Source organism: Cobetia sp. 29-18-1 (assembly GCF_029846405.1).
Taxonomy (GTDB): Bacteria; Pseudomonadota; Gammaproteobacteria; order Pseudomonadales; family Halomonadaceae; genus Cobetia; species Cobetia amphilecti.
In genome coordinates this window covers 1-57671 of the sequence record NZ_JARWKS010000011.1, presented here as the reverse complement: position 1 = coordinate 57671, position 57671 = coordinate 1, and the positions used below count along the sequence as shown (strand labels likewise).

General features: G+C 64.1%; 42 protein-coding genes and 1 pseudogene (1 of these 43 running past the window's edge). 36 read left to right on the top strand and 7 right to left on the bottom strand.

Features of this window, described 5'->3' with window-relative positions:
• The 9 genes from htpG to sixA all read left to right on the top strand — a co-directional run.
• On the top strand, positions 1-1845 hold the 3' portion of the coding sequence (htpG, locus tag QD208_RS10335; protein WP_279836744.1) for a molecular chaperone HtpG. It extends 39 nt beyond the left edge of the window; the window shows 1845 of its 1884 coding nt (coding positions 40-1884); the start codon falls outside the window, past its left edge; the stop codon is at positions 1843-1845.
• A 405-nt stretch (positions 1846-2250) separates the two neighbouring features.
• The gene (locus QD208_RS10330; RefSeq protein WP_279836743.1) at positions 2251-3180 is read left to right on the top strand and encodes a glucosaminidase domain-containing protein; all 930 of its coding nucleotides are present in this window, start codon (positions 2251-2253) and stop codon (positions 3178-3180) included.
• A 57-nt stretch (positions 3181-3237) separates the two neighbouring features.
• Entirely contained in the window at positions 3238-5304 is a 2067-nt protein-coding gene (locus tag QD208_RS10325; RefSeq protein WP_279836742.1) for an ATP-dependent helicase, read from the top strand.
• The gene (locus tag QD208_RS10320; RefSeq protein ID WP_279836741.1) at positions 5297-6970 is read left to right on the top strand and encodes a protein adenylyltransferase SelO family protein; all 1674 of its coding nucleotides are present in this window, start codon (positions 5297-5299) and stop codon (positions 6968-6970) included. Before QD208_RS10325 ends, QD208_RS10320 begins: the two co-directional genes overlap by 8 nt.
• A gap of 621 nt (positions 6971-7591) precedes the next feature.
• Positions 7592-8809 carry an NAD(P) transhydrogenase subunit alpha gene (locus tag QD208_RS10315; RefSeq protein WP_279836740.1) on the top strand — a complete coding sequence of 406 codons (1218 nt, stop codon included), beginning with the start codon at positions 7592-7594 and terminating at the stop codon, positions 8807-8809.
• A complete protein-coding gene (locus tag QD208_RS10310; RefSeq protein ID WP_043335532.1) occupies positions 8806-9138 on the top strand; it encodes an NAD(P) transhydrogenase subunit alpha in 333 nt (110 codons plus the stop codon). Before QD208_RS10315 ends, QD208_RS10310 begins: the two co-directional genes overlap by 4 nt.
• A complete protein-coding gene (locus tag QD208_RS10305) occupies positions 9138-10526 on the top strand; it encodes an NAD(P)(+) transhydrogenase (Re/Si-specific) subunit beta (RefSeq protein WP_043335534.1) in 1389 nt (462 codons plus the stop codon). The genes QD208_RS10310 and QD208_RS10305 overlap by 1 nt, the downstream gene beginning before the upstream one ends.
• Positions 10527-10855: 329 nt before the next feature.
• Positions 10856-11983 carry an NAD(P)H-dependent glycerol-3-phosphate dehydrogenase gene (locus tag QD208_RS10300; RefSeq protein ID WP_215824044.1) on the top strand — a complete coding sequence of 376 codons (1128 nt, stop codon included), beginning with the start codon at positions 10856-10858 and terminating at the stop codon, positions 11981-11983.
• Positions 11984-12139: 156 nt separating this feature from the next.
• Entirely contained in the window at positions 12140-12649 is a 510-nt protein-coding gene (gene sixA / locus QD208_RS10295) for a phosphohistidine phosphatase SixA (protein ID WP_279836738.1), read from the top strand.
• Positions 12650-12809: 160 nt separating this feature from the next.
• Here the strand turns inward: sixA and QD208_RS10290 are convergent, their stop codons facing one another.
• Together QD208_RS10290 and QD208_RS10285 are read right to left on the bottom strand one after the other, a co-directional pair.
• Complete coding sequence (locus tag QD208_RS10290; RefSeq protein WP_043335541.1) at positions 12810-13760, bottom strand: AEC family transporter; 951 nt, start codon at positions 13758-13760, stop codon at positions 12810-12812.
• 153 nt (positions 13761-13913) lie between these two features.
• Complete coding sequence (locus QD208_RS10285; RefSeq protein WP_263643036.1) at positions 13914-14045, bottom strand: hypothetical protein; 132 nt, start codon at positions 14043-14045, stop codon at positions 13914-13916.
• 537 nt (positions 14046-14582) lie between these two features.
• On the opposite strand from QD208_RS10285, the gene QD208_RS10280 reads away from it, so the two are divergent.
• From QD208_RS10280 to QD208_RS10255, 6 genes are all read left to right on the top strand, one after another.
• Positions 14583-15854, top strand: a complete 1272-nt coding sequence (locus tag QD208_RS10280) for an ABC transporter ATP-binding protein (RefSeq protein WP_279836737.1) — start codon at positions 14583-14585, stop codon at positions 15852-15854.
• Entirely contained in the window at positions 15851-18643 is a 2793-nt protein-coding gene (locus QD208_RS10275) for a GldG family protein (protein ID WP_279836736.1), read from the top strand. The genes QD208_RS10280 and QD208_RS10275 overlap by 4 nt, the downstream gene beginning before the upstream one ends.
• Positions 18643-19989: a hypothetical protein gene (locus QD208_RS10270; protein WP_279836735.1), complete on the top strand. Its 1347-nt coding sequence runs from the start codon at positions 18643-18645 to the stop codon at positions 19987-19989. Before QD208_RS10275 ends, QD208_RS10270 begins: the two co-directional genes overlap by 1 nt.
• Positions 19990-20115: 126 nt before the next feature.
• Complete coding sequence (locus tag QD208_RS10265; protein WP_279836734.1) at positions 20116-21090, top strand: alpha/beta hydrolase; 975 nt, start codon at positions 20116-20118, stop codon at positions 21088-21090.
• Positions 21087-22055, top strand: coding sequence for an alpha/beta fold hydrolase (locus tag QD208_RS10260; protein ID WP_279836733.1), 969 nt, complete (start codon positions 21087-21089; stop codon positions 22053-22055). Before QD208_RS10265 ends, QD208_RS10260 begins: the two co-directional genes overlap by 4 nt.
• A gap of 58 nt (positions 22056-22113) precedes the next feature.
• Positions 22114-23280 carry a patatin-like phospholipase family protein gene (locus QD208_RS10255; RefSeq protein ID WP_279836732.1) on the top strand — a complete coding sequence of 389 codons (1167 nt, stop codon included), beginning with the start codon at positions 22114-22116 and terminating at the stop codon, positions 23278-23280.
• A gap of 156 nt (positions 23281-23436) precedes the next feature.
• Here the strand turns inward: QD208_RS10255 and QD208_RS10250 are convergent, their stop codons facing one another.
• Positions 23437-24279, bottom strand: a complete 843-nt coding sequence (locus QD208_RS10250; protein ID WP_279836731.1) for a transporter substrate-binding domain-containing protein — start codon at positions 24277-24279, stop codon at positions 23437-23439.
• A 188-nt stretch (positions 24280-24467) separates the two neighbouring features.
• On the bottom strand, positions 24468-25073 hold the full coding sequence (locus QD208_RS10245) for a Smr/MutS family protein (RefSeq protein WP_131431499.1): 606 nt from the start codon (positions 25071-25073) through the stop codon (positions 24468-24470).
• A gap of 254 nt (positions 25074-25327) precedes the next feature.
• Here QD208_RS10245 and prmB point away from each other — a divergent pair, with 254 nt between their 5' ends.
• The 5 genes and pseudogenes from prmB to phaC form a co-directional block, all read left to right on the top strand.
• A complete protein-coding gene (prmB, locus tag QD208_RS10240; RefSeq protein WP_043335549.1) occupies positions 25328-26290 on the top strand; it encodes a 50S ribosomal protein L3 N(5)-glutamine methyltransferase in 963 nt (320 codons plus the stop codon).
• Positions 26291-26457: 167 nt separating this feature from the next.
• Entirely contained in the window at positions 26458-27549 is a 1092-nt protein-coding gene (gene aroC / locus QD208_RS10235) for a chorismate synthase (protein WP_279836730.1), read from the top strand.
• Between the two features lie 237 nt (positions 27550-27786).
• A complete protein-coding gene (locus QD208_RS10230; RefSeq protein ID WP_279836729.1) occupies positions 27787-28329 on the top strand; it encodes a DUF6489 family protein in 543 nt (180 codons plus the stop codon).
• A 220-nt stretch (positions 28330-28549) separates the two neighbouring features.
• Entirely contained in the window at positions 28550-29002 is a 453-nt protein-coding gene (locus QD208_RS10225; protein ID WP_213113862.1) for a phasin family protein, read from the top strand.
• Positions 29003-29578: 576 nt separating this feature from the next.
• Positions 29579-31342, top strand: a pseudogene (gene phaC / locus QD208_RS10220) (class I poly(R)-hydroxyalkanoic acid synthase); the annotation flags it as partial.
• Positions 31343-32468: 1126 nt separating this feature from the next.
• Here the strand turns inward: phaC and QD208_RS10215 are convergent.
• Positions 32469-33359, bottom strand: a complete 891-nt coding sequence (locus QD208_RS10215) for a LysR family transcriptional regulator (RefSeq protein WP_054554935.1) — start codon at positions 33357-33359, stop codon at positions 32469-32471.
• A 359-nt stretch (positions 33360-33718) separates the two neighbouring features.
• On the opposite strand from QD208_RS10215, the gene leuC reads away from it, so the two are divergent.
• From leuC to QD208_RS10140, 15 genes are all read left to right on the top strand, one after another.
• The gene (gene leuC, locus QD208_RS10210; protein ID WP_043335560.1) at positions 33719-35170 is read left to right on the top strand and encodes a 3-isopropylmalate dehydratase large subunit; all 1452 of its coding nucleotides are present in this window, start codon (positions 33719-33721) and stop codon (positions 35168-35170) included.
• Positions 35171-35181: 11 nt separating this feature from the next.
• Positions 35182-35835, top strand: coding sequence for a 3-isopropylmalate dehydratase small subunit (gene leuD / locus QD208_RS10205; protein WP_279836728.1), 654 nt, complete (start codon positions 35182-35184; stop codon positions 35833-35835).
• Between the two features lie 145 nt (positions 35836-35980).
• On the top strand, positions 35981-37063 hold the full coding sequence (gene leuB, locus QD208_RS10200) for a 3-isopropylmalate dehydrogenase (protein ID WP_279836727.1): 1083 nt from the start codon (positions 35981-35983) through the stop codon (positions 37061-37063).
• A gap of 218 nt (positions 37064-37281) precedes the next feature.
• Positions 37282-38403 (top strand): aspartate-semialdehyde dehydrogenase, encoded by a 1122-nt coding sequence (asd, locus tag QD208_RS10195; RefSeq protein WP_279836726.1) that lies wholly within the window; start codon positions 37282-37284, stop codon positions 38401-38403.
• Between the two features lie 456 nt (positions 38404-38859).
• Positions 38860-41733, top strand: a complete 2874-nt coding sequence (locus QD208_RS10190) for a FimV/HubP family polar landmark protein (protein WP_279836725.1) — start codon at positions 38860-38862, stop codon at positions 41731-41733.
• Entirely contained in the window at positions 41733-42869 is a 1137-nt protein-coding gene (truA, locus tag QD208_RS10185; RefSeq protein ID WP_347881996.1) for a tRNA pseudouridine(38-40) synthase TruA, read from the top strand. Before QD208_RS10190 ends, truA begins: the two co-directional genes overlap by 1 nt.
• Positions 42870-42891: 22 nt before the next feature.
• Complete coding sequence (locus QD208_RS10180; protein WP_279836775.1) at positions 42892-43524, top strand: phosphoribosylanthranilate isomerase; 633 nt, start codon at positions 42892-42894, stop codon at positions 43522-43524.
• A gap of 304 nt (positions 43525-43828) precedes the next feature.
• Positions 43829-44848: an acetyl-CoA carboxylase, carboxyltransferase subunit beta gene (gene accD / locus QD208_RS10175; protein WP_043336910.1), complete on the top strand. Its 1020-nt coding sequence runs from the start codon at positions 43829-43831 to the stop codon at positions 44846-44848.
• Positions 44841-46355 carry a bifunctional folylpolyglutamate synthase/dihydrofolate synthase gene (locus tag QD208_RS10170; RefSeq protein ID WP_279836724.1) on the top strand — a complete coding sequence of 505 codons (1515 nt, stop codon included), beginning with the start codon at positions 44841-44843 and terminating at the stop codon, positions 46353-46355. The genes accD and QD208_RS10170 overlap by 8 nt, the downstream gene beginning before the upstream one ends.
• 49 nt (positions 46356-46404) lie before the next feature.
• Positions 46405-47115: an SPOR domain-containing protein gene (locus tag QD208_RS10165; RefSeq protein ID WP_279836723.1), complete on the top strand. Its 711-nt coding sequence runs from the start codon at positions 46405-46407 to the stop codon at positions 47113-47115.
• Positions 47112-47840 (top strand): CvpA family protein, encoded by a 729-nt coding sequence (locus QD208_RS10160; protein ID WP_279836722.1) that lies wholly within the window; start codon positions 47112-47114, stop codon positions 47838-47840. Before QD208_RS10165 ends, QD208_RS10160 begins: the two co-directional genes overlap by 4 nt.
• 242 nt (positions 47841-48082) lie before the next feature.
• The gene (gene purF, locus QD208_RS10155) at positions 48083-49597 is read left to right on the top strand and encodes an amidophosphoribosyltransferase (RefSeq protein WP_043336916.1); all 1515 of its coding nucleotides are present in this window, start codon (positions 48083-48085) and stop codon (positions 49595-49597) included.
• A 235-nt stretch (positions 49598-49832) separates the two neighbouring features.
• Positions 49833-51047 (top strand): O-succinylhomoserine sulfhydrylase, encoded by a 1215-nt coding sequence (locus QD208_RS10150; protein ID WP_166019381.1) that lies wholly within the window; start codon positions 49833-49835, stop codon positions 51045-51047.
• Positions 51048-51224: 177 nt separating this feature from the next.
• Positions 51225-51767 carry a cytochrome b gene (locus QD208_RS10145; protein ID WP_153635333.1) on the top strand — a complete coding sequence of 181 codons (543 nt, stop codon included), beginning with the start codon at positions 51225-51227 and terminating at the stop codon, positions 51765-51767.
• A 65-nt stretch (positions 51768-51832) separates the two neighbouring features.
• Positions 51833-52432 carry a YceI family protein gene (locus QD208_RS10140; RefSeq protein ID WP_043336921.1) on the top strand — a complete coding sequence of 200 codons (600 nt, stop codon included), beginning with the start codon at positions 51833-51835 and terminating at the stop codon, positions 52430-52432.
• A 182-nt stretch (positions 52433-52614) separates the two neighbouring features.
• On the opposite strand, the gene QD208_RS10135 is transcribed toward QD208_RS10140, so the two are convergent.
• Together QD208_RS10135 and QD208_RS10130 are read right to left on the bottom strand one after the other, a co-directional pair.
• Positions 52615-53232 (bottom strand): LysE family translocator, encoded by a 618-nt coding sequence (locus tag QD208_RS10135; RefSeq protein WP_279836721.1) that lies wholly within the window; start codon positions 53230-53232, stop codon positions 52615-52617.
• A 653-nt stretch (positions 53233-53885) separates the two neighbouring features.
• The gene (locus tag QD208_RS10130) at positions 53886-54752 is read right to left on the bottom strand and encodes a 2OG-Fe dioxygenase family protein (protein ID WP_084589647.1); all 867 of its coding nucleotides are present in this window, start codon (positions 54750-54752) and stop codon (positions 53886-53888) included.
• Between the two features lie 695 nt (positions 54753-55447).
• Between QD208_RS10130 and QD208_RS10125 the strand changes: the two genes are divergently transcribed.
• Positions 55448-57238, top strand: coding sequence for an EAL domain-containing protein (locus QD208_RS10125; protein ID WP_279836720.1), 1791 nt, complete (start codon positions 55448-55450; stop codon positions 57236-57238).
• Positions 57239-57671: the final 433 nt, after the last annotated feature.

Genomic DNA, 57671 nt, shown 5'->3' with positions numbered 1-57671 from the left:
ACAGAAGTGAAGCAGCTGCTTCACCTCATGATCCACTCGCTGTATTCCAACCGCGAGATCTTCCTGCGCGAGCTGGTCTCCAACGCGGCGGATGCCTGCGACAAGCTGCGCTACCAGGCGCTGGACAACGATGCCCTCTACGGCAACGACAGCGAACTGCGCATCGAGATCGAGCACGATGCCGAGGCGAAGACCATCACCCTGCGTGACAACGGCATCGGCATGAGCCGTGACGATGTGGTCGCCAATCTGGGCACCATCGCACGCTCCGGCACCGCCGAGTTCATGAAGAACCTGTCGGGTGACCAGCAGAAGGATTCACGTCTGATCGGTCAGTTCGGGGTCGGCTTCTATTCCGGCTTCATCGTCGCCGACGAGATCACCGTGCGCACCCGTCGCGCCGACCTGGGCGCTGACCAGGGCGTCGAGTGGACCTCGCGTGGCGAGGGCGAGTTCAGCGTCGCCGACATCGAACGCGCCGAGCGCGGCACCGAGATCGTGCTGCATCTCAAGGACGATGCCATCGAGTTCGCCGACGATCATCGTCTGCGCAACCTGGTCACCAAGTACTCCGACCATATCGAACTGCCGGTGCGCATGAAGCGCGTCGAGAAGGACGAGGAAGGCAACGAGCAGGTCCACTGGGAAACCGCCAACTCCGCCACCGCGCTGTGGGTGCGCTCCAAGTCCGAGGTCAGCGACGAGGAGTACAAGAACTTCTACAAGCACGTCTCGCATGACTTCTCCGACCCGCTCAGCTGGAGCCACAACAAGGTCGAGGGCAAGCTCGAGTACACCAGCCTGCTGTTCGTGCCGGGTCGTGCGCCGTTCGACCTCTACCAGCGCGACGCCGCGCGTGGCCTGAAGCTCTACGTGCAGCGCGTCTTCATCATGGACGACGCCGAGCAGTTCCTGCCGCTGTACCTGCGCTTCATCAAGGGCGTGCTGGACACCAACGACCTGTCGCTGAACGTCTCGCGTGAACTGCTGCAGCAGGACCCGCAGGTCGACAAGCTCAAGTCCGCGCTGACCAAGCGTGGCCTGGACATGCTCAAGAAGCTGGCCAAGGACCCCGAGCAGTACCAGACCTTCTGGAACCAGTTCGGCTCCGTGCTCAAGGAAGGCCCGGCGGAAGACTTCGCCAACCGCGAGAAGATCGCCGAGCTGCTGCGCTTCTCCACCACCGAGACCGACAGCGCGACCCAGGACCAGTCACTGGCCCAGTACGTCGAGCGCATGAAGGAAGGCCAGAGCAAGATCTACTACCTGGTCGCCGACAGCTTCAATGCCGCCAAGTCCAGCCCGCACCTCGAGATCTTCCGCAAGAAGGGAATCGAAGTCCTGCTGCTGACCGACCGCATCGACGAGTGGCTGATGAGCCACCTCACCGAGTTCGACGGCAAGTCCTTCGCGGATGTCGCCAAGGGCGATCTCGATCTCGGCGATGTCGAGAACGAAGAAGAGAAGAAGGCCCAGGAAGAGACCGCCAAGGCCAAGGAAGATCTGGTCAATCGCGTCAAGGAAGCGCTGGCCGAGAACGTTCAGGAAGTGCGCATCACGCACCGTCTGACCGATTCCCCGGCCTGCGTGGTGCTGCCGGAGCACGAGATGGGCTACCAGATGCGCAAGATGATGGAAGCCGCTGGCCAGCCGCTGCCGGAAGTGAAGCCGATTCTCGAGCTGAACCCGGAGCACGCCCTGGTCACGCGTCTGGAAGGTGGTGAAGGCGATTACTTCACCGACCTGGCACACGTGCTGCTCGATCAGGCCATCATCGCCGAAGGCGGTGCGCTGGAAGATCCGGCCGCTTACGTGCGCCGCCTGAACAGCATGCTCAGCGCCTGAGACGGCGGAACGATCGAGTCACTGGCTTGATCAAGCATGTCCGCAATGACGCCCCCGCAGCCTATGCTGCGGGGGCGTTTTACGTTGGGTGTGTCGTCAGCGATAGCGTCCAATGCGAGGTGCAAGGTGTGCAGGGCAGGAGGCGGCAAGGGAGGGATGAAGGGGAAAGGGTAAAAGGGGAGGAAGCGCAGGGAGCGCAGAGCGCGCGCCGCGTCGGTGGCGCGAAAGGCGGGCATCGTCTGGCGATCTGTCGGTGACGGACGACAGGGCTTGCCGTGTCTTTCCTCGCTTGGCCGACCGCGCCATCTTCTCGCCCACGCGTTTTTAGGGTTTCATGCAGCCTCATGAGATACGCTGATGGTATCTCGCGTCTTGCTACTGCATCCCTCTCGATGAGCGCAGCACATGACTTACCTACCTTTCTCTGCGGACTGGCTGACTGGCGGAGTGCGTGGCCTGCCACGCCTGTCTTCGAGGGCCTGGGCCTGGCCGCGGCGCTCGTGGCGCCTGAGCCCTCTTCGTCTGGACTCTGTCCATCCGGGCTCTGTTCGTCTGGTCAGCGCTACCTTGCTGCTAGTGATGGGGCTGGGCTCGATGGCGCAGGCGGCGCGGCTGGATGATGAGCTGCTGGCCCGTGACAGGACCCATCAGATGCCGGACCTGCGGCCCTATCCCGCGGGCAACCAGCGCAAGGTCGCATTCTTCGAGCTGATGATTCCGCTGGTGGTGGCCGAGAACCAGCGCATCGCCGAGCAGCGCGACTGGTTGCTGGCGATGCGCAAGCGCGCCGGTGACGGAGGGCGTGACTACAGCGAGCGCGAGCAGGAGCGCCTCAATGGCCTGTGTGACCAGGCCAATCTGCCCTGCGATGTGACTCGCGAGGACATCGGCGTCAGCTGGACGCGCCTGCTGCTGCGCATCGATACCCTGCCGCTGGACATGGTGCTGGTGCAGGCCATCGAGGAGTCGGGCTGGGGGACGTCGGGCCATGCCCGTGAGGGCAACAATCTATTCGGCATGCGCTGCTTCTCGCGTGGCTGCGGTATCGGGCCGCCGGGGCGTGAATATCGGCGCTTCGAGAGCCTGGAGGCCGGCATCGCCGCCTATTTCGACAACCTCAATTCCCAGCGCAGCTATTCCGAGCTACGTGAGCTGCGCGGGCGTCTGCGCAACGCGGGCCAGCCGGTGCGCGCCGAAGACCTCATCCCGACGTTGAGTGCCTACTCGACGCGGGGCAACGCCTACTTCACTACGCTCTATGATCTGTTGCGCTGGAATCGTGGCCTGATGCGTACCGTGCGTGAGCGCCTCGCGGCCAATGGCGCGCTGTCCTAGTCATGATCGCGCAGCGAAGGTCTTGCCCCCCGCGCTGACAGGGGGGATCATGCCGCCATGCATCTGAGCAATGATCAACGGCGAATTCTCGCCCATCCCTTTCCCTCGCGCCTGCGCGATCGCACGCCGGCCAACAGCGCCGAGCACAGCGATTGCGTGGTGGTGCGTGCCTGTGCCGGCAGCGGCAAGACCGTGCTGATGGTCGAGCTGGCGCGTACCTATGCCGACGAGACCCTCATCTACACCTCGCTCAACCCGGCGGTGGCCGGGCGGACCGCCAGTCAGCTGCCCGCCAATGTTCAGTCGCTGTCGCTGCATCAGCTGGCGCGTCAGGCCTTGATGGAGGAGTACGGCGACAAGCTCAAGCGGCAGCCCGACATCACGCGCCGTCTGGCGCCGCAGAGTCTCAGCTGGCTGGGCAGTCTTTCCAGTCAGTCGCGCAGCCTGATCGCCCAGGGCCTGAACACCTTCTTCGCCGAGAGCGATGCGGTGCCGATGCCTGAGCACCTGCCTGAAGGCGTGGCACAACGGCTGAGCGCCAATGAGCTGCGCCAGCTGGTCGAGAGCATGCGGCTGGTGTGGGAGTGCCTGCTGGACCCCGCCGATCACCAGCAGAGCCTGTCGTTCAACGCCTTGCTCAAGCTGTGGTCGCAGCATGGCCAGTCGCTGGAGGCCGACCTGGTGATGCTGGATGAGGCGCAGGACGCCACGCCAGCGTTGCTGGCCATGTTGCGTCGCCAGCGCTGCGACCTGCTGCTGATCGGCGACCCGCATCAGAGCCTGTCGCGTCAGGTGGAAGGCATGAGCTCGCTGGATTCGCCGCTGCTGGCCGATGCCACCGTCTACTCGCTGCCCGGCGCCTGGCGCTTCGGGCCGGCATTGGCGGCGCTGGGCACGCGGCTGGCGGCCTGTTCGCCCACCGCCCGCGAGCAGGCCATGAGCGGCCTCGGCCCGGCGACCCGTCTGGCGCTGCCTGCGGTGCGTGAGGCATTGCTGCACTCCGGCAAGCGCCATGCGGTGATCAGTGCCGGCCCGGTGGCGGCGCTGGGTGAGGCGCTGTCACTGCATCAGCGCGGCATCGCGGTGGCCTGGCTGGACGGCATCGAAGGCTATCCGCTGGCGGGGCTGCTGGATCACTGGCGGCTCTGGCGCGCACATCAGATGGCCGAGCAGGGCGACAGCGCGAGTCAGCGTGAGTGGTGGCGACTGCTGCCTCCCTCCCTGACACGGCTTGGTCAGACCCCGGCGCAGGTGCTGGGAGCTCTGACGCGTCTCGATGATCATCAGGCGCGCAGCCTGCATGAGCTGGCCTCCTGGTATGCCCAGGCGCCGCTGGATCAATGGATCGGTGAGCTGCGCAAGCACGATGGCGACCTGCAGGCCGCCATCGTCAGTGCTCACTCGCGGGGGCAGTCGGTCGAGCTGCCCACTGTCATGCTGGGGACGGTGTTCCGCGCCAAGGGTCTCGAATTTGATTGCGTGGTGCTGGCCGATGATCTGGCATTGCCAAGCGCGCGCCAGCAATTGCCCAATCAGGTGCTGGTCACCAATCTCAGCTACACCGCCGCTACGCGGGCACGCCAGCTGCTGGTGCTCAATGAACGCCTGAGCCACTGGTGGCAGGCGCAGGGCGAGAGTGAGCGCTTCCCTCTGCTCGAGGCACTGCCGCAGGCCTGGCTGAGCGAGTCCACGCATGGCGTGCAGGCGCCGCACCCGTGGTGGGGCAAGGCACGCCTGTCGGAGTTGGCGCTGACACCGCGCAAGCGCCTGCTGCTGCGCCGGCATGAGACCTCGCTTGAGGGCACGTCTGCCACGGTGTCACCCGCAGCTGGCACGCGCGATCAGGCGCCAGCCTCGGGCGGCCCTGCCAGTCATGCTCAGCACCTGGGCCATGATCAGCACCTGGGCCATGCCCGGGGCTCCGACGATGCCCTGCAGGCGCTCAAGCGTCAGGCACGCACCGACACGACGGCGCGCAAGCTGTATGAAATGGCCAGCAAGCTGCCGCCCGGACGACCCTCCGGCGGCCTGCGCAGCCTGTTGACCCCGAGCGACGCCGCGTCCACTTCTTCCCCCAGCGAGTCGCCGACCCCCGGCGGCCCGACGGAGCCTCTTGATGAGTGAGTTTGCCCCTACGCCCGCCGCGCACGTGCACGACCTGGCGGCGCTGCGCTTCAACAATCGCTATGCCCGCCTGCCGGAGCACTTCTTCACGCGTGTCGCCCCGCAGCAGCGACACGGCACGCGCCTTGCCGATGTGAGTCCTGACTGCGCCCGCCTGCTGGGGCTGGAGGCGCCCTTGACCTCCGACGCTTCCAGCGAGGAGGCGCTCGAGCAGCTGCGCCTCCTGATGGCCGGTGAGCAGTTGCTGCCGGGCATGGACGCATTGGCCCAGAAATACACTGGCCATCAGTTCGGTCATTACAATCCGCAGCTTGGCGACGGGCGAGGCATTCTGCTCGGCGAGCTTGAGACCGACCACGGCAAGACCTTCGATCTGCATCTCAAGGGCGCCGGGCGTACGCCTTACTCGCGCTTCGGCGATGGTCAGGCGGTGGTGCGCTCCAGCGTGCGTGAGTATCTGGCCAGCGAGTACATGGCGGCGCTGGGCATTCCCACCAGTCGCGCACTGGCGCTGGCGGTGAATGCCGAGCGGGTCCAGCGCGAGACCGTCGAGCCCGGCGCTACCGTGTTGCGCGTCTGCGAGAGCCACCTGCGCTTCGGGCACTTCGAGTGGCTGGCCCACTCCGGCCGGCATGAAGACCTCAAGACGCTGATCGATCACGCCCTGCGGGAGCATTTTTCAGAATGTCTGTCTGAGCGTCTGCCAGCGGCAGGCCAGCCGCTTGCAGACCAGCCCCTCACAGACCAGGTGCGTGTGACCGCTGCGCTGGCCATGTTCGAGACAGTGATCACTCGCACCGCAAAACTGATCGCGGCCTGGCAGGCCTACGGCTTCGTGCATGCGGTGATGAACACCGACAACATGTCGCTGCTGGGGCTGACCTTCGATTACGGGCCCTACGCCTTCCTCGATGGCTATGAAGAGAACCTGGTGCCGAATCATACCGATCAGGCCGGGCGCTATGGTTTCGCCCAGCAGCCGGGCATCGGGCTATGGAATCTGGAGCGACTGGGGATCGCGCTGTCGCCGCTGATCGATGTCGACGCGCTCTCCGCTGCGCTGGGCGCCTACGAGGGCGAGTTGCAGCGCGAATATGCCCGCCTGATGCGTGCGCGCCTCGGGTTGCCGGATGCGCGCGATGAGGACATGACGCTGGTGCAGCAGTGGCGCGAGCTGCTGGCGGCCGGCAAGGTCGACCACACCCATGCCTACCGTCTGCTCAGTCATTGGGATGTCACGCAGCCCGCGCCGGAAACACTGGTCGTGCGCCTGGCGGGGGAGCGTGGCCCGCATGGCAACTCGACCCAGGCGCGCGATGAAGCCTCGGCGTGGCTTGAGCGCTATCAGGCGCGCGTCATGGCCATCGGGCTCTCCGCCGAGGATGAGCGCCAGCGTCGTCTGGCCATGCTCGGCTGCAATCCGCTCTATGTGCCGCGCACGCATCTGCTGCTGGAGGTGATCGCACGGGTCGAGCAGGGTGATGACACTACCCTCAAGGCCTTGCGTCAGCGTTTGACGGCGCCTTTCTTCCGCCCCGAGGAGGGCAGTCTGGAGGCGGCGCTGGCGCTGGGGCAGGCGCAGGGCGTCGCTGCCGAACTCGTCGATGACTGGACACGGCCACCGGCGGCGAATGCTGCGCCGATCTGCATGAGTTGCTCGTCCTGAGCGGTTCTGCCAGAGCGGCTCTCATTGAGGGGGCTGAACTGCTGCGCTGACAGCGCAAGCCATGGCCGAGCATCCGCTTGGCGCAATGCAGGAAACACGCGCTGACACTCAAGTCATCGTCACGAAAATGGGATACTGCTGCGGCGGTATCCCATTTTTCATGGCAGACGCTGTGGCAGCCATAAGCTCGAGATTATGCGATACATAACACAAAGCTGAGCTATTCTTGGTGGGGTGCCTTTTGTAAACTCATTGCAAATCAGTCACTTGGTAGTGTCGCAAGGCGCCTGTCAGCATAAGGCAGCTGTTATGGCTGCCATAACGATAGCTTTATGCTTGATTTTATTGCTTTTTTTGCAATGCAGCGCTTGACCCTGATGCACCGACAAGAAAAGACTGATGCTGGACACTCATCGTGTCGCGGGTGATGTCAGGCCTTCTGGCCATGCGTGAGTCACGGCTTGCGATTCAGGCAAGTCTCACCTGTGACAGGCAATAACGTCGCTGAAAGCGCCTCCGGCAGGCAGGATGGCGCGAATCAGCGCTCAACAGGAACGACGCCATGAACCTTTCAAGGCTGGCAGCCTCAGGCATGAACACGGACGTGAAACGAGGTGCGCGATGCTGAATATTCTAGTCGTGCGCGAGATGCGTGCACCGGACCTGGTGACACCCGACGAGGGCGTGAGCAGCACACTGGCGCGCGGGGAATGCCGCGTCGCGCTGGACCCGGTGACGGCCGGCAAGCTCGCGCGTCATCTGGACAGCAGCGTCAGTGACACCAGCGATGCCATCGTGCACGTGGAGAGCGGTGCCGGACGTCACGCACACTTCGACGATGCGGCCTACGCCGCCCAGGCTGGGGTGGCGGTCGTCGCCGAGGCCGATATCGCTGCAGCGCGTGCCGCGGCGGATCTCGTGCTGTGCGTGCGTACGCCCAGCGAGTCACAGATCAGCGAGTTGCGTGAAGGCGCGGTGGTGGTGGCATTGATGACGCCGTACCAGAACCCGCAGCTGATCAGCAAGCTTGCCAGCCAGGGGCTGACCAGCCTGTGCATGGAATTCGTGCCGCGTATCTCGCGCGCCCAGAGCATGGACGCCCTGTCCTCGCAGGCAGGTGTCGCGGGCTATCACGCCGCGCTGCTGGCGGCCAATGAGTCCTCGGTATTCTTCCCGATGCTGACGACTGCCGCCGGGACCGTGCGTCCGGCGCGTGTCGTGGTGGTCGGTGCCGGCGTCGCGGGCCTGCAGGCCATCGCGACCGCCAAGCGTCTCGGCGCCCAGGTGTGGGCCTATGACATCCGCGCTGCCGCGCGTGAGCAGGTCGAATCGCTGGGCGCCAAGATGATCGATACCGGCGTCGATGCCTCCGGCGAGGGCGGCTACGCCCGCGAGCTGACCGATGACGAGCGCGCCCAGCAGGCCGATGCGCTGGCACGTCACATGGGCGATGCGCATGTGGTGATCTCCACCGCCGCGATTCCGGGGCGTCCGTCGCCGCGCATCATCAGTCGCGAGATGGTCGAGGGCATGAAGCCCGGCGCCGTGCTGGTCGATCTCGCCGCCGAAGGCGGTGGCAACTGCGAACTGACCGAGCCCGGCAAGCGTGTCGAGCACGCCGGCGTCACGGTACTCGGCCCGCTGGACATGGCCTCGAGCCTGGCGGTCAATGCCAGCGAGATGTACGCCAAGAACCTCTTCAACCTGCTGACCCCCTTCATGAAGGACGGCGAACTGACGCTGGACTTCGAGGATGCGGTGCTCGGCCCGATGCGTCTGACCGATGGCGGCCGCATTACCCACGATGACGTACGCGCTCGCGCGGAGGACGCCGCATGATCGAAGGACTTTCTGCCGTATACATCCTGATGCTGGCGGCCTTCGTCGGCTACGAGGTCATCTCGCGCGTGCCGGTGATTCTGCACACGCCCCTGATGTCCGGTTCCAACTTCATCCACGGCATCGTGCTGGTCGGGGCGATGATCGCCCTCGGCCAGGCCGAGACCGGCATGCAGCAGTTCATCGGCTTCATCGCCGTGCTGCTGGGCGCCGGCAACGCGGTCGGCGGTTATGTGGTCACCGAGCGCATGCTGGAAATGTTCAAGACCAGTGATCGCAGCAAGGGCACAGACGCTGCCAATGGCATCAACGACAAGGAGGCTCGCTGATGAACTGGCTGGTCGAAACAGGGTATTTCGCGGCTGCGGTGGTCTTCATCCTCGGCCTCAAGCGCATGTCACATCCTTCCACTGCACGCAGCGGCATCCATTGGGCCGGTATCGCGATGGTCGTGGCCACGCTGCTCACCTTCCTGCATCCGCAGATTGATGGTCGTTATGGCCTGATGCTGCTGGCCATCGTCATCGGTGGCGGTATCGCCTGGTATTCCGGCAACAAGGTCGAGATGACCGACATGCCGCAGATGATCGCCATCTATAACGGCATGGGCGGCGGTGCGGCAGCGGCGATCGCCGCGGTCGAGCTGATGCGCATGAGCGACAACCCGGCACTGATCGAGCAGCACGGCTCGCTGGCGCTGTGGCTCGGTGTGCTCGGGGCGATGATCGGTGCGGTGGCCTTCTCCGGTTCCATCGTGGCCTGGGCCAAGCTGGATGGGCGCCTCAAGAAGGCGTTCAACTTCCCGAGTCAGCAGCTGATCAACATGATCGTGCTCGGCCTGACGGTCTATCTGGGTGTCGTGATCGCGGCGGTGGAACCATCAAGCTCGCTGGTGCTGGTGTTCTTCGCGCTCGCGTTGCTGTTCGGCGCGATGCTGGCACTGCCCATCGGTGGCGCCGACATGCCGGTGATCATCTCGCTGTTCAATGCGCTGACCGGCCTTGCGGTAGCGATGGAAGGCTTCGTGCTCGGCAATGCCGCGATGATCATCGCCGGTACTGTCGTCGGGGCGGCCGGTACGCTGCTGACCCAGCTGATGGCCAAGGCCATGAATCGTCCGATCCGCAACGTGCTGTTCAAGCAGTTCGGGGGCGCATCAGGTGTCGAGCAGGGCGAGATCGAGGGCAGCATGAAGGCTTCCGATCCGATGGACGCCGCCGTGCAGCTGGCCTTCGCCGAGCGCGTCATCATCGTGCCGGGCTACGGCATGGCGGTGGCACAGGCACAGCACAAGGTCTGGGAGATGGTCGAGCTGCTGGGTGAGCGTGGCGTCGAAGTGCGCTTCGCGATCCACCCGGTCGCCGGTCGCATGCCGGGTCACATGAACGTGCTGCTGGCGGAAGCCGGCGTGCCCTACGACATGATCGCGGACCTGGACGAGATCAACAACGACTTCGAGACCACCGACGTCACGCTGGTCATCGGTGCCAATGACGTGGTCAATCCGGTCGCCAAGAACGACGCCTCAAGCCCGCTGTACGGCATGCCGATCCTCAACGCCGACCAGTCACGCAACGTGCTGGTGATCAAGCGCGGTCAGGGTTCCGGCTTCTCGGGTGTCGAGAACCACCTCTTCTATCTTGACCACACACGCATGGTGTATGGCGATGGTCAGAAAGTTGTTGGCGACATGATCACGGCCCTCAAGACGCTGTGATCTGACGCCTCGGCGTGATGGGGCAAGTCTGCCGCCATCACGCCAGTGCCGAACAGACCGGCAATTTCTGCGCCTCAGGGGGCAGGAATTGCCGGTTTTTTTATGCATATCGAGAGTTCATGCGTATCGATGGTGCATGCCGGTAGATTGCTTGCGAGGCGCGCATGGCAGGTACGTCACTCAGGCGCGTCACTCAGGTACGTCACGCGGGCGCAGCCCCCTGCGTTGGCCACGAGGTCTGCGCAGACATCTCTTGTTCAGCATTCTCTGACAAACTATGAGTACAATGCCTGCCATTCACTGAGCACATCGTCATCCAAGGAGTCAGCATGTCTGCCACTACCCCTTCACCTCGTCGGGCCATTCGTGATCGCGAGGTAAGCGAAACGACCCCTCAGGCGGTGGGACTCAATGTCTGCGTGCTGGGTGGCGGCAGCTTCGGGACCGCGATCGCCTCGATTGCCGCCGACAATGGTGCCAGCGTCACCCAGTGGATGCGTGATGCCAGCCAGGCCGAGGAGGTCAACACCCGGCACCGCAATTCGGGCTATCTGCCGGGCTTCGAGATCAATGCCTCGGTGCGTGCCACCACCGACATGGCCGATGCACTGGCCGAGGCCGAGCTGGTGTGCGTGGCGATTCCCTCCAAGGCCTTCCGCACGGTGGTCCGTCAGGCGCGCGCTCACCTGCGTGAAGGGCAGATACTGGTGGCCACCACCAAGGGCATCGAGAGCGAAGGCTTCACCCTGATGAGCGAGGTGCTGGAGCAGGAAACAGGCTTCACGCACATCGGCGTGCTGTCTGGCCCCAACCTGGCGGCCGAGATCGCCCAGCGGCAGCTGACGGCCACGGTGATCGCCTCCGATGATGCTTACACCCGCGCTCGCGTGCAGACGGCCTTCGGCTGCGACTATTTCCGTGTCTACGCCAGCAATGACCGCTACGGCGTCGAGCTGGGCGGGGCGCTGAAGAACATCTACGCCATCGCGGCCGGCATGGCCGCGGCCCTTGGCATGGGCGAGAACACCCGCGCCATGCTGATGACCCGCGCGCTGGCCGAGATGAGCCGCTTCGCGGTGGCCAAGGGCGCCAATCCGATGACCTTCCTCGGCCTTGCCGGCGTGGGCGATCTGATCGTGACCTGCTCCTCGCCGTTGTCGCGCAACTATCGGGTCGGCTACGCGCTGGGAGAAGGGCGCACCCTCGAGCAGGCGGTCGAGGTGCTGGGCCAGGTCGCCGAGGGTGTCAACACCGTACGATTGGTGCAGGATGAATCCGAGCGGCTGGGCATCTACATGCCGCTGGTCAGTGGCATGGCCAAGGTGCTGTTCGAGAATGTCGACCCGCATCACATGGCCCGCGCGCTGATGGGCGGTGAGCAATCCAGCGATGTGGAATTCGTGCTGTCGCGTGAGTCGGTGCAGCAGGCGCGGCAGTTGGAACCCGACGGCTCCTGAGGACTCATAGCAGGTAGCGGGTGATGGAGCGTGTTTCGCCATCCCCTTGTCTGACTCGTGCAACGCTCCGGTTGGCGAGTCCTGGTCATCGGCCGCAGCGACAGAGCGAGTGATGTAGCGCTTGCGCTGCGGCGGTCATCTTTTCAGGAGAATGTCATGAGTGTACTGATCATGCGTCACGGTGAGGCCCAGGTCGGCACGCCGGACCCCAGCCGCGAATTGAGTGAATATGGCCGCGAAGAGGCGCGCCGCATCGGGCGCTGGTTGGCCCATCAGCTGCCCGCCGAGCGTCGTGCGCGGCTGACGCTGGTCGTCAGTCCGTTCACCCGCGCCCAGCAGACCGCCCAGGAGATCTCCTCGGCGCTGGAGCTGAGTGGTGAGCAGCAGACCACGCTCGAGATCATCACTCCGGACGACCCGCTGACGCCGGTACTCGACTGGCTGCAGACCCATGTGCCGCCCACCTCTGAAGGGCGCGAGCCGCGTGACTGGCTGATCATCAGCCACAATCCGCTGGTCTCGAATCTGGCCAGCGCCCTGGTCGATGGCCCCGGCAGCACCCAGTTGGCCTTTGCCACCGCAAGTCTTGCCTGGCTGGACGCCGATGTCTGGGCCGCTGGCCTGGCGGATCTACACCAGTTCGTGAGCCCGGCGGAGTTGGCGTAAGTCACGCGCGGTGGTCATGAGCCACAACCATTGAGCCGCAACCATTGAGCCACAACGAAACGCCCCCGCCAGTCTGCACTGGCGGGGGCGTTTCGTTTTGACATGCAGCCAGACCGCTGCTGCTTGATCAGACCGCTGCTACTTGATCAGACCGCTGCTGCTAGACCAGACCGCTCAGCTTGAGCACGAAGATGCCTGCCGTGATGGTGATGCCCGCCATCAGGGTGCTGATGGCGATGATGTTGGCGGCCAGGCGGTCATTGCCGCCCATCGCCCGCACCATCACGAAGCTTGCCGCCGCCGTCGGCGAGGCGAAGAACAGGAACAGCACCCCGAGTTCGGTACCGCGAAAGCCCAGCAGCACGGCGACGGTGGTCGCCAGCAGCGGCACGCTGATCATCTTCATCAGGCTGGCGCTCAGCGCCAGCTTGCGGCCTTCACGCAGCGAGCGCATCGACAGGGTGCCGCCTATGCAGATCAATGCCAGCGGCAGCGTCATGCGCGCGAAGTAGTCGCCGGAGGTCTCCAGCCACTCGGGCAGCTGCCAGCTGAAGGCCGCGAAAGGCAGGGCGGCCAGCACGCCGAGAATCAACGGGTTGGTGATGATGCCGCGCGCGATGCCACTCCAGCTGGTGCGGCCATCGCCGAGATAGCTCGACAGCACCACCACCGACAGCATGTTGTAGGACAGGATGACGACGCCCATCAGGATGCCGCCCATCGAGAGGCCGAGATCGCCGTAGAGGTTGGCGGCCAGTGCCAGCCCGACGATGGCGCAGTTGCCGCGAAACGAGCCCTGTACCACCTCGCCGCGTTCCTTTCTCGGCACGCGCAGGATCGCCCAGCCCCACAGCAGCAGGAAGGTGCCCAGTGTCGCCAGCGCGAAGTAGGTCAGCATGCCCGGGCGCAGGGCGTGATCCAGGTCCGCGCGCACGATGGAGAGGAAGACCAGCGCCGGCATGGTGCCCTTGAACACCAGCGATGAGGCGGTGCCGATGAAGGTGTCATCGATCCAGCCGAGGCGTTTGAGGCCCAGGCCCAGAAATACCATCGCAAAGACCGGAACGGTGACGTTCAGGGTCGCGACGAACAGCGCCAGCATGTCGTTCATGAAGTAGTCTCGCTCATTTCCGCCCTTGTCCTGTGAGTGTTGCGGTCTGTCTGGTGAGGCTTTTGGTCAGCGCCTGACGAGCGTCGCGCGACCGCGGCGGCCCGTTGCGAACTGTCGTGTCAGTCCCGTCGTGAACTGCCGCGGCGGCCTGGCTCAGGCCAGCCAGAAACCCGTGATCAAGGCCGCTGCCAGCAAGGCCCAGAACAGGCCGTTGCGCAGGCGGGTATCGCGACGCGGCCTGGAAGACGGCGAGGAGGTGGCGGACTGCTTGTCATGCTTGGGCATCGAGGGGTCCTGTCCAGCAAGGTGAAATATTGGCTCAGCGAATGAAGGCTCAGCGGGAGAAGGCTCAACGTGTGAAGGCTCTGGCGGGCAGACGGCCGGCCAGCAAGGCGCTCTGACAACAGCGCGTGCCTGTCATCCGCCCAGCATATCAGGCTTTCCTTAGACTTAGGGATAGTCGTTCAGCTCGGGCATCAGCCCCGGTGCTAGTTCCGCTATCAGCTCTGGTATCAGGTCGCGTTGATCGCATGCTGCCAACCAGGGGCGCGGGCGGGCGTAGTGATCGAGAATGCAGGCGCCGAGATCTGCCTTGAGGGCCGGCAAAGGGCGGAATAGACGCCATAACCGCGCGAGTGGCGACTGTGCGCGCACTCCTGCTTGGCGAGCGCAGGCTGTCCGCTTACCCTGTGCGCTGCATTGTCATCTGTCACGGTTAACTGCCGGGGCCACGGTTATCTTCCGGCCTCATGATCACCTGCCGGAACCATCAGCCCCGGCAGCGCATTGCCCCTATCAAGAAAAGTACAAGGAGCGGGTATCTTGCAGGACCCATACACGACCTCTGCGTCATCTTCTGATGCGACTCCCTCTGGCGCGACGCCCTCTGACGCGACGCCCTCTGCAGCGACTCGCTCTGCGGCAACTCGCTCTGCTGCAGCTCCCGCGCGCGCGTCTGCCGAGCCGTCCGCCTCTCCAGCGCTGTTGGTCAGTCGTGGGCTCGGGCGTCAATTTGGCCAGCAACAGGCCGTCACCGGGCTGACCTTCACGGCCTCGCGTGGCGAGGTCATCGGTCTGCTGGGTCCCAATGGTGCCGGCAAGACCACCAGTCTGCGCATGCTGGCGGGCACGCTCGCCGCCACCCAGGGCCAGCTGGAGCTGGAAGGCGAAGCCTTCGATGGTCGCGCCAGTCAGCGCCAGCTCAACCGCCTCAAGCGTCGTATCGGCTATCTGCCGGAGGGCGCGCCCCTGTGGCCGCAGCTGACGGTGCGCGAGAGCCTCGAGTGCGTGGCAGGTCTGCATGGGTTGTCGCGCAAGGTGCGCAATGATCGCCTTGCGGCATTGATGGATCGCCTGGATATCACGCCTTTCGCCAATCAATTGTGCGCTGTGTTATCCAAAGGCTATCGTCGTCGTGTGGCGCTGGCGATGGCGTTGACCCATGATCCGGACATCCTGCTGCTCGATGAGCCCACCGATGGGCTGGACCCGCTGCAGAAGGACAGCGTGCGCGCCTTCATTCGTGAGCTGGGTCGCGAGCGACTGATCATCGTCTCCACCCATCTGCTGGAGGAAGTGCCTCGCATCTGTGACCGCGTACTGGTCATGGCCAATGGCCAGCTGGGCTTTGATGATACGCCGGAGGCGCTGGCAGCGACCTCCGTCAGCGAAGGCATTCTGGGCGGCAGCCGTTCGCGCTATGGCGCGGGGTATGGCGCGAGTTCCAGCCTGCCGGTATGGCGAGTGACGCTGAGCCGGGCCCTGAGCGTGCGCGAGCTGGCCAGTGTCTCGCGTCTGCCGGGCGTGGCGGCCATCACGCCCGTCAAGCCCGGCGATGCCATGGCGCGTGACAAGTCGCCGCTGGTGGTCTCGACCGGCGCCGTGCTGCGTCTGGCCGGGCGTCTCCACCAGGACCCGCGCCCCGCGCTGGCACGCTGGTGCAGCTACATGGAAATCCGCCTCGATGAATGCGTCCACGAACGGGGTGATATCGAGGTCGCGTTCCGCCAGCTGGTGACGCGCATGGCGGAGCAGCCCTCGCCGCTGCCGATGCGCAAGCAGACACCGCGCGCAGATCAGGAGGTGTCGTCATGAGGGCCGTTCTCGCGCTGGTCCGCCGTGACCTGCATCAGGCACTGACGCAGGGTGCCAGCTGGTCGCTGCTGGTGGTGATGGCGGTGCTGGCCCCGCTGGGGGCCTTCGAGGTGGGCGATCTGCTGGCACGTGATCGCGCCGATCTTGGCTCGCTGTGGCAGGTGTTGCCCTGGCTGCTGGTGCTGTGGACGCCGCTGCTGGCCCTGCGTGGCTGGCCGGAAGAGCGTGCCAACGGCCTGCTCGAATGGCTGTCCGGCCTCGGGCTGGGGTCGTGGCGACTGGCCAGCGCACGCCTGATCAGTGCCAGCGTGCTGGGCTGGCTGGGGCTTGCGATGACGGCGCCGCTGGTGGTGCTGATCCATTGGCTCGGCACGCCGGATCTCGGTCTGATGCTCAGCGGCTATCTGGGTATGGCGCTGCTGGTGATGGCGCTGGCCAGTCTCGGTCAGGCGCTGGCGGTGCGCGCACCTTCTGCGCTGTCGGCGTGGCTCGGGGCGCTGGTGCTGGGCCTGGCGCTGATGCTGCCAGGCACACCCGCGGTGACGAGCCAGCTGGCTCAGCATCTGGCGCCGCACTGGGTGCAGCTGCTCGATCTGATCAGCTTGCCGGCGCATCTGACGCCTTTCAGTGAAGGCCGGCCGACCTGGCTCGATGCCAGCTACTTCCTGCTGCTGACCCTGGCCGGGCTGGTGCTGCAGGCGCGCGGCCTCAGTCAGGAGCGCCATGCACGCAAGCAGGCGCCACAGTGGCTGGTCACGGCGGCGCTGGCGGCTGCGGTCACCGCGCTATTGCTGGCCGGCGTGCGCCTGCCGCCGCTGCTGACGGCCGACGGCCACAACCCGCTCACCCGCGCGCATGATCTGACCGCCACGCGTCAGCACAGTCTGAGCCCCGCCAGTCGTGCGGTGCTCGATGATCTCGAGGCACCGGTGACGCTGACCTTCGCCTACAGCGAACGCTTCGCCGCCGATCTGCCGCAGCTGCGTGAACTGGCGACACGGGTCGAGACGCGTCTGGCCGCCTTCGCGCGTGAGCCGCAGATACGTTTCAAGCGCGTCGACCCTGCGCCGGGCAGTGCCGACTTCGCGGATCTCGAAGCGCAGGGCCTGACCGCACTGTCATTGCCGGGCGGCGAAGAGATGCTGTTCGGGCTGGTGGTGGATGGCCCCTACGCCGAACGCCGCGCCATTCCGCTGCTCAAGGCGGCGGATATCGGCGGGCTGGAAGCGCAGGTGACACGCCAGATCCAGGAGGTCTCGCGCACCGAACCGCCGCGCCTGGGTGTCGTCTCGCGTTTGCCGGTGATGGGCCAACCCAGTCTGGAGCAGGGCAGAGCGCTGGGCAGCTGGGGCCTGATGGAACATCTCAATGCACGTCTGCGCATCGACTGGCTGTCGGCCGGTGATGATGCCGCGCGCCCGATCGCCGATCAGGATGCGTTGCTGGTGATCGCGCCGCGGCTGTTGCCGGTCAAGACGCTGGAGGCCATCACGGCCTATCTCGAGCGTGGCGGCCGGGTGTTGATGCTGGTGGACCCGCTGCCCGAAATGCTCGATCAGCCGGCGCCGGCTTCCGAGGCGCTCACGACATTGCTGGCGCGCGCCGGGCTTGAATCGCGCGCGGGCGAGGTGGTGGCGGATGCGCAGCTGGCCTTGCCGATCGGCTTGCTGGATGGCACGCGTGCGCTGAGTCCGACGTTGCTCGGGCTAGGTGCCGCACAGCTATCGGACGCCGCGCTCAACCTCAATGTCGAGCAACTGGTGATGTCCAGTGCGGGCTGGTTGGCGCCGCTGTCTGATCCAGCACAAGCATCATCGAAAGGCCCAGGGGCGCAAGGCGCGCCGTTACAGTGGCTGATTCGTGGCAGTGATGAGGCGCGCCTGATTCCGGCGGCGCGTGTCCACGACAGCCGCATGGACCCGCGTCCGCTGTCGGGGCTGGCAGGGGAAACACCGCCGGCTGGCGGGCTGGCCGTGCTGGCGCAATGGCCGACAGCGGGCGCCAAGGGTGGCCAGTTGCTGGTGGTCAGCGATGTCGACATGGCCAGTGACCGTCTGTGGCGGCGCACGGCAGCGGATGGCAGCGAGCAGGCCCTCAATGCCAATGCGCGCTGGCTGGAAAATGCCGTGGACCTGCTGGCGGGCAGCCCAGAGCTGGTCGCCCTGCGCGCGCGTGCCCATCAGGTGCGCGAGCTGACGCGTCTGCATCAACTGGCCGATCGTCAGGCCGCCGAGGAGACCCGGCTGCGCAATGACTGGCAGACGCGTCTGAGTGCGCTCGGCGCGACGCCGGTGTCTGGCAAGGCCGAAGCCGCGCAGCAAAGCGACGCCCTTGCGGCGATGCAGCATGACTTCGAGGACGCGCTGTCACGTCAGCAGCGTGAGGCGAATGCCGAGCGTGATGCCCTGCGCCGCGAGCTGCGCCTGTGGACGCTGCTGGCCTTGCCGGTGGCATTGAGCCTGCTTGGCGAGCTGATCTGCTGGCGCCGCTATCGCGCCAGCCGTCGCGCGGGCTATCAGTCGACAGGGCGTCTGTCGGGCCACGGTCAGCCCAGCGGGAAGCGCAACGCAGAACGAGATGTACAGCGCAAGGAACAGCGCAATGAGCAGCGCAATGAGCAGCGCAATGCACAGCACAGCGCCCGCTCCGCGAGTGACGCCGCCACAAGCGCTTCGACAGGCTCGGGCAAGTCAGCCGCAGGCAATGCCGCTTCAGGCAAGGCAGCTTCAGGCAAGGCGGCTTCAGGCAAGACAAGACCGAGCGATACTACCCAGTCGGGAGGTGATTGATGGGGCGCTTCAATCGGACGGGATGGGCACTGACGGCGCTGGTTTCCGTGGCCGCGGTGACGGCGCTCACCGCAGGGCCGTCACTGCTGGAATCGCTGCGCTCAGGCGCCGCCACGGGCGGGACAGACTTAGCCCAGTGGCAAAGTGATTCGTTGATGAGCCAGGCGCTGACGACAGTGACCGCGGGTCAGTCAGGCGTCTTGCAGCCCTTGCCGCTGCTGTCGCAGGTGGCCGCCTCGGCACAGCGTATCGGCATTCGACGTGGCACAGAGGCCAGCCAGGACTGGTTGAGTCTGGCGCGTGGGCCCGCAGGCGACTGGCAGATCACATCATTGGCCGGCTGGCCTGCCCGTCAGGGCAAGGTGGAGGCGCTGGTGAGTCAGCTGGGCGAGGCGCAACTGCGCACGCGCAAGCCGCCCACGGACAAGGCACTTGAGGCGCTGGGCTTCAGCGCGCAGTCACCGCTGCTGAGCGTGAAGGGCAATGGCGCTCAGGTGAGTCTGCAACTGGGCGCCAGGCCCGCGGCGGCAACGCAGCTGAGCGGTGCGGGCAGTGCTGAATTGGCGGGGCGCTACGTGCGGTGGGTGCCGGCGCCCTCGAATGCGAACGTGCAAGGCTCCCACTCTTTGGCTGGCGTGAATGGCGCGCCGCTCTGGGAGCTGACACGCGATATCGGGTTGCCGGATTGGCGCGGCGGCATGGCGCCCAGCGAGGTGCTGGACGTCACCCAGCTACGCAGTGACGCCGCGGTGTACAAGCCGCTGAGTCGCATGGACATCTCGCTGGCGGCGTCTGCTCAAGACGCCTCAGCACGGCAAGCGCCGCTGGTGCGAGGCCTGGCACCTGACAGCGACGCTGCCCATGAGATTCTCGCTGCGCTGTCGCCGCTGACGCAGAATGACCTGCGCCCCCGTGCCTCCACGCCTGAAAGCGGCGCAGCCCAGCCAGACGCCTGGCAGCCCGCCGTGACGCTGACCCTCAACTGGTCGCGCCCCTCGCTCTATTACCGTCAGCATGAGCAGCTCAATGATCGCACCCAGCTGGTGCTGGCCATCGCCGCGGGCAGCAAGCCCTGGGCGCGGCTGACGCTCTCCGGCAAGGGGTGGCCACCTGAACTGGTCGCGCGCTTGAATGCCGTCGAGATACAGGTCAATGGCGCGCTGCGCGATCATCTGCTGGCATTGGGCGCGAGGGCGTTGCAAGACGAGCCCGTTGAGCTCACGGCTGTCGCGGTTCAGGCGGCGCTGGCGGTCAGTCGTGCCTTGGCGTTGCCTGAGGCGGAAGCAGCCGAGCCCAGTACGGAAACAGCCGCTGCGCTGGTGCCGGCGGGCATGGAAGGAGAGTGAGGTGCTCCATGGGCCAAAGGGAGGAGTAGCGCCCATGGGGCGGGGCTGGCATGCTGTTGACTATATTTAAACAACCGTTTGTCTGGGCGCGTCAGGGACGACGGCCCGTGGTAAGGAGACCTTGCGATGAATGCCACCTCACGGCAACCCCGGCCCGGGCAGGACTTGTCCGAACGTGCCTTGTCCGAACAGGCCTTGTCCAAGCAGGGCGACGCTGACCCGGCCGGCCTGAATACCGACACCGAGCGCCCGGTGCTGGCCTTCGCGCATGCCAATGGCTTCACCGGTGCCTGCTACAAGAGCCTGCTGGCGCCGCTGGCCGAGCACTTCAATCTGCTAGCGGTGGACCGACTGGCGCACGACCCTGCCTATCCGGTCGGCAACAATCTGATCTCGCTGCGTGATGAGTGGCTGGCGTGTCTGGACGCCGCGCTGGGGCCGTTGCCCGCGGCGGGCGGCACCGGACGCAAGGTGATCGGAGTCGGGCATTCGCTGGGAGGCATCGTCAATTACATGGCGGCGCTCAAGCAGCCGGAACGCTTCCACTGCCTCGTGCTGCTCGACCCGCCGTTGATGCTGGGCCGTGATGCGCTGGGCATGAAGGTCGCCAAGCGCTTCGGCTTCATTGATCGTGTCACGCCGGCAGGCCGCACCCGCGGGCGTCGCGCGCGCTGGGACTCCCGTCAGGCCATGCAGGATTACCTGCGCCGTCGTTCGCTGTTCGCCAATTTCACGCCAGAGGCGCTGGACGACTACGTCGACAACGCCACCCATCGTCACGCAGATGGCAGCCTGTCATTGAGCTTCGATACCCGTCACGAGGTCGAGATCTTCCGCCACCTCAGCGATCACCTGTCAGGCTCGCCGGCGAAGCTGGCGGTGCCGGTCAGGATTCTGGCCGGCGCCCAGTCTGATCTGCTCACGCCGGCGCGTCAGGCACGCCTGCGCCGCGCCGGGCTGACGGTGGAGCATGTCCGGGGAGGACATATGTACCCCTTTGAATACCCACAAGAGACGCGCGCCGCGCTGCTGGCGGCCATCGCCGACCTTGCGCCGCCGGATGTACTGCCGCCAGGCCTGCTGGCCGGGAGGCAAGCATGAGCACTGATCAAACCGTTCAAGACATCGCAGAGGCTCCCCTGAGCGCCAACGTCTCGCTGCGTGAGCGTCGCTACCCACGGCGCACAGGCGGAGAATTGGCGGCCCTGGAGTGGGCGCCTGCCGAGCACGCCGAGCAGGCACCGACGTGGCTGGCGCTGCATGGCTGGCTCGACAATGCCGCCAGTTTCAGCCGCCTGGCACCGCTGTTGTGTGAACGGCTGGGCATTCGCCTCATCGCCATCGACATGGTCGGTCACGGGCACTCGAGCCCGCTGGGTGAGCACGGTGATTATGCGGTGTGGGATTACTGCCACGATGTGATCGAGGCGCTGGAAGGCCTGTATGACGAGGGGCTGCCGCGCGCGCCGGTCACGGTGATGGCGCACTCGCTGGGGGCGGCGGTGTCGGGGCAGGTGGCTGCGGCGCTGCCGGAATATATCGCGCGACTGGTGCTGATCGATGGCATCGGCGCACTTGCCACGCCAGCCTCGGAGGTGGTCGATCAGCTGCGCCGCGGATTGCTGGCACGCCACGCGCAGCCGGTCAGACGCGCCGCCACGCGACGTGCCCATTATCGTCATGTCGAGGACGCCGTGGCGGCGCGGGTCGCGGGAGGTGTCACGCCGATCGATGCCGACACGGCGCGGCCGATCGTCGAGCGCAACCTCGAGGTGCTGGAAGACGGTGGCCTGCGGCTGAGAAGTGACCGCCGCCTGCTGCGGCCTTCACTGATGCGCTACACCCCGGAGCAGGTGCTGGCGTTATTGGCGGCGTTGACCCAACCGGTACTGCTGATCGAGGGCGAGCAGGGTATCCTGACCATAAGGCACGAGGCGCAGCAGGCGCGTGATGCCGTGAAGAGGCTCGAGCGTCGCGTCTTGCCGGGTGGCCACCACCTGCATCTGGAGCCGCCGCATGTGGCGGCGGTCGCCGATGCCATCGTCGAGTGGATCAGCTCGCACTGAGCGATGCACCGCGTGCCGCGTCCGTTCATCTTTCATCATCTGCAGCGGGAGACATGCCATGGCCAAGCGCAAGACCATCGCCCTGGCACTGGGGAGTGGCGGGGCCCGAGGCTATGCCCATATCGGCGTCATCGAGGAAGTGCTGGCGCGCGGTTACGACATTCGCGCCATTTCGGGCTGCTCGATGGGCGCACTGGTCGGGGGTATCCATGCCGCCGGCAAGCTGGATGCCTATCGCGACTGGGTCTGTGAGCTGGATTACTTCGACGTGCTGCGGCTGGTGGACGTCACCTGGAGCCCGATGGGCGCCATCCGCGCGCGCCGCATCATGGATGAGCTGGAAGCCCTGATCGGCGACACGCGCATCGAGGATCTGCCGATTGCGGTCACCACCGTCGCCACCGACCTGATCGCCCAGAAGGAGGTCTGGTTCCAGAGCGGCAATCTGCTCGAGGCGATTCGGGCCTCCATCGCGGTGCCCGGGGTGATCACGCCGGTGCAACGCGACCGCAAGGTGCTGGTGGATGGCGGCCTGATGAATCCCTTGCCGATCACGCCGCTGGTCGCCGCCCACGTTGACCTGGTGCTGGCGGTCAACGCCACGGCGCATTCGCCGCGCAACCAGACACTGGAGCAGATGCTGCCACCGGCCGATGCCGCCGAGGAAGAGGCGCGCGAAGCCGCCCTGGAAGCGCGCGGCGGTGGTTTCAGTGACTGGCTGCGGGGAGTGCGTCGCGGGGCCGAGCGCATCTTCTCTGCCGAAAAGGAGCAGGCGTTGGAGGACCAGCAGGGCATGGCATTTGCCAGTCCGGTCGGCGGTGTCCCGCTGCCGCCGGGTGATGCCTCGCGCCTGAAGTTCGAGGCACTGAAAAGCAGCGATGCCGAGCCAGCGCCGGGGTCAGAAGCGTTGGCAGAGCCGCAGGCAGACGCCGGCGCTGTTACCCAGGGCAAGCAGCCGCCGTCCGCAGCTGAGCCTGAGCGGGTCGATGATAACGCGCCGGAGCTTGCCTGGGGCAAGCTGGACATGATGATGCGCTCCTTCGATATCACCCAGGCAACGCTGGCCAAGTACAAGATCGCCGGCTATCCACCGGATATCCTGGTCGAGATTCCCAAGACGGTGTGTGGCGCCTATGAATTTCACCGCGCCGCAGGCCTGATCAAGCTGGGCCGGCACCTGGCCGCCGAAGCGCTGGATCGCTACGAGAAGGGCAGCGACGGCTAGCCTGTCGTGAGTTGTCCTTTAATGAAAAAGCCCCCGCCAATCGGCGGGGGCTTTTCGTTACGGTGCTCTTCAATACAGTGCTCTTCAATACAGGGCTCTTCAATACAGGGCTCTTCATTGCAGAGCGTGTGACCGGAGCCTGAGCGAAGCGTCGCCTCAGCCGTTGATCCACTTGTCGAAGATGGCGGCCTGCTCACCGGTGCCCTGTATCTGGGTCAGCCACTGATCGACGTAGGCCTTCCAGATATTGTCGCCCAGCGGCAGCAGATAGCCCTTCTGGGAGAAGGTGAACGGCGCATCAGGATGCACGCTGCACAGCTCCGGATGACGGCTGGCCTGCAGCTGGGTCTCGATGGCGTCGGTGACCATCACATCGGCACGGTCTTCGATGATGTTGTTGAAGATGGTGCGGTTGTCATTGTGCGCGACGCGCGTGGCATCGCTCAGGAATTCATTGGCGAAGCGCTCGTTGGTGCCGCCCGGATTGACGGTGATGCGCACGCTGGGCTGATTGATCTGCGCGACGGTCTGGTACTTGTCGACGTCCTCGCAGCGCACGATGGGCGTCTTGCCGCCGGTCTGGTACGGCTGGCTGAAGTAGGCCTGAGCCTGACGGTCCAGCTTGACCGAGATGCCGGACATGGCGATATCGCACTTGCCGGAGGTGAAGTCTTCCATCAGTGTCGGCCAGCTGGTCGGCACGGTCTGTACCGTGGCGCCCAGGCTCTTGGCCAGTGAGGCGGCCATGTCGATGTCGATGCCTTCGAAGTCGCCATTGTCTTCACGGTGGCTGAAGGGCGCATAGTCACCGGTAGTGCAGACCTTCAGCACCTGGCCTTGTTGCACACGCGAAAGGGTGCTGTCGGACAGTGCATCGCTGGCGGCGGCCGGCATGGCGAAGGCCAGCGACAGGCCAGCGGCGGTCGCACCGCCGAGAATGGCAGCGGAAAGGGCGCGGCGTGAAGAGGTGCGCATTGGCTGTTCAGCGTTGGGTGTCATCAGGGTGTTCCCTTGTCGTTATGGCGGCAGGCTCGGCGTGAGGCCTGCCTCTGCTACTCGAGTGCTCGGCTATTCAAGCACTCAGTTATTCAAGTACACGGCTATTCAGGTGCTCGCTATTCAAGTGCTCGGCTATTCAGGTGCTCGGATCGTCAATGTCTCGGCGGTGTGGCGAGCGCGGGATTCGCTCAGTCGAGCAGCGGGTCACGGCCCTTGCTGCGCAGCAGGACATAGACTGCGCCGCTGCCGCCATCCAGCTCCAGTGAAGAGGTAAAGGCCAGCACGTCAGGCCATTGGCGCAGCCAGGCATTGACGTGGCTCTTGATGATGGGGTGATCGGCCATGCCGGTCCATGCCTTGCCATGCACCACCAGCACGCAGCGTGAGCGACGGGCGATGGCATCGTCGATGAAGGACTCAAGCTCGATGCGGGCCTGCTCCAGCGTATAGCCGTGCAGGTCGAGGCCCGCCTCCCAGGCGATCTCGCCGCGCTTGAGACGCTGACGCTGGCGGTAGGGGAGATCGGGCACCGCGAAGTCGAGCAGCTGGCTGGGCGTGACCGGCTCGACCTGACCATCGGTGGTGCGCGATGGCGTGCCGAGCGTGTCGGTCGAGGCTTCACTGGCGGCAGCGCGGCGCGCCGCCAGACGCGCCTGCTCTTCCTTGTCGACGGGCTTGCGGCCGGGGTCGGCGCGGTTGGTGGTGATCTTGCGTACGCCGGCCTGCTTGAGGGCGGCACGGAAGGCGTTGAAGTCGTCGCCGGTATCCGAGCTGTCGTCGTGGTTGGGTGGCATGGCCGGGCTCCGCGGGCAATAAAATGGCAAGTCGCGCAGTATAGCGCGGCTGTTGTCGCTGTCGAAGACAGGCAGTTGCCACTTTCGAAGACAGGCGGTTGTCGCTTGCGAAGACAAAAGCGGCAGGCGCGCCATCAAGGCATGCCAAGGGTCGCCGCCACGCCTCGTGAACGCTACAATGCCTGCGCGAGACGCCACCGACACCACACGACTGGCGGCGCTCGTTGTCCATCTGTCCGCTTACAGGAATCACCGTGTCCACATCTTCCGCGTCCGACCTGCGCCATCCTTCCAGTCTCAGTGAGCCGGACTCCCGTCTCGTCGAGGAGCTGGTGACCCTGCGCGACCTGATCCGCTGGGCGACCAGTGAGTTCCACGCGCATCGCCTGCACTTCGCCCATGGCACCGATTCTGCCTGGGACGAAGCGGTGGCGCTGGTGCTGGGTGCGCTGCATCTGCCATGGGACACGGACCCCGCCGTGATCGACGCGCGCCTTCTGACCATGGAGCGAGCGCGCATCGTGGCGCTGGTGCGTGAGCGCATCACCACCCGCAAGCCGCTGCCGTATCTGCTCGGCGAGGCCTTCTTCACCGGCGTGCCCTTCGATGTCGATGAGCGTGTGCTGATTCCGCGCTCGCCGATCGCCGAGCTGATCGAGAGCGGTTTCTCGGCCTGGTTCCCGGAACTGCCGCCGACTCGCGTGCTGGACATGTGCACCGGCTCCGGCTGCATCGGTATCGCCACCGCGCTGGTGATGCCGACCGCCGAGGTCGATCTGGTCGATATCAGCAGCGAGGCGCTGGAAGTCGCGCGTCGCAACATCGAACGCCACGACGTGGCAGGGCGTGTCATCGCGGTGCAGTCGGACCTCTTCGCGGGCGTGGCGGGCAAGCGCTATGACCTGATCGTCTCCAATCCGCCCTACGTGGATACCTTCGATCTCTCCAACATGCCGCAGGAATTCGGCCATGAGCCGGCGCTGGCGCTGGGCGCCGGTGACGACGGCCTGGATATCGTGCGCCGTATCCTGCGCGAGGCGCGTGACTACCTGACCGACGACGGCGTCTTGATCGTCGAGGTCGGCAACTCCGAGCGCCACCTGATGGAAGCCTTCCCGGAAGTGCCCTTCATGTGGCTGGAGTTCGAGCGCGGCGGCAACGGCGTCTTCGCCATCGATGCCCAGACGCTGGAAGTCTGCGCGCCCGAATTCGCTTGAGCTGGCGGGCGCCTGACCCGGCGGATTTCGCTTGAGCTGGCGGGTGCCTGAGCTGGCGGGATTCGACAGAAGCACGGGCGCAGGCCGCCAGGCGCTGCAACGCTTACGACAACTATTATCAGAACGCCGTCGGCCATGACCGGCGGCATCGCCTGAGGACCCCCTGAATGTCCGGAAATACCTTCGGCAAGCTGTTCACCGTCACCACCTTCGGCGAAAGCCACGGCCCGGCACTGGGCGCCATCATCGATGGTTGCCCGCCGGGCATCGAGATCAGCGAAGCGGATCTGCAGATCGATCTGGACCGCCGCCGTCCCGGCACCTCGCGCCACACCACCCAGCGTCGCGAGCCGGACCAGGTGCGCATTCTCTCGGGCGTGTTCGAGGGCCGCACCACCGGCACGGCCATCGGCCTGATGATCGAGAACACCGATCAGCGCTCCAAGGACTACGGCAAGATCAAGGACCAGTTCCGCCCGGCCCACGCCGACTACACCTATCACCACAAGTACGGTGAGCGTGACTACCGTGGCGGCGGCCGCAGTTCGGCCCGTGAGACCGCGATGCGTGTCGCCGCCGGTGCCATCGCCAAGAAGTATCTGGCGGGCCTGGGCGTGCAGGTGCGTGGCTACCTGTCCCAGCTCGGTCCCATCGAGCTTGAGGTCAAGGACTGGTCGCTGGTCGACACCAACCCGTTCTTCTGTGGCGATGCCGACCGCCTCGAGGAGCTGGAGCAGTACATGGACGCCCTGCGCAAGGAAGGCGATTCCGTGGGGGCCAAGGTCACCGTCGAGGCGACTGGCGTGCCGGTCGGCCTGGGTGAGCCGATCTTCGATCGCATCGATGCCGAACTCGCGCATGGCCTGATGAGCATCAATGCCGTCAAGGGCGTCGAGATCGGTGACGGTTTCGCCGTGGTCAGCCAGAAGGGCACCGAGCACCGTGACGAGATGACGCCGGAAGGCTTCCTCTCCAATCATGCCGGCGGCATTCTGGGCGGCATCACCAGCGGCCAGACCATCCGTGCCAGCATCGCCCTCAAGCCGACCTCCAGCCTGCGATTGCTGGGTCGCAGCATCGATGTCAACGGCGAGGCGGTCGAGGTGATCACCACCGGCCGTCATGATCCGTGTGTCGGTATCCGCGCCACGCCGATCGCCGAGGCGATGGTCGCGCTGACGCTGATGGACCACCTGCTGCGCCATCGCGGTCAGAACGCCGACGTCAAGGTCGACACGCCGGTACTGCGCGAGGTGTAAGCCGCTTGCGGCGTTGCTGAATTTGTAAAAAAGACACGCCCCAGCCATGGAGTGATGCCCAGCATCCTTCGTGGCTGGGGCGTCTTGCGTTGTGGGCTGGCTTGCGGAAAGTAAATAAGAAAAGACGTAAGTAGCAGGCTGCCCCCGTGTCATTCTCGCTGCTAGACTCGAATGGCATGCATGCCAGCGGACTCGCGCACCACGCCGTGCGCGGGCAGACAACACAAGGAATCTGCCATGAAGATCAATGTCGAATTCGACCTCACGCCGCAGGAATTTCGCCAGGCGATGGGCCTGCCGGACGTGGAAGCCTTCCAGCAGGAATTGATGGAGCGCTTTCGTCGCCAGATGGAGGCGGGTGTTGAAGGCTACGACCCCATGAGTCTGCTCAAGCCATTGATGGCACCGGGCGCGGGCACGCCGTTTGCCAAGTTCATGCCGCCAGGCATGGCCGAGGGGATGATGGGCGGCGCGTCTGGCGCTGGCAATGCCGGGCAGGGCGCAGCGGGCGGCATGCCCGGCGACATGGGCGAGAGCATGGCCCAGGGCATGGCCGCCTTCAATCAGTACCAGAAGATGATGCTGGATACCCTGCAGCAGTTCGGTCAGGGCGGCGCGGAAGGCAAGGAGGCTGACAAGCCGGAGTCTGCCTCGCGCAGGAGTTCGGGGCCCAGTGGTGATCAAGGCGCGGATCTGAAGGCAGAGCAAAGCGCCAACCGGGCAGACGATGCGAAACCGGCCTCCGCGGCCAGTGCGCGCTCACGCGCCAAGCGCAGTTGATGACCGGCAGGCGCGAAGAACGCTACTGGCTGACAGCGATGTGAGGCATGCCCGGCCAATCCCATGACAGAAAATGTCCTTTGACAGTTTTCTGTCATGGGATTGCAACCACCTGAGGAGCAGACTAGTCTTTGTGCAGTGCAGCATATTGCTGTGCTCCACAGGTGGCGCAGAGACTTCTGCGCGCTGTCCCGGTACGGAATCCATGGGAGGAACCGTCATGCAGCAGGATCAGATGTTCAACGCCTTTGCCGAGCAAGCCCGCAGCTTCTACCAGCCGATGCGCAAGCTCAACACTCTGATGCTCGACCATATGGGCAAGATTGCCGATTATCAGATGGACGCCGCCAAGCGCTATACCGAGACTGGTCTTGAGCGTGCGCGTGCTGCCACTGAAATCAAGGGTATGGAAGAGTTCAGCGAGTTCAGCAACCGCCAGCTGGAAGTGGCGACCGAGCTGTCTCAGCAGATGATGGATGATTCCCTGAAGCTGGCCGAGATGGGCAACGAAATGCGCGCCCAGCTCGAACAGGCCTACTCTGACGCTGGCAAGGAAGCCACCGACAAGGCGTCCGCTGCCACAGAGAAAGCCGCTTCAGCAGCAGAGGACAAGGCATCCTCCGCTGCCAGCAGCAAGCCGGCTGCCGCGACAAGCCGCGCCAAGCAGAACTAAGGTATACCCCGAAAAGGCTGGCGCTTGCGCCAGCCTTTTTTTTGCCGTTTTCAGGCATTGCCCCTGCCGTGCTGGAAGGCGCATGCTGGAGATGAGCACGCTGGCACACAGGCTGTTTTGCTCTCGTATTTGCCGCGCGCGAATCCGACGGAAAGCAGACCTGCAGGAGGCAGACCATTCCAACTGACAGCGCATTTTAGCTGACAGCGCACTTTGCTTGCCTTGGCATGCTCGCCTGCAGCACCCTGAAATCAGCCATGAAACGGTCTTCAACCCGTCTTGTGAAACGGTCTTCAAAAACAGTCTGAAAAGCAGTGTCCGTCGCCAGTGAAGGCGCCCGTCTCATGAGAGACGGCATGGCACTGCTCAGTGGTCAGGAAGGATTCGATTCGATGAAATCGTGCCGCCGGCAGACGTTCGGCAGCCAAGCTTCGATAGCCAATGACGTGATGGTCAATGACAAGGAGGAAGGGCGATATGGACTCAGCCCAGCAGCAGGCGTTCTCGCAGACATTCTCTCAGGCCTTTACCAGTCTGTTCCCCGACGGTGCTGAAGGCACGGAGTGGGCCAGCGTGATGCAGCAGGCCAGTGCCCAGTATCAAGCCTTGATGAGTGACATGCTGGAGCGCCTATGGCCCAGCGCTGCCGCTTCCACCATCTATGACGAGATGGGTCGTTGCTTCCAGGCGGGGGCCGAGGCCCTGGCACGTGACCCGCAACTGTTGATGTCGACCCAGACTCGCCTCTTCCAGGACCAGATGGCCCTGTTGCAGGGCACGTTGCGCGAGCTGAATGGCGAGAGCGTCGAGCCGGTGATCACGCCCGCGCGCTCTGACCGTCGCTTCCGCGATGAGGCCTGGCAGAGCGAGCCCTATTACCACTTCCTCGTGCAGCAATACCTGCTGTTCTCGCGCGCCGTGGACGACATGCTGGCCGGCATTCAAGGCCTGCCGGAGAGCCAGAAGCGCAATCTCGAGTTCTACGCACGCCAGTACGTCAGCGCCTTCTCGCCCTCCAACTTCGCCTCCACCAACCCGGAAGTGCAGCGCGTGACCCGCGAGACCGGCGGCCAGAACCTGCTCGACGGTCTGAAGCGTCTGCGCGATGACCTGGCCAACTCCGCCGAAGGCATCAATGTCGCGATGACCGACACCGAAGCCTTCCGTCTCGGCGACAACATCGCCGTCACGCCGGGTGACGTGGTCTTCGAGAATGAGCTGATCCAGCTGATCCAGTATCGTCCGGCTACCGAGAAGGCCTTCAGCACCCCGTTGCTGGTCGTGCCGCCGTGGATCAACAAGTACTACATTCTCGATCTGCGTCAGGACAATTCGATGATGCGCTGGCTGGTGGAGCAGGGGCACACCGTGTTCCTGATCTCCTGGCGCAATCCGGGGCCCGAGCAGAGTGATCTCACCTGGGCCGATTACATGCAGATGGGCCCGCTGGCCGCGATGGATGCCATCGAGCAGGCCACCGGCGAGAAGCAGGTCAACATCCTGTCCTACTGCATCGGCGGCACGCTGACGGCCAGCACCATGGCCTATCTGGCGGCCGAGAAGCAGTCCGACCGCGTGCGCTCGGTCAGCTACATGGCCACGCTGCAGGACTTCTCCGATCCCGGTGAGATCGGTGTCTTCCTCAACGAGCCGGTGCTGCAGGGCCTCGAGAAGCAGATGGCGCAGGACGGCTATCTGGATGGCCGCGTGATGGCGTTCTCCTTCAATCTGCTGCGCGAGAATGACCTGTTCTGGTCGTTCTACGTCTCCAACTATCTCAAGGGCGAAGCGCCGACCGCGTTCGACCTGCTGTACTGGAACACCGACGGCACCAACCTGCCGGCCGGTACCCATGCCTGGTACTTGCGTCACATGTATCTGGAAAACCGCCTGGTGCAGCCCGGCGGCATCGAGCTGGACGGCGTGCCGATCGATCTCTCACAGATCGAGACACCGAGCTATTGGGTCTCCGCGCGCGAGGACCACATCGCCAAGTGGCAGACCACCTACAACGGTACCCAGCTGCCCAAGGCCTCCATCAAGCGCTTCGTGCTCGGTGGCTCTGGTCATATCGCGGGTATCGTCAATCCGCCGCACAAGAACAAGTACGGCTACGCCACCAATGACAGCCTGCCGGCAACGCCGGATGAATGGCTCGAGGGCACCGAGCAGCACGAAGGCTCCTGGTGGAATGACTGGCAGGCGTGGATGACCGGCAATGGCTTCGTGGAGCCGGAACCGGAAGTCTCTGCGCGCACGCCGGGTGAGGGCAAGCTCGACGTGATCGAAGCGGCGCCGGGGCGTTATGCGCGCCAGACCATTCCGGAAGTGCTGGGGCAGAGCGTGCCGGAAGAGATCACCAGCGTGGCGGATGCGCAGCTCAAGGCCGTGCGTGATGTGCAGCAGACGGTCGAGAAGAGCGTGAATGAAGCGCTCAAGCAGGTGACGCTGCCGCTGGAAGAGGCCATGACCGCGATGACCGAAGCCGTCACCGGCAAGGCCGCCAATGATGCCGGCGACACGGCGGGCAACAGCTCATCCAGCGCCTCCAGGGCGCAAGGTGCGAGCACCAGGCCTGCCGCTTCCAAGGCCGCATCAGCCGCTGGGTCGCCAGCCGCTGAGTCGGCTACGCCGGCAAGCAAGCCCGCCGCGCGCAAGCGTGCTGCACCCAAGAGCACAGCTGCCAAGAGCACAGCTGCCAAGAGCACAGCTGCCAAGAGCGCAACGACCACCAGCAGCACGGCCAGCGACAGCACTACCAAACAGAGCACGGCAAAACCGAGCGCTGCGAGCACGGCTGCCAGCAGCACCGGTAGCTCAGCGACCAAGACCACCACGGCGAGAAAGGCCTCCACGCCACGCAAGACGGCTGCCAGCAAGACGGCCACCGCCAACAAGACAACGGCGGCCAAGACGACTGCGAGCACGTCAGCCTCTGACAGCAAGCCGTCTGCATCCGGCACCTCGAGCAGCAGCACTTCTTCCACGGCTTCGGGTTCCAGCGCGGCAGGCTCCAGCGCTACGAAGCCCGCGACGACGCGCAAGAGCACTGCCAGCAAGACTACGGCGAGCAAGAGCACCGCCAGCTCGACGGGAAGCGCGAGCACTGCCAAGACGGCTAGCAGCACCGGGGCTTCCAGTCAGGGGGCTTCCCGCTCGAACACTTCAAGTTCTGGTGCTTCCACTACCACCGCCAAGAGCGACACCGGCAGCGAAGCGCCCAAGCCGCGCCGTGGCCGCTCCTCCAACGCCAGCAAGGCCGCCTCCGCCAAGGCAGCGGAAGAGGCGAAGAAGGACGATGTCAAGCCTGCGGCAAGCAAGACGGATGGCGCGTCTGGCAATGCCAAGGATAGCGACAAGAGTTGATCCGCGGCGCCACAAGCAGTGAGTCAGAACCGCAACGCCAGCCCTTCGGGGCTGGCGTTGTGCGTTCAGGCTGTATTTCCATGCGGGACTTTCGAGTGCGCTAGAGGTTTCTCGACGCCGCATCCCTTGCGCCTTCCAGCAGTTCGATCATCGCGCTGGCGGCGTTCGAGAGGGTGCGGTTGTTGTGATAGAGGTAGCCGAGCTGGCGTTCGATGGGGCGGTGGTCGATGGGCAGGATCTCGATCTCGTCGTCGATCATGCTTTCCGGCAGGACGCTCCAGCCCAGACCGATGGCGACCATCATCTTGAGGGTCTCGAGGTAGTTGGTGGACATCGAGACTTCCACCGAGAGGCCGTCACGCGCGAAGGTGTCGATGACGATGCCACGCGTAAAGGTCAGGTGGCCCGGCAGCACGGCGTCGTGCTGTGAGAGGGCGGCCAGCGGCAACGCTTTGTGACCTGCCAGCGGGTGATCACGTCCGCACACGAAGCGCATCTCATCCAGCCACACCGGCACTACCGTCAGATTGGGATCGCGATGCGGTGCCAGGGTGACGACGGCCAGTTCCAGCTCCCCATCCAGTACGCCCTGATAGGCCTGTTCCGAATCCAGAAAGCGCATGTCCATGCGCACCTCGGGGTGGGCCATGGTGAAGGCCTTGAGCAGCGGCGGCAGCCGGTGCAGGCCCACATGGTGGCTGGTGGCCATCGTCAGGCTGCCTTTTACCTCGCCGGACAGATTGCGCAGCGCACGCCGGGTGTCGTCGTGCATCACCAGGATGGCGCGGGCACGGGGCAGCAGGATATTGCCGGCCTCGGTCAGCGAGACACGCCGTCCGATGCGATCGAACAGCCGTGCGCCATGCAGTTGCTCCAGCTGGGCGATGCGCTTGGAAACGGCCGGCTGGGTGAGGTGCAGCTGCTCGGCGGCAAGCGAGAAGGAGGCGGTTTCGGCGACGGCGACGAAGGCCTGCAGAGAGGGTGTGTCCATGTGGGGCAGCTATCCTGTCATGAGGGCATTCAGAGAGACATTCAGGGGAGCGTCAAGCGGGGCGATCGATGCCGGCGCAGGCGGATGCACTCCTGATCAAGACCTGATGAGTAATGGTATTCCTTTTGGGAATCCAAAGCATGAAAAACATGAATTGCTTTTATTCATTGTCGCCGAGTACTCTTGATGGCACAGGACGCGGCGGCGATGCTGGAGCCTGCAAGCAAGTGGTCACTATCCACGGGCTCGCACGACCGCCCCGCCATCAACACTGGACGACACACCCTCATCAAGGGGCCGTTACGAGCCCCGAGGCAGCAAGCGCGCTCTTACCGTAAGGCGCCACGAGGAGACACGACATGGCTAGCCAGACCCTTTATGACAAGTTGTGGGATCAGCACCTGGTCAAGCAACGCGAAGACGGTACTGCACTCATCTACATCGACCGTCACCTGCTGCACGAAGTCACGTCGCCGCAGGCATTCGAAGGGCTGCGTCTGGCCGGTCGCAAGCCGTGGCGTCTGGATGCCAACCTGGCAACGCCGGACCACAACGTGCCGACGTCTCTCAAGGAGCGTGCTGCGGGTATCGCGGGCATCGAGGACGAGACCTCACGCATCCAGGTGCAGACCCTCGACGACAACTGCAACAGCTTCAACATCGAGCAGTTCACCATCAATGATGCGCGTCAGGGCATCGTGCACGTGGTCGGGCCGGAGCAGGGCGCGACTCTGCCGGGCATGACCGTGGTGTGTGGCGATTCCCACACCGCGACCCACGGTGCCTTCGCGGCACTGGCCCACGGGATCGGCACCTCCGAGGTCGAGCACGTGCTCGCCACCCAGTGCCTGATCCAGCGCAAGATGAAGAACATGCTGGTGCGCGTCGATGGTCGTCTCGGCACTGGCGTCACCGCCAAGGATGTCGTGCTCGCCATCATCGGTGAGATCGGTACCGCCGGCGGTACCGGCTACGCCATCGAATTCGGCGGCTCTGCCATCCAGGACATCTCCATGGAAGGCCGCATGACCATCTGCAACATGGCGATCGAAGCCGGTGCGCGGGTCGGTCTGGTCGGTGTCGATGACATCACCATCGACTATCTCTACGAGCGCCCCTATGCGCCGAACGCCCAGCAGTGGGAAGCGGCCGTCGCCGACTGGCGCAATCTGGTCTCCGATGCGGACGCCGAATTCGACAAGGTCGTGGTGCTCAAGGCCGAAGACATCGCGCCGCAGGTCACCTGGGGCACCAGTCCGGAGCAGGTTACCAGCGTCAATGGCGTGGTGCCGGACCCGGCTGCGGCCAGCGATGACACCGAAGCGCGTGGCATCACCCGTGCGCTCGAGTACATGGGCCTCAGCGCTCAGCAGAAGATCACCGACATCAAGCTGGACCGCGTGTTCATCGGTTCCTGCACCAACTCGCGTATCGAGGATTTGCGTGAAGCGGCGCGCGTGGCCGAAGGCCGCACGGTCGCCAAGAGCCTCAAGCAGGCGATGGTGGTGCCGGGCTCTGGCCTGGTGAAGGCGCAGGCGGAAGCGGAAGGGCTGCACGAGATCTTCCTCGCGGCGGGCTTTGAATGGCGTGAGCCGGGCTGCTCCATGTGTCTGGCGATGAACGCCGACAAGCTGGGCGCCGGTGAGCATTGCGCGTCCACCTCCAACCGCAACTTCGAAGGCCGTCAGGGCTTCGGTGGGCGTACGCACCTCGTCAGCCCGGCCATGGCCGCCGCTGCCGCGATTGCGGGTCACTTCGTTGATGTTCGTGACTTTGCCCCCATCCCTACCAACAACACTCAAGTCGCCTGAGGAGGCCCGACATGGAAAAGTTCATTCGCCAGCAGGGCCTCGTGGCACCGCTTGATCGCGCCAACGTCGATACTGACCTGATCATCCCGAAGCAGTTTCTGAAGTCGATCAAGCGCACCGGCTTCGGGCCGAACCTCTTCGATGAGCTGCGTTATCTCGATGAGGGCTATATCGGTCAGGACATCAGCAAGCGTCAGCTGAATCCGGATTTCGTGCTCAACCAGCCGCGTTACGCGGGTGCCAGCGTATTGCTGGCGCGTCGCAACTTCGGTTGTGGTTCCTCGCGTGAACACGCGCCCTGGGCACTGACCGACTTCGGCTTCCGCGTGGTCATCGCGCCGAGCTTCGCCGATATCTTCTACAACAACTCGTTCAAGAACGGCCTGTTGTTGATTACCCTCGACGAGGACACGGTGGACCGTCTGTTCAAGGAAGCCGAGGCGGTGGAAGGGTATCGTCTGGATATCGACCTCGAGGCACAGGCGGTCATCACGCCGTCCGGTGAGTCGATTCCCTTCGAGGTCGACAGCTTCCGCAAGCATTGCCTGATGGAAGGCCTGGACGATATCGGTCTGACCCTCAAGGACCAGGACGCCATCGACAGCTTCGAGAAGCGCCATCGCACCGAGCGTCCGTGGCTGTTCCGCGACGGCAAGATGGCCTGATCTGGCCAGCGTCGCGTCAGTCAACGCCTGACATCGCAACATATTCGTCATGGCTCGCCGTCCAGAATGGCGGCGAGCCCAGTCTCAGCACCGACGGTGAACCGTCGGTCTCGCCGGAAGACTTCCGGCCCAAGGAGAGTTCCAGATGAGCCGCAATATCCTGATTCTGCCCGGTGATGGCATTGGCCCGGAAATCACTGCCGAAGCCGTGAAGATCCTTGAAGCCGCCCGCAGCGAAGGTCTGGACATCACGCTGAGCGAAGGCAAGGTCGGTGGTGCAGGGTATGACGCGGCCGGTCACCCGCTGCCGGCGGAAACGCTGGGGGCGGCCAAGGCGGCGGACGCCATTCTGCTCGGCGCAGTCGGCGGCCCGCAGTGGGACAAGCTCGAAGACATCTCGCTGCGTCCGGAACGCGGCCTGCTGGGGCTGCGCAAGGAGCTCGAGCTGTTCGCCAATCTGCGTCCGGCGATTCTCTACCCGCAGCTGGCCGAGGCCTCCAGCCTCAAGCCGGAAGTGGTGTCCGGGCTGGACATCATGATCGTGCGTGAGCTGACCGGCGGCATCTACTTCGGTCAGCCGCGTGGCATCGAGACGCGTGATGGTCAGCAGGTTGGTTACAACACCTACGTCTACTCCGAGTCCGAGATCGAGCGTATCGGTCGCACCGCCTTCGAGATGGCGCAGAAGCGCAACAAGAAGCTGTGCAGCGTCGACAAGGCCAACGTGCTGGAAGTCACCATGCTGTGGCGTGACGTGATGGAGCGCATCTCCGCCGACTACCCGGATGTCGAGCTGTCGCACATGTACGTCGACAACGCCGCCATGCAGCTGGTGCGTGCTCCGAAGCAGTTCGACGTGGTGGTCACCGGCAACATGTTCGGCGACATCCTGTCGGATGAGGCCGCCATGTTGACCGGCTCCATCGGCATGCTGCCGTCCGCCTCGCTGAATGCGGGTGGTCAGGGCATGTACGAGCCGTGCCACGGCAGCGCGCCGGACATCGCGGGTCAGGGCATCGCCAACCCGCTGGCGACCATCCTGTCGGTGGCCATGATGCTGCGCTACTCGCTCAACGAAGCCGCCTGGGCCGAGCGCATCGAGAAGGCGGTCGGCGTGGTGCTGGATGAAGGTCTGCGCACTGCCGATATCGCCTACGCCGGGACGCGCAAGGTCTCCACCTCCGAGATGGGCGATGCCGTGCTGGCCGCCTTCAAGGCCCAGGCGTAAGGCAAGACCCGCGTGAACGCCGCAAGCCAGCGGCGTTCACGCGATGATCATGGGGGAGCTCGGCGTGCGTCGCCGGGTTCTCATGTCAGGACCTGCGGCTGGAGCGTTGGGCAAGGCTCGCCTCGTGTGAGTTGCCTGTGCTCGCTGCGGGTCATTCCTGTGTCGGGAGCGGTGGTGTCTTCCATGCTCCCGGCCGTGCATGAACAAGGAGAACAAGCATGTTGAAAGTCGGATTTGTCGGTTGGCGTGGCATGGTCGGTTCCGTGCTGATGCAACGCATGCGTGATGACAACGATTTCGCCGGTATCGAGCCGGTATTCTTCTCCACCTCCCAGGTCGGTCAGGCCGGTCCTGACGTGGGCACGCCGGTGCCGGCGCTCAAGGATGCCAATGACATCAATGAGCTGAAGGCGCTGGATGTCATCGTCACCTGTCAGGGTGGCGACTACACCAAGCAGGTGTTCGGCCCGCTGCGTGAAGCCGGCTGGAAGGGTGACTGGATCGATGCGGCCTCCACCCTGCGCATGGACAAGGACGCCGTGCTGGTGCTGGACCCGGTCAACCGTCACGTGATCGACCAGAAGATCGGCGCCGGTGCCAACACCTTCGTCGGCGGCAACTGCACCGTCAGCCTGATGCTGATGGGCCTGGGCGGCCTGTTCGAGGCCGGCATGGTCGAGTGGATGACCTCCATGAGCTACCAGGCGGCGTCCGGCAGCGGTGCGCGCCACATGCGTGAGCTGCTGACCCAGATGGGCCAGCTCAATGGCAGCGTGGCCTCCGAGCTTGCGGACCCGGCCAGCGCCATCCTCGACATCGACCGCAAGGTGACCGCCACCATGCGCGGCGATGACTTCGCGACCCAGCAGTTCGGTGCGCCGCTGGCCGGCTCACTGCTGCCGTGGATCGATTCCGCGATGGAATCCGGTCAGACCCGCGAGGAGTGGAAGGCCGGTGTCGAGGCCAACAAGATTCTCGACAGCCAGGGCAACCCGATCATGATCGATGGGCTGTGCGTGCGTATCGGTGCGATGCGTTCCCACTCCCAGGCCTTCACCGTCAAGCTCAAGCAGGACGTGCCGCTGGACGAGATCGAAGACCGTCTGGCCAAGCACAATGACTGGGTCAAGGTCGTCGCCAATACCAAGGAAGACAGCCTCAAACATCTGACGCCGGCCGCTGCTACCGGCACCCTGACCGTACCGGTCGGCCGTCTGCGCAAGCTGGAGATGGGGGGCGAATACCTGTCCGCCTTCAGTGTCGGTGACCAGCTGCTGTGGGGGGCCGCGGAGCCGCTCAAGCGCATGCTGACCATCCTGCGTGAACATCGCGCGGCCTGATCGCACTGTGTAGCAGCATGTCGTCGGGTTCATTGCGAGCCTGACCTGAAAGCGCCCTCGGCTCTCTGGAGTCGAGGGCGCTTCTCTTTTGCACGTTACGTCTTGGAAGGTCGGTGATTTCAGGTAAGAGATAGGTCACTGATGTCACGGCGAGTACCAGATATCTCAGTCTTTCCTGCGCATTTTTTGCGATTTTGACTGGCGCTTTTGATGCATGATGGCGGGGAGGTGTTTTTTACGGGTATCGTAAAGGGGATATCGTCGAGCTGGTCACTCGCGATATGACGCCTCTGCGGCCTTTATCGATCGTGGGCCGTCACTCTATCGTTGAAACTTTTTCCACTTTGCCAATGGCTTCCCGCACTCTTGGGACGGACTCTCTGGTATCTTGTGTAAGTATACGTAACATAATGCGCAGGCCGGGCAATGATTCGGCCGCATACGAAGGGACACTCAATGGGACGCAAGCTTCCTCTCGCACTGGCGGTGTCGTTCGCCGTCTACAGTGCTCAGGCCTTGGCAGTCGGCATGGAATCGCCGCGGTTGCGCTCGAATCTGAATCAGCCACTGGACGCGCGCATCGGCCTCACGGATACCTCGGGCCTCGATGCCAGCCTCATCAAGGCCGGCGTTGCCGATTCTGCCGCCTTTACGCGAGCGGGCGTCGATCGCAGCTATGTCAGCGATGACATCAAGGTTGCCGTCAAGCAGCAGGGTGGGCGCTACTACCTCCAGCTGTCCACCAATGGCGCGGTACGTGAGCCCTATGTGGACCTGCTGCTGGATGTCGAATGGCCCAATGGCAAGCTGCAGCGTCAGGTGACCCTGTTGTTCGATCCGGCGGGTTATTCGAGTCAGCCGTCATTGGTGACACCTGCCGGCGCTCGCTCGCGGCCGCTGGCCACCAACGATTCCTCGCCGACGCGTTCCGTGGTGTTCCGCGACAATGCCCAGCCCAGCCAGGCTGCCTCGCGCAGTGCGTCATCCAGCACGCCGCCGTCCAGCATCAAGGTGCGCAACGGTGATTCGCTGTGGACGATCGCGCGTCGCGTGCGTCCGGATGCCAGTGTCAGCATCCGTCAGGCCATGCTGGCGATCCAGGAAGCCAACCCCAGGGCCTTCCCGGGCGGCAACATCAACAAGCTGCGTGCGGGAGTGGTGCTGAGCGTGCCGGACCGCAGCACCATGTTGGGACGTTCGCGTACCGAGGCCGACAAGGAAGTGCGTCAGCAGTATCAGCAGTGGGTCGCGGGCGCGCAGGGCAAGACCGTGCCGGCTCCGGCCAGCAAGAAAACCGCCGCGGCCAGCACGTCGAATGAGCCTTCCGCCAGTGCTGCACCTGCGGCCACGGCCGCGCCGAGCGGACCCGCCAGCGCGGGTGCCGATGGCAAGCCGCGTCTGACGCTGCTGGATGAAGACGGCAGCAAGCCCAAGGCGGCGGCAGCCAGTGGTCAGATCTCCGCGGGTAGTCAGCAGGCGATCGATGAACTGTCCGATCGCCTCGAGTCGCTGGAAGACCAGCTGCTGACCAATCAGCAACGCCTCGATCAGCTGGAGCAGGAGCGTGATGACCTGCGCAGCGAAGTGGCCTCCCTACGCAATGAAGTCGGTGAGCTGCGAGCGTCGCTGGCAGAGCGTACCGAACAGCTCGAGACGGCCAAGGTGTTGCTCGCCAAACAGAATCGTCTGCTCGTCAACAGCGGCATCTCGCCGTTGGCGTTGCCGGAAAGCCTGATCGCCGCCGGGGTGGACCTCGGTCAGCCGCGCGACGGCGAGGGCAACCTGGTGTTGCCCAAGCAGCCGTGGCCCCAGGCGACCTGGCAGTGGGTGCAGGACAACCTGGCCATCGTCGGCGGGGCGGCCGGGGCATTGCTGCTTCTGTTGCTGCTGTTGTTGCGTCGCCGCTCCGGTTCCGGGGGCGATGAGAACATGAGCTTTGCCGATGCGGTCCGCGGCAATGAAGAGCCCGACCAGGACAAGCCACGCGTCTTCCCGGATACCTTTGCGGCCTCGACTGCCGCTGCTGCCGCGGGTCACAAGTCATCCGCGTCTGAAGATGCCAACGTGGCGGCGCGCCGGGGTTCCGGTAGTCTCGAGCCGCTCTCCCAGCCGGAAGCGGCTGCGATCAGCGAGGCGGACATCTTCATCGCCTACGGCCGCTTCGATCAGGCCCAGGCCCTGCTGGAGGCCGGTCTGGTGGAAGATCCCGCACGCCAGGACCTGCGCCTCAAGCTGATGGGAGTCCATGGCGAGCTTGGCAATGCCGAAGCCCTGCATCATGAAGGTGAGCAGGTGCTGGCGGCCGGCAATGAGGAAGAGCGTTTCGAGGCCCAGGCGCTGCTGGATCGCTACAGCGTCTCAAGCAGTGCGCTGCGTGCTGTCGCAGGTGGCGGCGCGAGTCAGGTGGGGCGCAAGGTCTCCTATCTGTCGGGGGTAGCAAGTCAGCAGGCGGCAGCGCCTCGCGCGCCGCTTGAAGGTCATGACAAGGCCGATGATGCGGCTCGCGGCCCGGCAGATGCATCCGCCACGGGCTCTGACGCCCCCCTTGATGACCCGGAAGATGCTAGCGCGCTGTCTGACAGCGAATCGCATGCCGGTGACGGCGTGAGCGAACCGCTGGTCGAGCATGCTCCCGATCAAGGCGTCGCGTTCGAGCCGGGCCTCAAGGGCGAGGACCTCGAGAAGGCGCCCGTGCGTGAGAGCCACTTCAACAGCGACAACGTGATCGATTACCAGGCGCCGGAATTGACACTGGGGGAAGCTGGTCACGCCGATGACGAGAAGGGCACTGATGCCGCGGCATCCAAGGCGGCGGATAGCGCGCTCAAGGGCGAGTCCGTCGAGTTCACCTCGCTGCGTGAAGAGCTGGATGACAACGCCGCGCTCGAGAGTGGTGCCGCGAGTGAGAAGAACGGCGCTGCAAGTGAGAGCAGTGGCGCAAGTGAAGGCAGCGCTGCGAGCCAGAAGCCGTATCAGGCGTCCAGCAGGCCGTCAGCCGCAGTCGATGGCATGGACGAGTTGCCGTCACTGGATAGCATGACGCTGGAAGAGGTGGACGTGCCGCGGCGTGATATCTCGGAATTCGAGGTCGAGGAAGTGGCGTTCGAGTCTGGGGATCAGGATAATGCCTATCCCTCTGTCGAGTCGGCAGGGTTTGGGGCTGGCGCCCAGGATACCGTGGCATTCCAACAGCTCGAGGAAGCCCGTCAGTTGTTGGTGGATGGCGATGATGATCAGGCGGCTGCGCTGCTTGAGCCGCTCGCTACTGCCAGTGATGACATGGTCCGTGAAGAGGCGCTGGCGTTGATGGAGCGCTTTGGTCTGACCTGATGCCCTTTTTTACACCGTTGGATGATAACGAGAAACGCCCGGGGCGCATTGCTCTGGGCGTTGAATATGATGGCACCCGCTATTGTGGCTGGCAGCGTCTGAGCCACGCCCCCTCCGTGCAGGAAGCGCTCGAGAAGGCCTTGTCCAAGGTCGCCTCCACGCCGATTACCGTGCATTGCAGTGGCCGCACCGATTCCGGTGTGCATGCCGTGCGTCAGGTCGTGCATTTCGATACCCCCGTGGGCCGCAGTCGCAAGGCCTGGCGCATGGGCGGTAACGTCAACCTTCCCCCCGATATCGGGATTCATTGGGCCGTGCCGGTGCCCGATGATTTCCACGCGCGTTTCAGCGCCATCGCCCGTCGCTATCGCTACATGATCATCAACCAGCCGTTTCGGCCGGTGATGGAGCGCAACAATGTCACCTGGTGTCGCGAGCCGCTCAATGTCGCCGACATGCAGGCCGCGGCGGCGCATCTGGTGGGCGAGCTGGATTTCTCGGCGTTCCGCGCCGCAGGCTGTCAGTCGCGCTCGCCGCGCCGCCACGTGCACTTCATTGAAGTCAGTCGCCATGGCCATATCGTCATGATCGATATCCAGGCCAATGCCTTCCTGCATCACATGGTGCGCAATATCGCGGGCACCTTGATGGCCATCGGGCGTGGCGAGAAGCCTGTCGAGTGGATCGTCGAGCTGATGCGCGGAGGGGATCGCACGCGCTCGAGCGCGACGGCAGCGGCGACAGGGCTTCACTTCGTCGATGTCATCTATCCGCCGCGCTATGCGCTGCCCAAGGAACCCCTGGGCCCTGGTCTGGTCGCACATCTTGGCGAGTGGACGGGCGAGCGCCCGTTGCCGGACTGCCCGATGGTGCGCTCACGCATGGCGCGTGCCGAGGCCGAGGGTGCCGAAGAGGCGCGCGCGGCGGGCAAGCTCAGTGAGCAGGAGGCCATCCGGCTGGCCAACGTGGCCCGTGAAGCCGAGCGCCTCAGTCGCGAGCATGAACAAGCGATTCCTGCGCCAGGCGTTCCTGCGGCAGGCGATCCTGCGCCAGGCGACCCTGCGGCAGGCGACCCTGCGGCAGGCGCCGAGGATGACACGCTGACGGCTGCCACCCAGAATGAATCCTCACGTTGAACGGAGTGATCCCATGACCGAGATGAGCGCTCGAGCGAGCCAGCGTACCCGGGTCAAGATCTGTGGCTTGACGCGAGAGCAGGATATCCGCGACGCCGTGGCAGCAGGGGCCGATGCGCTGGGCTTCGTGCTGTGGCCGGGCAGCAAGCGTGCGGTCGATGTGGCGCGGCTGGCCGAGCTTGCCGCGTGCGTGCCGGCCTTCGTGACGCGGGTCGGCCTGTTCGTGGATGCCAGCGCCGAAGAGATTGCCGCGGCGGCGTCACATCTCGATCTGCTCCAGTTGCATGGCAATGAGACGCCGGAGCAGTGCCGGGCGGCTGGGCGGCCCTATATCAAGGCGTTGCGCATGCGTGACGGGATCGATCTCGCCGCGCAGGCGGCGCGCTACCATGACGCGCGTGGCTTGCTGCTGGATGCCTATCGTCCCGGCGTGCCCGGTGGCACCGGCGAGACCTTCGACTGGTCGCGCATCCCGGCCGATCTGCCGCTGCCGGTCATCCTGGCCGGGGGTCTCGAGTCAGGCAATGTCGCCGCGGCGGTGGCGCAGGTCGCCCCTTACGCGGTCGATGTCTCCGGCGGTGTGGAAGCCGCGCCCGGCGAGAAGAGTGCCGAGCGCATGCAGGCATTCTGTCAGGCAGTCCGCCATCAGCGCTGATTTGCCGGCACGCGTTGTGGCCCTTGCGTTGCTTTCGTCCCAAGCGGCGAGGGCCGCAACGCTCAATTGGCATCTCGCACTACCCGCAAGGGGGGCGAAGCCGCTACAATGACCCCCAGAATTCGGAAAAGTGGCCGTACGACCAATGGGTTGCACGGTCTTTTCCATTGGCACTGCCCTGTGATGGTAGCTGCCCGCCATATTGCCGGGGGCGTGAACGCCCTGGAATATGTGCCAACTCGCATGGCCGCCGACAGTCGTCGAGCGGTGCCCAGAACAGCAGCAAAACGGAAGCCTCCCCACCATGAGCTGGCTTGACAAGATTGTGCCGTCAATGAGCCGTATCCAACGCAAGGATCGGCGTACCTCCATTCCTGACGGCCTGTGGCGTAAATGCCCCAAGTGCGAAGCAGTCCTGTACCTTCCGGAGCTGACCAAGCACGACAACGTCTGCCCGAAGTGTGACCACCACCTGCGTCTCACTGCGCGTGCGCGTCTGTCCTGGTTCCTCGACAGCGAAGGCCGCGAGGAAATCGCGGCGGATCTCGAGCCGGTCGATCGCCTCAAGTTCCGCGACTCCAAGAAGTACAAGGATCGCCTGAGCGCTGCCCAGAAGCAGACCTCCGAGAAGGATGCACTGGTCGCCATGCGCGGTGCTCTCTCCGGTCAGCCGGTCGTGGCCGTGGCCTTCGAGTTCAGCTTCATGGGTGGCTCCATGGGTGCCATCGTCGGCGAGAAGTTCGTGCGTGCAGCAGAGCTTGCGCTGGCCGAGAACATCCCGCTGGTCTGCTTCGCCGCCTCCGGTGGTGCTCGCATGCAGGAAGCCTTGTTCTCCCTGATGCAGATGGCCAAGACCTCCGCGGCGCTGGAAAAGCTCAAGCAGGCTGGCGTGCCGTACATCAGCGTGCTGACCGATCCGGTCTTCGGTGGCGTCTCTGCGTCGCTGGCGATGCTGGGTGACCTGAATGTCGCCGAGCCGAACGCCCTGATCGGCTTTGCCGGTCCGCGTGTCATCGAGCAGACCGTGCGTGAGAAGCTGCCGGAAGGCTTCCAGCGCTCCGAGTTCCTGCTCGAGCATGGCGCCGTCGACATGATCATCCACCGCCGCGAGATGCGTGAGCGCCTGTCCAGCATCCTGCTCAAGCTGCAGGGCATGCCGGTCAACGCCGCCAACCTGCCGGTCGCGGATGCGGTCGTCGAAGAAGAATCCGTCGAGGCGGATGCGACTGTCGAAGCACCGGCCGAGCCGCGCTCCGCCGTGGACAGCGTGCTCGACGAGACCTTCACCAGCGAGAAGCCGCAAGGCGAACGTCGCGATGGCTGAGCAGGGCTCCGCCCCGGCAAGCTGCAGCACCGATGAGGTGCTGCAGTCTTCCTCACTCCCTCCGCTGGATGCCGCTTCGTGGCAGCTTTCCCCCCTGCATGATGCCGTGCCGCGTGGCCTCTCGCTGGATGAGTGGCTGACGCGCCTCGAGCATCAGCACCCCGTCAGTATCGACATGGGCCTTGCCCGAGTGCTGTGCGTGGCCAGGCGTCTCGGTCTGGTCGGGGCGGGCGCGCGTCGGCTCGGTGGCCGCATCATTACCGTGGCCGGCACCAACGGCAAGGGATCGACAGTTGCCATGCTCGAGGCGCTGGGGCGTGCCCACGGGCTGAGCACCGCCACCTATACCTCTCCGCACCTGCTGCATTACAACGAGCGTCTGAGCTTCAATGGTCACGACGTCAGTGATGCGGCATTGGTCACGGCCTTCGAGCAGGTCGATTCCGCGCGCCACTCCGGGCTGTCGGCCAGTGGTGAGCCGGTGGATGACGAGGGCGTGATCAGCCTGACCTACTTCGAGGCCGGCACGCTGGCCGGGCTATGGCTGATCGCTCAGCAGCAGCCGCAGCTCGCGATTCTGGAAGTTGGCCTGGGCGGGCGTCTGGACGCCGTCAACATCATCGACTGTGATGTCGCGATGATCATCACGGTCGCCCAGGATCATGCCGCGTTTCTTGGCACCGACCTCGAGAACATCGGCTTCGAGAAGGCCGGGATTCTGCGCGCCGGCAAGCCGGCCGTGTTCGGCTCGGATGTGCTGCCGTCCAGTTGTGCGGCGCATGCTCGCACGCTGGGTGTCACGCCGCAGGTGCTATGGCAGGACTTTCGCTGGCAGGCCGCGGCTGAATTTGTAAATGGCAGTGTGGATGGCAGTGTGGATGGCAGCATGGACCATTCGGCTGCCTCGCAATGGCAATGGCAGCGCCTGTCAGCGCCGGCACTGACGTTCGATGCACTGCCAGACCCTGGCTTGCCGCGCGACAATGCGGCCAGTGCGCTGAATGCTCTGGTCGAGGCCGGTATCGAGCTCAGCGCCGAATGCGTGCAGCAGGCCATGGCGAGCGTCAAGCTCAAGGGGCGCATGCAGTGGCTGAGTCGTCACGGGCGTGACTGGTGTCTGGATGTCGGCCATAACCCGCATGCCGCGAGTTATCTGGCCAGTCGTCTTGCCGCTCATGACCTGCGTTGCGCGCGGGATCCTGCCGCCCGGCCGCGGCGGGCGTTGCTCGCCATGCTGGGCGACAAGGATGCCGCTGGCGTGATTCAGGCGCTGGCACCGGTGGTGGACGGCTTCGTCGTCGCCACCCTGGATGGCGAGCGTAGCCGCCAGGCCAGTGAGCTTGCCGCCGTGGTCCGCCACTGTGGTGGTGAGGTGCTGGCGGAGTGCGAGACGGTCACCGCTGCAGCCGAATGGTTGGCACGCGAGACGAGCGCTGGAGAAGTATTGGTCTGTGGTTCCTTCTTCACGGTCGGTGAAGCATTGATGTGGCTCGACGCCCAGGCCTGATGCAGGCCGGCGGCGAGTCCGGGATTTCGGGTGCAAGGGAGATGTCACAATGAAATATGGCAAACGCGAGCGAATCAGCGGTGCGGTCATCCTGCTGGCGTTGGGGGTGATCTTCATCCCGATGCTCTTCGATGAGCCGCCGGCCCGTGATGAGCGCCCGAGTCCGGTGATGACGCTTGGCAAGCCGGTGGATATCGATCGCTCCAACGTCGATGAGCCGCAGCCGCCCAGTGAGCTGAAGATCGGCACGGATGTGCCGATCACCTTCGTCGACAGCAACGGCAAGGTGCGTGACAGTGACCCGGGTGCCGGCAGTGACAGCAGTTCCGAGTCTCAAAGTCGTGTCGCCGAGGCCGAGCAATTGTCGCCGCCCCGCTCTGTGGCCAGCAGCGAGCCGCAGTCAAAGCCGGAACCGGAACCCGCTGCCAAGCCGGAGCCCAAACCTGCTCCCAAGGCTGAACCCAAGCCCGCGCCCAAGCCTGAACCGAAGCCTGCGGTTGCCTCGAATGCGCCGTCGTCTTCCGCCGGTGGCTGGGCCGTGCAGGTCGGCAGCTTCGGTGACCCGGCCAACGCCGAGCGTCTCCAGAAGGAGCTGCAGGGCAAGGGCTTCGCGGCATACCGGATCCCGCGTGGCAGCAAGTTGACCGTTGTCTTCGTCGGCCCGTACAAGTCCTCCGAGATCGGTGAGTCCGCACGCTCGCGCCTGCAGCAGCAGGTCAATATCAAGGGCCTGCTGGTACGACGCAAGGAGGGTGAGTGAACGAGCTGGTCTGGATCGATTGGCTATGTCTGGGCCTGATCGGTATCTCGGTACTGCTGGGGCTGATGCGGGGCCTGCTCAGCGAGGCCCTGGGCCTGGCGGGCTGGCTGGTGGCACTGGTCGCGGCACGCCAGTTCGGCGCCGAGGTGGGTGGCCTGCTCGAAGAGATGATCGTCTCGCCGGGCATCCGCACCGCGGTCGGCTTCGTGCTGGTGGTGATCGCGAGCGTGCTGATCTGGGGGCTGATGTTGCGCCTGCTGGAACGCTTGATTCATGCGGTCGGCATGGGCGGCTTCAATCGTCTGCTCGGCGGTGTGTTCGGCGCCTTGCGCGCGGCGGTCATACTGGTGCTGATCACCGCCGTGGTGGGGCTGACGCCCCTGCGTGACAGCGCCGACTGGCAGGCCGCCCAGCTGCGGTCGACGCTTGAGCAGCTGCGCGACTGGTCGTTGGCTCGCTATCGTGAGTGGGATACGGGCGGTGACTGGGGCCAGAGCGTGTCGCTGCCGGATTCCACCAGCGGCACCCGGCTCAAGCAGCAGGCCAGCGGCCTGATCGACAGCGCCCAGCGAGAAGGGCGTGCGTTGAGCGACAGCCTCAGCCAGCAGGCGCTGCAGTCGTTCACGCGCCAGGATGCCACGCAGGACCAGCCCTCGCTGGAGGCGTTGCTCAGAGGCAGCACCGCTGGCGAGGCCGCAAGCCGCAATGCGGGTGGTGAGCAGTGACAGGCAGGATCTTCAGCGCCGGGCATCGTGGCCCGGCGTTGTCGTTTTCGGCATTCGGCACGCGTTGCTGAAGCCTCATGCGGGGCCGTCGAAGGGTTGACCCATCGGTCAGGTGTTGCCTGCATGGGGGGCAGGCCTGACAATTGCGCCGTGTGAGCACTCATATTGCCATATGGACGGGCGCCGGCAGTCGCCAGCGTGCGCTTCCCTATCCAAGTGTGTATTAGTGAGGTAATGACGGGATGTGCGGGATTGTAGGTTTGATGGCCAACGCCTCGGTCAACCAGGCGCTGTATGACGCGCTGACCGTATTGCAGCACCGCGGGCAGGACGCCGCGGGCATGATGACCTGGCACGAAGGTCGTTTCCTGCTGCGCAAGAGCAATGGTCTGGTGCGTGATGTCTTCCGCACTCGTCACATGCAGCGTCTCAAGGGCAACATGGGGATCGGCCATGTTCGCTACCCGACCGCCGGTTCCTCCAGCGAGGCGGAATCACAGCCGTTCTATGTCAACTCGCCTTACGGCATCACGCTGGCGCACAACGGCAACCTGACCAACTCCGACCAGCTCAAGCAGGAGTTGTTCTCCTCTGATCTGCGTCACATCAACACCAGCTCCGATTCGGAAGTGCTGCTCAATGTCTTCGCTCACGAGCTGGGCAAGCAGGGCATGCGTCTGGGCGCCGGTGATGTGTTCGATGCCGTGCGTCGTGTGCATCGTCGCTGCAAGGGCGGCTACGCGGCCGTCTCGATCATCAACGGCACTGGCCTGGTCGCTTTCCGTGATCCGCACGGCATCCGTCCGGCGTGTTTCGGCAAGCGTGACTCCGCCGAAGGCGTCGAGTACATGATCGCCTCCGAATCCGTGGCGCTCGACGTCGCCGGCTTCGAGTTGATCCGTGATCTGGCCCCGGGCGAAGCGGTATTCATCGACATGGAGCGTGAGCTGCACACCCTGCAGTGCGCGGATGATCCGGTCCTCAAGCCGTGCATCTTCGAACACGTCTACCTGGCGCGCCCGGATTCCCTGCTCGACGGTGCCTACGTCTATGGCACCCGCATGCGCATGGGCGAGAAGCTGGCCGACAAGATCGTGCGGGAATGGCCGGAGCAGGACATCGATGTCGTGATTCCGATCCCCGATACCTCGCGTACCTCCGCCCTCGAGCTGGCTCAGCATCTGGGAGTGACTTACCGCGAAGGCTTCATGAAGAACCGCTATATCGGCCGTACCTTCATCATGCCGGGGCAGACACTGCGCAAGAAGTCCGTGCGTCAGAAGCTTAACGCCATCGATATCGAGTTTGCCGGCAAGAACGTGCTGCTGGTGGATGATTCCATCGTGCGCGGTACCACCTGCAACGAGATCATCCAGATGGCGCGCGAAGCGGGCGCCAAGAACGTCTACTTCGCCTCGGCAGCACCGGCGGTTCGCTACCCCAACGTCTATGGCATCGACATGCCGGCGGCGGAAGAGCTGATCGCCCATGACCGTACCGAGAAGGAAATCGCGGACCTGATCGGCGCTGACCGTCTGTTCTATCAGGACCTCGACGACCTGAAGGACGCCTGTCGTGAAGTCAATCCGGCGCTGGATGAGTTCGATTGCTCCGTGTTCGACGGCGTCTACGTGACCGGCGATATCGACGAAGCCTATCTGAACGACCTGCGTGCCTCGCGCAACGATGGCGCCAAGAGCGCTGGCGAGACCCACGCGGTGGTGGATCTGCACAACGATTCGGAAGATCTCGACTGATCCGGCTGCCTGCCATCCTCGGCAGGCAATCACGCGATGAGCGAACCGCAACGGGCTCCGGAGAAATCCGGGGCCCGTTGCGCGTTCAAAACCGGTAACATTGGCGCATCGCTTTTCCTTCATTTTGCTGTCGACGCGCCCCGAAATGCTGAAGACGCGACATGTCACAGCGGCGCGTGGCGCTGGATCGTGATTCACAGGGCAGTAGATTCCATCAGTAGAGGTACTGGACACCATGCACGACGACAATCTTTCCCGCGCCGGTCTTTCCCGCGATGAGCTGGGCCTCGAGACGCTCGCCATCCGTGCCGGTCACCTGCGCGGTGCCGAGCAGGAACACGGCGAGCCCATCTACACCACCTCAAGCTTCGTCTATGGCAGCGCTGCTGAGGCCGCAGCCAAGTTCGGGGGCGATGAAGCCGGCAACATCTACTCGCGCTTCACCAATCCGACGGTGCGCTTCTTCGAGGAGCGCCTGGCGGCGATGGAAGGCGGTGAGCGTTGCGTGGCAACCAGTTCCGGCATGGCCGCGATCATGTCCACCGTGCTGGCGTTGCTGGAATCCGGCGATGAAATCGTCGCGTCGCGTTCCATCTTCGGCTCGAGTGTCAGCCTGTTCACCAAGTACTTCGGCAAGCTGGGCATCACCACGCGCTTCGTCGAACTGAAGGACCTGGATGCCTGGCGCGAGGCGATCACGCCGGCCACCAAGCTGCTGTTCGCCGAGACGCCATCCAATCCGCTGTCCGAGCTTGGCGATATCCAGGCATTGGCGGCGCTGGCCCATGAGAACGACGCCTGGCTCGCCATCGACAACTGCTTCTGTACGCCGGCCCTGCAGCGCCCGCTGACGCTGGGCGCCGATATCGTCATCCACTCCGCCACCAAGTATCTCGATGGTCAGGGCCGGACGCTGGGTGGTGCCGTGGTCGGAAGCTCCTCGCTGATGGAGGAGGTCTATGGCGTGGTGCGTACCTGCGGGCCGTGCCTGAGCCCCTTCAACGCCTGGGTCTTCCTCAAGGGCCTGGAGACGCTGAACATTCGCATGGAAGCCCACTGTGCACGCGCGCTGACGCTGGCACATTGGCTGGAAGCGCATCCGGCCATCGAGCGGGTGCATTACTCCGGGCTTGAGAGCCATCCGCAGCATGAACTGGCCAAGGCCCAGCAGAAGGCCTTCGGTGCGGTGCTCGGGGTGGTGGTCAAGGGCGGCCGCGAGGCGGCCTGGTCGGTAGTCGATGCGACGCGCATCCTGTCGATCACCGGCAACCTGGGCGACGTGAAGACCACCATCACGCACCCGGCCACCACGACTCACGGTCGCCTCAGCGATGACCAGAAAGCGGCCGCCGGCATCGAAGAGGGCCTGCTGCGTATTGCCGTCGGTCTGGAAGATCTCGACGACATCAAGCGTGATCTGGCGCGCGGACTTGATCGCCTCGCGAGCTGAGTCCCGTAACGCCTGCCTTTGCACACCAACGCCCGGTTCTGCCGGGCGTTGGTGTCTCTGGACAATTTCGCTGGTGTTGCCCGCAAGGGTTGGCGTCCGTTCGGGCACTGGTTAAGCTCTTGCTCAAAGAACCTGCCAGCTCGATGGTCAGGTGGAGACTGTCATCAGGAGCACTTCATGTGGCGTAATTCTCGACGGGGCTGGGGCTGGCCTGTCATCGTGATGCATTGGCTGTCGGCGCTGGCCATCGTCGGGCTCTTCGCGCTGGGCTGGTGGATGACGTCGCTTGGCTATTACGATGCCTGGTACCAGCTCGGTCCGTGGTGGCATCGCTCGGTCGGGGTGATATTGCTGGTGCTGACGCTGGTGCGGCTCGCCTGGCGCTGGAGCCAGACGACCCCGCAGGCTCACGGCACGCGCAATGAACAGCGCGCGGCGCTGGTCGGGCATGTGCTGCTCTACGTGCTGATGCTGGTGGTGATGATCTCGGGTTACCTCATTTCCACCGCTGACGGGCGTGGCATCAAGGTATTCGATCTCTTCGAGGTGCCGGCAGTGATCTCGGGGCTGAAGGATCAGGCATCGCTGGCAGGTGAGGTGCATTGGTATGCTGCCTGCGTGCTGATCATCCTGTCGCTGGGGCATGCAGCGGCGGCATTCAAGCATCACCTGCTGGATGGGCAGGACACGTTGCGGCGCATGATTCGGCCGCTGCGCTGACGAAAAGGAAGGCGTTGGGTACGCTCGAACGCCAGATGTGACGAAACCTCTCAAGGAGCACCAACATGAACAAGACATCCTTCCTCGGCAAGTCACTGGTGGCAGGTCTCATGGCGGCGTCGTTGCCGCTGATGGCGGGTCAGGCACAGGCCTCCGATTACACGATCGATACCGATGGCCAACACGCCTTCATCCAGTTCAAGATCAGCCATCTGGGCTATTCCTACGTGCTGGGGCAGTTCAAGGAGTTCAGTGGTGATTTCTCCTATGACCAGGGCAAGCCGGAAGATGCAAAGGTGTCGGTAGAAGTCGATGTCGATAGCCTGGACAGTGCCCACGCCGAACGCGACAAGCACATCAAGTCGGCAGACTTCCTGGATGTCTCCCAATATCCGACGGCAACCTTCACCTCGACCGGTTTCGAGTCTACCGGCGATGGTTCCGGCAAGCTGAAGGGTGACTTGACGCTGCACGGCCAGACGCAGCCCGTGACCCTGGATGTGGATCATATCGGCGGCGGTGAAGACCCGTGGGGCGGCTACCGTCAGGGCTTTGAAGGCACCACCACGCTGAAGCTCGCCGACTACGGCATCGACACGTCCAAGCTTGGCCCGAATGCCGCCACCGTCGATCTGTATCTGGTCATCGAAGGTATCCGCCAGTAAGGGCGGCAAGCGCAGGGCACTGGTGCTGACGTCAGCATCGAAAGCGTGCACTGACGCCGTGGATTGAGCGCAAGCGCTCTGCAATCCCACCCCATGCCTCTCGACACAAACGCCCCTGCCAATCGGCAGGGGCGTTTGTGGTTGTGCAAGGCGCTTGCGTCACATTGAGCGTCGTTCAGGCGTCAGCCGCGCAATGCCAGATAGCCGCCCGCCCCGATCATCAGGCCGCCGGCGCTGCGATTGAGGCGTTTGACCGCCTTCGCCGAACGCAGATAGCGGCGAACACGCCCGGCGAGATAGCCCACCGGCACCACGCCCAGCAGCAATGCGCTCAGGTTGAGTCCGGCGGCGATCACGATATCGCTGCCGGACAGCTGGGTGATATCCATGAAGGTGGGCAGGAAGGCGATATAGAACAGGATGACCTTGGGGTTGGATGCCGAGATGAGAAAGCCCTGCAGAAACCCTTTCCACCAGTTGCCACGTAGCTTGGGGACATCAGTCTCATCCAGCGTCGGTGAACTCGTCCATAACTTGTAGCCGAGATAGAGCAGGTAGGCGGCGCCCAGGATACGGATGACCACGAAGACTTCGCCCCAATGCGTGGCCAGTGCCGACAGGCCGAACACTGCCGCCAGCATGTAGCAGACATCACTGAGACTCATGCCTACGGCCATCGGCACGCAGGCATTGCCACCCTGGCTCATGCCGCGCGCCAGCAGCGCGAGGATGCCAGGCCCGGGGGTGATGCCAAACAGGAAGATGGCAATGAAGAAGGTCAGCCCGCTTTCAAAGGTCATGAGAGGTCCCTGATGCATAGAGGGAAGGGAAGGGCAGCGCCGTCACAGCGACGATGCAAACAAGCGCGTCTCGACAGGCGAGAGTGTCAAGCGCGAGACACCAGAGTAATGCAAAGCGTGGCGGCGCGGGAGAGCAGAACAAGAGGAGGGGATGAAGGAGGAGAAATCGAGAACAAGGAAAGAGTGAAGAGAGCAGAAGGAAGAGGAGGGAAGAGAGAGAAGAAGGAAGAATCGTGTAACAGGACAGATGCATGATTCAAGGCAAGCGCGAAGCGGGCGCTCTGTGGCATATAAAAGCGCCAGCCGGTGGCCCGGCTGGCGCTGGGTGCTGCACATGCACGTTTTCGTCGGCGCGCATCTTGTGACAGTGCGTCACCTGATGGCAGGTTCTCCTTCTTCTTTCCTGTGTCTGATGCCATGAGGCTCGGGCACTCAGGTACTCAGGTACTCAGGTACTCAGGCACATAGGTACTCAGGCACATAGGCACTCTGGCACATAGGCACTCTGGCGCTTGGGCGCTCTGGCGCTCAGAACAGGGTTTCACGTATCGGGGGGCATCGGCATCGTGGCTTCTGCGCGGCGGGACTTCAGATGAGACGACGCCGCAAGCTGCGATGCGTCTCGCTGCGATGGCTCGTGAGCAATCCGTTGCTCACTCGCAGTCGTTGAGGACGGCGTCCGGGAAATGACGACGCAGCATGCGGTTCTGGAACTCGTCGATGAACGAGCAGTTGATGATGATGATGAAGCGCTCGAAGTGCTCGCCGGCGTTCTCCTGGGTGATGGAGCTGACACTGTGGAACAGCTGGTCATCGTGGATGTGCAGGACCTCGCCCGGTGCCAGCTCCGTGGTGGTCAGCAGCTCTTTGCCTGCCTTGTCCTGATAGAGGGTGTTGATGGCACCGCTGACATTCTCGCGGTTGAGCACCAGGATGCTCAGGTACTTGCAGCCATCGGCGTGGATGCCCTGACCCTGGAGAGGGTCGATGGTGCCATCACCGCGCACGCCGGTGATCTGCATCAGGATCGGTTCACGCGGGCCGATACCCCACATGTCGGCCCAGGCCTTCACGAAGGCGCGCACATCCTCGCGCTCGGTGAAGCTCTCTTCCAGCGGTGCGTAATAGCGCAGACGGTCAGCCATGCTGGCGGCGTCATTGAACTTGCCGCCCTGCGCCATCGGACATTCGCCCAGCGTCTCGACTTCATGCTGGTCGTTCAGGTGCAGCCAGGACATGCGCTTCCAGCGGGTGTTGACGTAGGGGTCACGCGGCAGGTCCTTCAGGAAGCCCTGCCAGGCCTCGAGGTCGATCTGGGAGGTGATGGAAGCCTTGCTCCAATGCTGGCGTGCCAGCTCCTCGTGGACTGCCTCCGGCCAGTACTGCGAGGCAAGCGGCAGGCGCAAGGGGGTGGTGTCCGTCTTGGGGGTCGGGTAGTGCTCCACCAGGCCGCCCTGTTCCAGGGTGATCTTGCGGGAAGAGTCGGCCAGTTGACGTACGCCACGATTTGCGATGTTCATATGAAATTCCTCGACGTTTTGTGCGCTTGGGCGCAAATGGAAGGTGTTGCGTTGGCAACGTCGAGGAGAATGGGAAGGTGCGCACGAGATAGTCAAACCCGTACCATGGCGGTAACACGCTAATCTCGCGCAAGTATCATCAATATGGGTACATGGCCAATATCGAGGTATGAGTAATCTAATCGACTGGTATTATGTAAGTCATTAGCGCTATTCTTCGCCCTTTGCAGACGAGCAGCGCAACGCAGGTTCAGGCCGTCTGGCACTGCATGAAGCGTTGAGGATAGTGATCGAGAGGCGCTGCAAGACGCTGGGTTTACGCGCAGCAGACCCTTAGACTTTTCTCATGACGACAAGAACTCGTTCTGCGTGTGAGAGAACTCGTTCGAAGTGACATTCCGTCACGAGTTGATCTGCCCCGCCGAAGTCCGGCGATCAGGCGAAGGACGGCAGCGGAGGTATCCTTCAACATGGCTAAAGGGTTCCGCCAGGCCAGCAGGGCCGCCGGAATATTGTGCTCTCGTCCCGTCATCATTGCCGTGGTACTGACGTTGATGGTGGTGGTGATGTGGGGCCAGAGCATGCTGGGTCGATGGCCAACCGCGTTACTGATGGTGATTCTTGGCGCAACTGCGGGCATCATGCTATCTCGCAAGCGTCAGGTGTCACATCATCAGCATACGCAGGAGGCGGTCATGCAGACGAGTATGGTTGGCCTCTCGACCAGCAAGGGACTTCCCGTCAGTGATCAGCGCTTTCGAGAGCTGTTGGAAAGTCTGCCGCGCGTCGCCGTTCAGGGCTATGACAGCCAGCGCCGCGTCATCTACTGGAACGAGGCCAGCGAGCGGCTATACGGCTATAGCGAGCAGGAAGCTCGTGGACGATGCCTGGAAACTCTGGTGATCCCGGAGACGATGGCAGATGTCGTGGTGGACGCACACCATGCCTGGGTCTCTCAGGGTATCGAGATTCCCTCCAGTGAACTTGAGCTCAAGCACAAGTCAGGCGCCCCCGTGCCTGTCTTTTCCCACCATGTGATGTTGGGAGAGCGCACTGACAACCCGCTGATGTTCTGTATCGACATCGATCTGGCGGGTGAGCGCAAGGTCCAGCGTGATCTGGATTACATGACGCGTTTCGACCCCCTGACGGAGCTGCCCAATCGCCAGACCTTCGAGAGCGAACTCGGCGAGGCGCTCAGTGAATGTCAGCGTCATGACGACACCCTGATGGTGCTGTTTCTCGATATCGATCATTTCACCGAGATCAATGACACCCTCGGTTACGAGATGGGTGACCGCGTCATCCGCAGCGTGGCCAAGCGTCTGCAGGGCTTCCAGCGCAATCAGGATCTGCTCTCGCGTTTTGGTGGCGATGAATTCGTGCTGGCGATGCCACGACTGGATTACGAGAGTGATGCCCTGTCGGTGGTCGAGCGCATTCGTCAGGACTTCCAGCGACCCTTCGAGATCGAAGGGCGCCAGTTGCTGCTGCGCCTGAGTATCGGCATCAGCCTGTATCCCGAGAATGGGAGCGAGGCGGCCGAGCTGGTGCGCAATGCCGATGTCGCCAAGCATCGTGCCAAGCTGGCCGGGCGCGATGGCTATCAGTTCTTCAATCAGGAAGTCCGCAACGAGATGCTGCATCAGCACCATCTGGCCGGACGCCTGCAGTCGCTGCTGAATCAGGACGGCGGAGGGGAATTGTCGCTGCATTACCAGCCGCAGGTGGCGGCGCGCAGTGAGCGCATCGAATCCTTCGAGGCGCTGCTGCGCTGGCATTCTCCCGAGGGTTATATTCCGCCCTCCGACTTCGTGAAGGTCGCCGAGCGCACCAACCTGATCGAGCGTCTGGGAGACTGGGTCATCCGCCAGGCGTGTCGTCAGCAGGCCGAATGGCGCGCCATGGGGCTGAAGGGCTACCGGATCGACATCAACATCTCCGGGCGCCAGGCCATCAGTTCGGATGTCTTCACCCGCCTTGAGGCCTATGTCGAGGAATACGGGCTGACACCGCGGGACATCGGTATCGAGCTGACCGAGAACGTGTTGATCGATGCCGATATCAAGGTACGCGACAGCCTGCGGGCGCTCTACGACCGTGGCTACAAGATCGCCATCGATGACTTCGGCACCGGCTATTCCTCGATGAGCTATCTCAAGTTGTTGCCGGTGACGGCGCTCAAGATAGATCGCTCCTTCGTGATCGAGTGCGCCCAGGAACCCAAGGACCGCGCCATCATGGAGGCCACGGTCTTCCTTGGTCATCGCCTCGGGCTGGAGGTGGTCGCGGAAGGGGTCGAGAACGAACAGCAGCTGGAGTTGCTGCGCGAGATGCGTTGTGACCTGATCCAGGGCTATTACTTCTACAAGCCGATGGCGGCCACGGATATTCAGCGCCTGTTACTCGGTGGCAACAATCCGCCGAATCGCGCCTCGGGGGCCCTCGCTTCGGACAAGGGCGCTGCAGCCCCTGGCTGTCACTGATATCGGTCGGCCATGCGAGCGATTGATGGTGCTTCTCCAGCAAAGGTCTGTTGCTGTTTGGGCCCTTTTTTGTTCGCGGACTAAAAGATATGATGCTGACAGTTGAAACGCGTCAGGCCGTCACCCTTCATCTCGAGTCCTCCATCTCGGATAAGGATTGACCACCTGACGTGAAGTCTTCGAGTCGAGCCAGCCATGGCTCCTCGATCATTTCTGCCGAGGGTGGCTGCGTCGTTCAATGCGCAGGGTTGTTCGCCCATCCTCGCTTCCAGCCTGCGTTGCAGGTTGCGATGGTTCCTTGAGCGGATTCACGATCTTTCCGGCGCTATCCTCTGGATACATGTCCGGGCAAGCCAGTCCTTGTGACTGGCTTTTTTTATGCCTGTGTCCCGTCCTGAATATAGTTGACACGTTCTGACCTATCTTTAGGGAG

Coding starts and splice junctions, on each gene's coding strand:
- QD208_RS10330 (WP_279836743.1), top strand. CDS start 2,251: ATGACTTACCTACCTTTCTCTGCGGACTGGCTGACTGGCGGAGTGCGT.
- QD208_RS10325 (WP_279836742.1), top strand. CDS start 3,238: ATGCATCTGAGCAATGATCAACGGCGAATTCTCGCCCATCCCTTTCCC.
- QD208_RS10320 (WP_279836741.1), top strand. CDS start 5,297: ATGAGTGAGTTTGCCCCTACGCCCGCCGCGCACGTGCACGACCTGGCG.
- QD208_RS10315 (WP_279836740.1), top strand. CDS start 7,592: ATGCTGAATATTCTAGTCGTGCGCGAGATGCGTGCACCGGACCTGGTG.
- QD208_RS10310 (WP_043335532.1), top strand. CDS start 8,806: ATGATCGAAGGACTTTCTGCCGTATACATCCTGATGCTGGCGGCCTTC.
- QD208_RS10305 (WP_043335534.1), top strand. CDS start 9,138: ATGAACTGGCTGGTCGAAACAGGGTATTTCGCGGCTGCGGTGGTCTTC.
- QD208_RS10300 (WP_215824044.1), top strand. CDS start 10,856: ATGTCTGCCACTACCCCTTCACCTCGTCGGGCCATTCGTGATCGCGAG.
- sixA (WP_279836738.1), top strand. CDS start 12,140: ATGAGTGTACTGATCATGCGTCACGGTGAGGCCCAGGTCGGCACGCCG.
- QD208_RS10290 (WP_043335541.1), bottom strand. CDS start 13,760: ATGAACGACATGCTGGCGCTGTTCGTCGCGACCCTGAACGTCACCGTT.
- QD208_RS10285 (WP_263643036.1), bottom strand. CDS start 14,045: ATGCCCAAGCATGACAAGCAGTCCGCCACCTCCTCGCCGTCTTCCAGG.
- QD208_RS10275 (WP_279836736.1), top strand. CDS start 15,851: ATGAGGGCCGTTCTCGCGCTGGTCCGCCGTGACCTGCATCAGGCACTG.
- QD208_RS10270 (WP_279836735.1), top strand. CDS start 18,643: ATGGGGCGCTTCAATCGGACGGGATGGGCACTGACGGCGCTGGTTTCC.
- QD208_RS10265 (WP_279836734.1), top strand. CDS start 20,116: ATGAATGCCACCTCACGGCAACCCCGGCCCGGGCAGGACTTGTCCGAA.
- QD208_RS10260 (WP_279836733.1), top strand. CDS start 21,087: ATGAGCACTGATCAAACCGTTCAAGACATCGCAGAGGCTCCCCTGAGC.
- QD208_RS10255 (WP_279836732.1), top strand. CDS start 22,114: ATGGCCAAGCGCAAGACCATCGCCCTGGCACTGGGGAGTGGCGGGGCC.
- QD208_RS10250 (WP_279836731.1), bottom strand. CDS start 24,279: ATGACACCCAACGCTGAACAGCCAATGCGCACCTCTTCACGCCGCGCC.
- QD208_RS10245 (WP_131431499.1), bottom strand. CDS start 25,073: ATGCCACCCAACCACGACGACAGCTCGGATACCGGCGACGACTTCAAC.
- aroC (WP_279836730.1), top strand. CDS start 26,458: ATGTCCGGAAATACCTTCGGCAAGCTGTTCACCGTCACCACCTTCGGC.
- QD208_RS10230 (WP_279836729.1), top strand. CDS start 27,787: ATGAAGATCAATGTCGAATTCGACCTCACGCCGCAGGAATTTCGCCAG.
- QD208_RS10225 (WP_213113862.1), top strand. CDS start 28,550: ATGCAGCAGGATCAGATGTTCAACGCCTTTGCCGAGCAAGCCCGCAGC.
- QD208_RS10215 (WP_054554935.1), bottom strand. CDS start 33,359: ATGGACACACCCTCTCTGCAGGCCTTCGTCGCCGTCGCCGAAACCGCC.
- leuC (WP_043335560.1), top strand. CDS start 33,719: ATGGCTAGCCAGACCCTTTATGACAAGTTGTGGGATCAGCACCTGGTC.
- leuD (WP_279836728.1), top strand. CDS start 35,182: ATGGAAAAGTTCATTCGCCAGCAGGGCCTCGTGGCACCGCTTGATCGC.
- leuB (WP_279836727.1), top strand. CDS start 35,981: ATGAGCCGCAATATCCTGATTCTGCCCGGTGATGGCATTGGCCCGGAA.
- asd (WP_279836726.1), top strand. CDS start 37,282: ATGTTGAAAGTCGGATTTGTCGGTTGGCGTGGCATGGTCGGTTCCGTG.
- QD208_RS10190 (WP_279836725.1), top strand. CDS start 38,860: ATGGGACGCAAGCTTCCTCTCGCACTGGCGGTGTCGTTCGCCGTCTAC.
- truA (WP_347881996.1), top strand. CDS start 41,733: ATGCCCTTTTTTACACCGTTGGATGATAACGAGAAACGCCCGGGGCGC.
- QD208_RS10180 (WP_279836775.1), top strand. CDS start 42,892: ATGAGCGCTCGAGCGAGCCAGCGTACCCGGGTCAAGATCTGTGGCTTG.
- accD (WP_043336910.1), top strand. CDS start 43,829: ATGAGCTGGCTTGACAAGATTGTGCCGTCAATGAGCCGTATCCAACGC.
- QD208_RS10170 (WP_279836724.1), top strand. CDS start 44,841: ATGGCTGAGCAGGGCTCCGCCCCGGCAAGCTGCAGCACCGATGAGGTG.
- QD208_RS10165 (WP_279836723.1), top strand. CDS start 46,405: ATGAAATATGGCAAACGCGAGCGAATCAGCGGTGCGGTCATCCTGCTG.
- purF (WP_043336916.1), top strand. CDS start 48,083: ATGTGCGGGATTGTAGGTTTGATGGCCAACGCCTCGGTCAACCAGGCG.
- QD208_RS10150 (WP_166019381.1), top strand. CDS start 49,833: ATGCACGACGACAATCTTTCCCGCGCCGGTCTTTCCCGCGATGAGCTG.
- QD208_RS10145 (WP_153635333.1), top strand. CDS start 51,225: ATGTGGCGTAATTCTCGACGGGGCTGGGGCTGGCCTGTCATCGTGATG.
- QD208_RS10140 (WP_043336921.1), top strand. CDS start 51,833: ATGAACAAGACATCCTTCCTCGGCAAGTCACTGGTGGCAGGTCTCATG.
- QD208_RS10135 (WP_279836721.1), bottom strand. CDS start 53,232: ATGACCTTTGAAAGCGGGCTGACCTTCTTCATTGCCATCTTCCTGTTT.
- QD208_RS10130 (WP_084589647.1), bottom strand. CDS start 54,752: ATGAACATCGCAAATCGTGGCGTACGTCAACTGGCCGACTCTTCCCGC.
- QD208_RS10125 (WP_279836720.1), top strand. CDS start 55,448: ATGCAGACGAGTATGGTTGGCCTCTCGACCAGCAAGGGACTTCCCGTC.